The organism is Paracoccus sp. Z118, assembly GCF_019061185.1.
GTDB lineage: Bacteria > Pseudomonadota > Alphaproteobacteria > Rhodobacterales > Rhodobacteraceae > Paracoccus.
Genome location: NZ_JAHQZU010000005.1, coordinates 165357 through 219451, shown reverse-complemented (window position 1 = coordinate 219451; position 54095 = coordinate 165357). Strand labels below are relative to the sequence as shown.

Below are 54095 nucleotides of genomic sequence, written 5' to 3'. Positions count from 1 at the left end.
GGTCGAGGGGAACGGCGGCGCGCCCGGCCACGCCGGCGCTTAGCGCGTGGGAAGTCAAGGCGGGGGCGATCACGACAGCGGCGCGGGTGATGCCGAAGCCGGAACGGGTGCGCCGTCCGCGATGAAGGATTCGACCGCCTCATAGGCCTCGTCGTCGGTCATCTGCTCGGGCGGGTGCTTGCAGAACCACGCGGCGGGCGCGATCACCGGCCCGGCGAGGCCACGGTCGCGGGCGATGGCGGCGCAGCGGATCATGTCGATGGCGACCCCGGCCGAGTTCGGGCTGTCCTCGACCGACAGCCGCAGTTCGAGGTTCATGGGAACGCCGCCGAACAGCTCGCCCTCCATCCGCAGGAAGCAGACCTTGTTGTCGTTCTGCCAGGCGACGTAATCCGAGGGGCCGACATGGATGTTCTCGTCCGCGATCCGCTCGGCGGCGACGGCTTGCACCGCCTCGGTCTTGGAGATCTTCTTGCTTTCCAGCCGCTTGCGGTTGGCCATGTTCAGGAAGTCGGTGTTGCCGCCGGTGTTGAGCTGATACGTGCGGCACAGCTTGACGCCGCGCTTGTGGAACAGGTCGGTCAGCACCCGATGAACGATGGTCGCGCCAAGCTGCGCCTTGATGTCGTCGCCGATCACGGGAACACCCGCCTTGCGGAACCGCTCGGCCCAGGCGGGGTCCGAGGCGATGAAGACGGGGATGTTGTTGACGAAGGCCACGCCAGCTTCCAGCGCGCATTCGGCATAGAACTCGGTCGCCTGCTGGCTGCCGACGGGCAGGTAGTTCAGCAGCACGTCCACCTGCGCCGCGCGCAGCGCCTGCACCACGTCCTCGCGCGAGGGTTCGGGCGCGTCGGCGGGCACGAAGGTGCGCGCCTCGGGCTGCTCGGCCATATGCTCGGCCACGCCGTCGAGAATGCGGCCCATCCGCACCACCGCCCCGGTTTCCGGCACGTCGGCCGCAAAGACCGCCGTGCAGTTGGGCGGGGCGAAGATCGCCTGCGCCACGTCCCGGCCCACCTTCCGCGCGTCGATGTCCCACGCCGCCACCACGCGGATGTCGCCCGCGCGATAGCCCCCCAGCGTCTGGTGCATCAGCCCCGAGGCATCGTTGCGCGCCGCATAGTAGGTCAGCCCCTGCACCAGAGAGCTGGCGCAATTGCCGACCCCGACGATGGCGATGTTGATGGGCTTGTGGTCCTGGATCATGCGGAAAGCCTCAGGTCAGGGCGGGCTGGATCGGCGCCGGTCCAGCCTCAACCCCGGCCGGGGCATATCGTTCGATCATGGCGGCGCAGAAATCGGCGAATTGCTGCGGCTCGTGCGGCGGGCTGGTGTGATGCGCGCCGGGGCCGAGATGTTCGGGCGTGAAGCAGAAGGTGACGGTGGTGTCGAAATCGGCCAGCGCCTCCATCTGCCGGTCGAACCAGCCGAGCGCGTCGGGGCGGAAGCTGTCGGCCCATGACAGGCCCGTGCGCAGGTGTTTCACGCCCAGCCGCTTCATCCAGGCGACCGCGTCATCAAGGCGGGGGTCCTGGTAATGGAACCACTGCATCAGCCCCATGTCGGCGGCGTGGGGGGCGTAGGCGTCCAGCCCCGGCTTGGGCGTGCCGTCGGCGCGGATCAGGCCCATGTAGAAATGGCGGTAGTAGGACGACCCCTCGGCCTCGCGGTGGCGGGTGGTCGCGCCCCATTCCTGCGGCAGGTCGAACAGCGAATACCAGAAGATGCGCGGCACGCGGCCGACCAGCAACTCGGCCGTCTTCTCCACGCCGAAGACCTGCACCTCCTCGGCTCCAAAGGAACCGACGCCGACCTCCGTCACCCAGACGGGCTTGTCGGTCACGGCCTCGATCTCGGCCACCTTGGCGGGCCAGTCGTGGATCGACCAAAGATTCCAGTCCAGCGGAAAGCCATGCACGGCCAGCACGTCCACATGATCCAGCGCGCCGTGCCCCTGCATCCGCTGCACCCATAGCGGGTCGATGGGCGACATGCCCCCCAGCACCCGCGTCACGTTCGGGTTCACGGACCGGATCGCCTGCCCGGCAAGGGTCACGCATTCGCCGAAGCGCGACCAGTCCGGGTCCAGTTCCGGGTCCCAGTGGGACTTGTTGTTGGGCTCGTTCCAGATCATCGCGGCTTCGATCATCGGGCGGCTTCTCCTTGGCTGGGACGGGCGGGATAGACGGTGTGCGGGCCGTATTGGCTAAAAGGCACGTCGGCGGTGCGGCACAGATAGACCTCGTCGGCGGGGCCTGCCTCGACGGCGAAGCCCGAGGCGCGCAGCATCGCCTCGACCCCGGCGCGGTTGGGCACCCACCAGTTGGTCCAGTCATGCGCCCATTCATGTTCGACGAAGGCCATGCGCGGCCATGCGGGGTTCTGAAACTGCTGATCGTCCGAGAAATCGTAGTCGGCGGCGGCCTCGGCCACCTCGTCCGGGCCGCGCGTCAGCGTCTGGAACAGCATCAGATCGCCCGCGACATGCTCGCGGATCAGGTCCAGCGCCAGCAGCGGGTGACGCAAGTGGTAAAGCACCCCCATGAAGATCACGAGGTCGAACCGCTCGCCCAGCGCGCCCACGTCGTAGATCGAGAGGTTGCGGAATTCGACGCCACCCACGCCCAGCGTGTCGGCCGCCAGCCGCGCCTGCGCCAGATAGCGGTCGTCGCTGTCGATGCCGACCACGCGGGCCGCGCCCCGGCGCTTCATTTCCAGGCTGTAGAACCCGGCGTTGCAGCCGATGTCCAGCACGCTGCGCCCGGTCAGGTCGCCCGGCACCAGATGCGCGAAGCGGGAAAACTTGCCCGCGGGATAGTCGCCCAGAAAATGATCCGGCGCGGTCTGCACCCCGTTCAGGTCGAGGTTGTGGAACCACGGCCCAAGCCGCGTGATGTCCTGCCGGAGTTCCTGTTCCCCCATCCGCACCCCTCCTCGGGCCTCTTTCCGTCAGCCTCGGGCGTTAAGGCTTAGAAGCTGCGCGCCGCCCTGTCCATCCACGCTCAGCCAGCAGATCCGCGCCGGATCGACGGTGAACCGCAGGATGTGGTCCAGCGACAGCCCCAAATAGTGACAGACCACGCCTCGGATGATGTCGCTGTGGCTGACGCACAGCACGGGCTTGCCGCCGTCCGCCGCAAGGGCGTCCAGCCGCGCGGCGGCGCGGGCGGTCGCCTCGGCCATCGTCTCGCCCCCCGCCGACGGCGCGGTCGCCCGCTGCGCGTTCCAGCGCCGCCAGGCGGGGTCGCCATCAAGCTGCGCGAAGCCCTGCCCGGCCCATGTGCCGAAGTCGATCTCGTCCAGCGCCGGATCGTCCTGCGGGTCCAGCCGCAGCGCCTTGCCGAGGATCTCGGCCGTCTCGCGCGTGCGCCGCCGCGGGCTGGTGTGGATCGCCGCAGCCCCGGCCACGGCGAGGCGGGCCGCAAGCGCCCAGACCTCGTCCTGTCCTTCGGTGTTCAGGGCAACGTCGCTTTTCCGCCCGCTCAGCACGCGCCCGAGCTCGTCATGCGAGCCGTGGCGGATCAGGCCGACCAGCCGGCTCATGCCCGCGCCCGGCGGGAACGAAACCCGCATGAGCTTTGTTCAGGAAGATGAAGCTGTGGCGGGAACCGCTTGTTCATGAATGGGTTGAAAGCACAACCGGCCACTCGACACAACCGGACAACGACACGGAAGGGGGACGCTTGGAACAGGTTCTGATCACCGGCGGCGCAGGATTCATCGGCCGCTTCGTCACCGACGAATTGCTCAAACGCGGCCACAAGGTCCGGGTGCTGGACGCCCTGATCCCGCAGGTCCACGGCGACGCGCAAGGCCGCCCGCAGGCGCTGAATGCCGAGGCCGAGTTCATCCGCGGCGACGTGCGCGACGTCGATGCCGTGACGCGCGCGCTGAAGGGCGTGGACAGCGTCGTGCATCTGGCCGCCGAGGTCGGCGTGGGCCAGTCGATGTATGAGGTGGAACGCTACACCTCGACCAACGACGTCGGCACCGCCGTCCTGTTCGAAAAGCTGATCGACAACCCCGTCCGCCGGGTCGTCACCGCCTCGTCGATGTCGATCTACGGCGAGGGGCTTTACCGGGATGCGGATGGCAAGCTGATCGAGGACGCCGAGCGGATCGGCATCCGCGACGGGCTGAAGCAGTGGGACCCCGTGGATGACGAGGACCGCCCGCTGACCCCGGTCGCCACGCCCGAATGGAAGCGGCCGAATCTCGCCTCGATCTATGCGCTGAACAAGTTCGTGCAGGAGCGCACGACCCATATCATGTCCGCCCCCTACGGGATCGAGGGTGTGTGCCTGCGCCTCTTCAACGTCTTCGGCCCCGGACAGGCGCTGTCGAACCCTTATACCGGGGTGCTGGCGATCTTCGCCTCGCGCTATCTGAACGGCCAAGCGCCGATGATCTTCGAGGATGGCGAGCAGCGGCGCGACTTCGTGCATGTCTCGGACGTCGCCCGCGCCTTCGCCGAGGCTTTGTCCCTGCCGCAGGCTGCGGGCGGGACGTTCAACATCGGCTCGGGGCATGACCGTTCCGTGACCGAGGTCGCGCAGGAACTGGGCCGCGCGATGGGCCGCAACGACCTCGATCCGCAGATCGTCGGCAAGGCCCGGATCGGGGATATCCGCCATTGCTTCTGCGACACGACGCTCGCGGCCGAGAAGCTGGGCTTCACGGCGCGGACCGACTTCCGCGAGGGGCTGGCGGAATTGGCCGAATGGGTCGCCAGCCAGACCGCCGAGGACCGGGTGGAACAGGCGCGGGCCGAACTCGACAAGCGCGGGCTGGTGGCATGAGGCGGACCGATCCATCGTCCGACCCGCGCCCCGTGCTGGTCACGGGCGGCGCGGGGTTCATCGGCTCGAACCTTTCCGACCGGCTGGCCTCCGATGGGCACCGGGTCATCGTCTACGATGCGTTGACCCGGCCGGGGGTGGGGCGGAACCTGTCATGGCTGCAATCGCGCCACGGCGAGCGGATCGAGCATGTGCAGGCCGACATCCGCGACGTTCCCCGCCTGAACGCCGCCGTGAACGACGCGAAGGCCGTCTTCCACATGGCCGCGCAGGTCGCGGTGACGACGAGCATGGTCGAGCCGGTCGAGGACATGACGGTGAACCTGATCGCCACGGTGAACCTGCTGGAGGCGCTGCGCGCCAAAGGCGACGGCACGCCGCTGATCTTTGCCTCCACCAACAAGGTCTATGGCGATCTTACCGATCTCGACTTCGCGCTGGAGGGCGATGCCTACCGCCCGACCGACCCCGAGGTGCGCGCGCACGGGATCGGAGAGGCCCGCCCGCTGGATTTCCACACGCCCTACGGCTGCTCCAAGGGGGCCGCGGACCAGTATGTCCTGGACTATGCCCGCAGCTATGGCGTGCCGACCTGCGTGCTGCGGATGTCCTGCATCTACGGCCAGCGCCAGATGGGGACCGAGGATCAGGGCTGGGTGGCCCATTTCCTGATCCGCGCGCTGAAGGGCCAGCAGATCACCCTGTTCGGCGACGGCTGCCAGGTCCGCGACATCCTCGACGTGTCGAACGCGGTCGAGGCGTATCTGGCGGCGTGGGCGCGGATCGAGGAAGTTCAGGGCCGCGTCTTCAACCTCGGCGGGGGTCCCCAGAACGCGGTCAGCCTGCGGCAGCTTCTGGACTTCGTGGGCCGGATCATCGACCGCCCCGTGGACGTGGCCTTTTCCGACTGGCGCGCGGGCGACCAGCGGTATTTCGTGGCCGACACCCGCGCGGCCGAGGCGGCGCTGGGCCTTTCGCCCAGGGTGGACTGGCAGGAGGGCGTGACGCGTCTTGCCGGGTGGCTCGCCGCCGAGAACGGCATCAACCTGCCCGTCGGCATGCCGGCGCTGGCGCGGACCGCATGATGCGGGTGCTGATGACGACCGACGCGGTGGGAGGCGTCTGGCAGTATTCGCTGGAACTCGCCGCCGCGCTGGAGGCCGAGGTCGTGCTGGCGGTCCTCGGGCCCGTCCCCGACGCAGGCCAGCGCGCGGCGGCAGAGGCGCTCGGCCTGCGGCTGATCCAGACCGGCCTGCCGCTCGACTGGCTCTGCGACGGCCCCGAGCCGGTGCTGGCAGCGGGCGCGCGCATCGCCAGCCTCGCGCGCGAGATCGGCGCGGACGTGGCGCATCTGAACGCGCCCGCGCTGGGAGCGGTGCCGTTTCCGGTGCCGATGGTGGCGGTCAACCACGGCTGTCTGGGCACCTGGTGGGACGCGGCGCGCGGCGATGCGGTGGACAAGGCGCTCGCCTGGCTGCCGGAGCTGATCGGCGAGGGGCTGCACACCGCCACGCGGACGGTCACGCCGACGAAAGCCTATGCGCTCGCGACGGCGCGGCTCTATGGGCTGCCGGTCACGCCGGCCGCCGTCCATAACGGCCGCACGGCGATGCAACTGCCGGCGGCCGAGCCGTTCCACGGCGCGCTGACGGTGGGACGGCTGTGGGACGAGGTGAAGAACACCGCCACGCTGGACGCCGCCGCCGCGCGCCTTAATGCGCCTTTCGTGGCGATTGGGGCCACCCGCGCCCCGCAAGGGGCCGAGGTCGCGCCGCGCCACTTGCAAGCCACCGGGCCGCTGCCCGAGGGCGGGCTTGCGGAATGGCTCGCCCGCCGCCCGGTCTTCGTCAGCGCCGCACGGTTCGAGCCCTTCGGCCTTGCCGTTCTTGAGGCCGCGCAGGCGGGTTGTCCGCTGGTGCTGTCGGACATCCCGACCTTCCGCGAGCTGTGGGACGGCGTGGCAGACTTCGTTGCCCCCGATGATGCGGAAGGCTTCGCCGACACGATCGACGCGTTGCTGGCCGACCCCGCCCGCCACGCCGCGCAAGGGCAGGCGGCACGCCAACGCGCCGCCCGCTACACCCCCGCCGCGATGGCTGCGGCCATGTCCGCCATCTACCGCGACGCGCTTTCCAGACGGACCGAGGCCGCATGAAGATCGTCTATTTCACCCATTCGCTGCAAAGCTGCTGGAACCACGGCAACGCCCATTTCCTGCGCGGCGTGCTGCGGGAACTGGCGGGCTCGGGCCACCACGTCCGCGCGCTGGAGCCGCAGGGGGCATGGAGCCTCGACAACCTCCTGCGCGACCACGGGCAGGCGGGGCTTGAACCCTTCCGCCGGAACTACCCCGAGCTGTCGGTCGAAACCTACGACCCCGCCGCCGATCCGGTGGAATTGGCGGGCAGCGCCGATCTGGTGATCGTCCATGAATGGAACGACCCCGCGCTTGCCGCGACTCTCGGCAAGGCGCGCAAGGGTGGCGCGAGGTTCCGCCTGCTGTTCCACGACACCCACCACCGCGCGGTCAGCGACCCCGAGGCGATCCGCGCCTTCGATCTGTCAGGCTTTGACGGCGTGCTGGCCTTCGGCGAGACGCTGTCGCAGGTTTACCGCCGTTGGGGCTGGGGCGACCGGGTCTGGACCTGGCACGAGGCCGCCGACACAAGGCTGTTCCATCCTCCGGCGGGGGAAACCGAGCGTCAGGGCCTCGTCTGGATCGGCAACTGGGGCGATGGCGAGCGGACAGAGGAGCTGGAAAACTTCCTGTTCCGCCCGGCGCAGGACGCGGGGCTGCCGCTCGACATCTACGGCGTCCGCTATCCGGCCGAGGCGCTGGAAACGCTGGACCGCTACGGCGTCCGCTATCACGGCTGGGCGCCCAACGCCGCCGCGCCGGGCATCTTCTCCCGCCACATGGCGACGGTCCACGTCCCACGCCGCTTCTACACCACGATGCTGCCCGGAATCCCGACCATCCGCGTCTTCGAGGCGCTGGCCTGCGGTATCCCCCTTGTCTCGGCCCCGTGGGAGGACAGCGAAAGCCTGTTCCGGCCCGGCGACTTCCTGTTTGCCAAAGATGGCGCGGAAATGACCGGCCACCTGCGGGCCTTGGCTGCGGACCCCGACCTGCGCGCCTCGCTGGTAGCGCGTGGCCTCGAAACCATCCGCGCCCGCCACACCTGCGCCCATCGCGCAGCCGAACTTCTGTCCATCGCCGCGACGCTCGGCCTCAAGCAAGGAGCCTCCGCGGCATGAAGATCGCCTTCTACGGATCGAGCCTGCTGTCCTCCTACTGGAACGGCGCGGCGACCTATTACCGGGGCATCCTCGGGGAACTCGCCAAGCGCGGCTACGACATCACCTTCTTTGAGCCCGACGCCTTCGACCGCCAGAAGCACCGCGACATCGACCCGCCGGACTGGTGCCGGTCGGTGGTCTATCCCGCGACGGAAGACGCCATGCGTGGCGTTCTGGCCGAGGCCGGGGATGCCGACATCGTGGTGAAGGCCAACGGCGTCGGCGTCTTCGACCGCGAGTTGCTGGACGGCGTGATCGCGGGCGCGAAACCCGGCGCGCTGCGGATCTTCTGGGACGTGGACGCCGCCGCCACGCTGGACGAGATGCGCGGGGATGAAGGACATCCGGTGCGGCGGGCGCTGCCGCATCTCGACATGGTGCTGACCTATGGCGGCGGCCCGCCGGTGGTGGACGCCTATCGCGGCTTCGGCGCGAAGCATTGCGAGCCGGTCTATAACGCGCTGGACCCCGCCACGCATCATCCCGCCCCGGCCGATCCGAAATTCGCCTCGGACCTCGCCTTCCTCGGCAACCGCCTGCCGGACCGCGAGGCGCGGGTCGAGGAGTTTTTCCTGAAGCCCGCCGCGATGCTCAAGGACCGCAGCTTCCTGATCGGCGGCAACGGCTGGGAAACCAAGGAGATGCCGGGCAACGTCCGCCACCTCGGCCACGTCTACACGACCGAGCACAACGCCTTCAACTGCACCCCGCTCGCGGTGCTGAACGTCGCCCGCGACAGCATGGCGAACGTGGGCTTTTCCCCCGCCACCCGCGTCTTCGAGGCGGCGGGCGCGGCCGCCTGCCTCATCACCGACGCGTGGGAAGGGATCGAGCAGTTCCTGACCCCCGACCGCGAGGTGCTGGTCGCCCGCGACGGGCAGGACGTGGCAGATCACCTTTCGACCCTGACCCCTGAACGCGCGCGAGAGATCGGGCAAGCGGCGCTGGCCCGGATCAAGGCGGAACACACCTATGCCCTGCGGGGCGCGCAGGTGGACGCGCTGCTGCGCGCACAGGCGAAAGGGGTGGCCGCATGAAGCGGATCGTCCTCGGCCATTCGCTGTCGTCCCGGTGCATCGGCCGCGCGCCGACCTTCCGCGCGTTGCCGAAAACCCTGCGGGGGTCCGGCGAACAGGCGGATGCGCTGCTGCACGAGTCCATCCGGGGGAGGCAGCCATGAAGCTGGTCGTCCTCGGGCTTTCGCTGTCCTCGTCGTGGGGCAACGGCCACGCCACCACCTTCCGGGCACTGCTGAAAGCCTTCGCCCGGCGCGGGCATGACATCCTTTTCCTCGAACGCGACGTGCCGTGGTATGCCAGCCAGCGTGACCTGACCGACCCGGACTGGTGCCGGCTGGAGTTCTACGCCGACCTTCCCGCGCTGGACCGCTGGCGCGAGGACATCGCGCAGGCGGATGCGGTGATCGTCGGCTCCTACGTCCCCGAGGGCGTCGAAGTCTCGCGCCGCATTCAGGAATGGGCGCGCGGCACCACCGCCTTCTACGACATCGACACGCCGGTCACGCTGGCCAAGCTGGAGCGCGGCGACTTTGAGTATCTCTCGCCCGAGGTCATCCCCGGCTTCGACCTCTATCTCTCCTTCACCGGCGGTCCGACGCTGCGGCATATCGAACGCCGCTACCGCTCGCCGATGGCGCGGGCGCTCTATTGCTCGGTCGATCTGGACCTCTACGGCCCGCGCGATGTGCCGACCCGCTGGGATCTCTCCTATCTCGGCACCTGGAGCGACGACCGCCAGCCCACGCTGGAGCGGCTGCTCATCGAACCCGCCCGGCAGCGCCCGGACCTGCGCTTCGTCGTCGCCGGGCCGCAATATCCCGCCAACATCGACTGGCCCCAGAACGTCGAGCGCATCGAGCATTGCCCGCCCGCCAATCACGCCCAGTTCTACTCGGCCAGCCGCTTCACCCTCAACGTGACGCGGGCCGACATGATCCGCGCGGGCTGGTCGCCCTCGGTCCGGCTGTTCGAGGCCGGGGCCTGCGCTACCCCGATCATCTCGGACAAATGGGACGGGATCGGGACGCTGTTCCGGCCGGGGCAGGAAATCGTGCTGGCCGATGGTGCGCAGGACGTGCTGGCGGCGTTGGGGACCGATGCCGCGCGGATGGGCCGCGCCGCCCGCGCCCGGATCGAAGCCGGCCATTCCTCGGACCACCGCGCGGCCGAACTGGAAGCGCATCTGGCCGAGGCGGCCGCGAGGCAGGTTTTTGACGAGAGCAGCCGGGCGGTTCCGGCAGGGGGAGGTGTGGGATGAAGGACACGGGCAGGATCACGACGCTGCCGCCGCGCCGCGGCGGACGGCGCAGGCTGTCGCTGGTGGCGGGCGGGGCGGGCTTCATCGGCTCCCATCTCTGCCGGGCGCTGCTGGACCGGGGGGACTCGGTCCTCTGCCTCGACAACATGCAGACCTCGCGCGCATCGAACCTGCTCGGCCTGCAATCCGATCCGAATTTCAGCTTCCTGCGCTGGGACATCGTGGACCCCCTGCCCCCCGAGGTGCTGGCCAAGACGCCGCGCATCGGCCGCATCTACAACCTCGCCTGCGCCGCCTCGCCCCCGCTCTACCAGCGCGACCCCGAGCATACGATGCTGACCAACGTCGTCGGCACCAACCACCTGCTGCATCTGGCCGAGGAAGCGGGCGCGCGGTTCCTGCTGACCTCCACCAGCGAGGTCTATGGCGATCCCGACATCCACCCCCAGCCCGAGGATTACCGCGGCAACGTCAACTGCACCGGCCCACGCGCCTGCTATGACGAGGGCAAGCGCGCGGCCGAGGCGCTGGCCTTCGACTATGCCCGCGCCGGCCGGGCCGAGGTGCGGGTGGCGCGCATCTTCAACACCTACGGCCCGAACATGGACCCCGCGGACGGGCGGGTGGTGTCCAACCTCATCTGCCAGGCGCTGCGCGGGGACGAGTTGACGATCTACGGCGACGGCAGCCAGACCCGCAGCTTCTGCTATGTCTCGGACCTCGTCGCCGGGCTGATGGCCCTGATGGAGGCCGAGTTCGACGGGATGGAGCCGGTCAATCTGGGCAACCCCGTCGAGATGACGGTGAACGAACTGCTGGAGCAGATCCTCGGGCTGGCCGGCGGGCGGATGCGGGTGGTCAACCATCCGCTGCCGGTGGACGATCCCCGCCGCCGCAAGCCCGACATCTCGCGCGCGCAGGAACTGCTCGGCTGGCAACCGCGCGTGCCCTTGTCCGAGGGGCTGGCCGCGACCTATGCGTGGTTCGAGGCCGAGGTCGGCACCTGCGCATCCGAGGTCGGGCAGGTGCGCTGACCCGGCGCAGCTGATCGGAGCGCAACATGCAGGAAATGCTGAACCCGGCGGATGGCTGGAACGGCGCCCGCTTCAACGGGGCCAAGATGATCCTGCTCTGCGGCGGCTCCCTGCTGGTGATGCGCCGCGACGACATCCCGACGATCAACTGGCCCGGCCACTGGGACCTGCCCGGCGGCAAGCGCGAAGGGGCCGAAAGCCCCGCCGATTGCGCCCTGCGCGAGACATGGGAGGAAACCGGCCTGCGCCTGACGCCGGACCGCATCCTGCACGCCGAGCCGCGCGAACTTCCCCACCGCCCCGGCCGCATGGGCTGGTATCTCGTGGCCGCCATCACCGAAGCCGAAGCCGCCGCCGCCCGGCTCGGCGGCGAAGGCTCGGAACTGCGGCTGATGCCGGTGGCGGAGTTCACCGCGCACTCGCTGGCCGTGCCGCATTTCCGCGAGATCGTGCGCGAACTGGTGGCGCGGTTTAGCGAGACGCCATCGCCCGCACCACCGGCCGCAGCGCATCGCCCTTGACCAGCCACGAGGTCGCGAAAGCCACGGTGGCGACGGATTCCAGCCAGAACACCGGCCGCAGCGGCGTCAGCCGCAGCTTGACCGCGTCGGGCGACAGCAGCACCAGCGCGATCCCCGCCATCGCGGCGACGATGATCCAGCCGCAGACGCGATAGATCCGGTTGCTCGCCTCCTTCTCGGTCGAATGCGACGTCCCGCGCACGAACAGCACCAGACAGAACACCGCCAGCGCCCCGAAGAACGCGGCGGCGCCCAGCCAGTGAACCGTGCTCGCCACCGAAAACCCCAGCACGCACTGGCTGAGTGTGCAGTCCACCGGCAGCTCGGGCCGGGTCGGCACCAGCGCCACCACCAGCGCGCCCAGCGAGGCCGTGCGCGCCGCGTTCAGGTCGCTGATCCATTCGCCGGGACGGGGGCGATAGCCCTCGTAGCTCCACAGGAACACGGCGATGGCGCACAGCGCGCCGACGAATATCTCGCGCATGGGCGAGTAGTAGGAGGCCGAGATGCTGGCCGGGATGCCCTCTCCGAAGGCGATGCCATGGGCGATCAGCGCGGCGGGCAGGAAATAGCCCAGCATCCCGATCGCCTGCCGCACCCGCAGGAAGGACAGCACGAGGTCGTTCTCGATCCGCTGATGTGTGCCCCGCGGCTCGCCATCGGTCATCGCCATTGCACCGCTCCCTCCCCGCCGACTCGGGGAAAGGCTAGCACGGTTCGCCCGTGACGCGAGCGGGTTGTCGCGGGAACCCGCCCGCAAGCCTCCCTGCCCGTCGGGCAGCACGCCACCCGAGCGCCAATCCCCCTCATCTTCTGTCCGAAAATATCCCGCGGGGGTCCGGGGGCGCGAAGCCCCCGGCGCGGCGCCTCTCAGTCGTCCCGCCCCGACAGGTCGCGCGTATAGACCTTGTCCTTCACATCCGCGAGCTCCGGCCCCAGCCGGTTCGACACGATCAGGTCGGCCTCGCGCTTGAACGCCTCAAGGTCGTTCACCACGCGCGAGCGGAAGAAGTCGGGCGCGTCCAGCGCCGGCTCATAGACGATGCACTCGATCCCCTTGGCCTTGATGCGCTTCATCACGCCCTGGATGGAGCTGTGGCGGAAGTTGTCCGACCCGGCCTTCATCGCCAGCCGGTAGATGCCGACGACCCGCGGGTGCCGGGCGACGATCTGCTCGGCGATGAAATCCTTGCGGGTGCGGTTGCTGTCCACGATCGCCGCCATCAGATTCTGCGGCACCCGGTCATAGTTCGCCAGCATCTGCTTGGTGTCCTTTGGCAGGCAGTAGCCGCCATAGCCGAAGCTGGGATTGTTGTAGTGGTGCCCGATGCGGGGATCGCCCGACACGCCCTCGATGATCTCGCGCGTGCTCAGGTCCCGCGCCTCGGCATAGCTGTCCAGCTCGTTGAAGAAGGCGACCCGCATGGCAAGGAAGGTGTTGGCGAACAGCTTGATCGCCTCGGCCTCGGTCGGGCCGGTCAGCTGGACGGGGGTGGTCTGGCCGGTGGTGCCCTTCAGCAGCAGATCGGCGATCCGCCGCCCCCGCTCGCCCCGGTCCCCCACGACGATGCGCGACGGCGCGAGGCTGTCGGCCAGCGCCTGGCCCTCGCGCAGGAACTCGGGGGCGAAGATGATCCGGTCCGATCCGGTCTCCTGCCGCATCCGCTCCACGAAGCCCACCGGAATGGTCGAGCGGATCAGGATCACCGCCTCGCCGTTCACGGCCTGCACCTGCGCGATGACGGATTCCACGGACGAGGTGTCGAACCGGTTGGTCACGCTGTCATAGTCGGTCGGCGTCGCGATCAGCACCAGATCGGCGCCCGCATAGGCGCCGGTCCCATCGGCTGTGGCGGTGATGTCCAGATCGCGGCTGGCGAGCCATTTCGAGGCCAGCGCATCCTCGATCGGGCTGCGGCGCCCGGCCAGCGCGGCGACGCGGTCGGGGTTGAGGTCCACGGCGGTCACCGCATGGTGCTGCGCCAGCATGACGACGTTGGCGGTGCCGACATAGCCCAGTCCCGCAACTGCGATCTTCATTCACGACTCCCGCTTCAACCCGCTGATCTCAAACGATCACGAAACGGCGGCGGCCGTCAAACATCTTGGCGGGCCGCGCCCGCATGGTGCTTTTCCTCGACCAGATCCGATCGCAGGAGCGCGTTGATCCGCCGCTTGAGCGCGGCGCGCTCGTCATTCCTGAGATAGACCGAGCGGGCGAGCGCAATGAACTCCGCGCCGAAGCTGGCCTCGGCTTCCTTCAGGCGGATGTCGTCCTCGATCTGCCACAGCGCCGCATTGACCTGCCGCAGCCCGTCCACCAGCGGGGCGAGCCCTTCCGTGGGCAGCACCGGCCGGGCGACCTCCATCAGCGCCTCGAGCTCGCGCCCCACATTGGCACGGGCGGCGGCGGCCGGAATGCGGGCGGCCTTGATCTCCAGAATCGTGATCTTGTCCAGAAGCTCGCCCCAGGAGACGGGGACCAGCGGGGACGAAGGGGCGGGACGGGCGCTCATGCCCTTGTCTCGCCGCCGCTTGCGGCGCCGTCAAGCGGGGGTCTGCGGCTTCTCAACGCGGCGACCTCCGGCCGCCCGAGGGATCGTCGCAGAGGGGCACCTGCTCCCAGACGCCCCATCGTGATGAACCGCCGCCAATCGCCGCCTGCCCCGCAGCGCCCCATCCTCACGCCTCCCCCAAGGCGTTCGCCGCCTGCGCCACGACGCTCTCCCAATCGCCGGGGCGCCGCTGCCGGAAGATGCGGAGCGAGGGATACCACGGCGTCCGCTCCCCCTCTCCCGGCCAGCGCCAGTCGGCGTCGTGCTTGAGCAGCAGCAAGGTCGGCCGCCCCAGCGCGCCTGCCAGATGCGCCATCAGCGTGTCCACCGTGACCACCCGCGCGGCCCCCGCGATCAGCGCGGCGGTCGCCTGCATGTCCATCGGGCACCCCTCCGGGTTCAGCACCGGCAGCGCGGTCGGCGCGGCCACCAGCGTCACGGCGGGCGGGCGGCAGAGCGGCGTCATCAGCGGCTCGGGGATCGAGCGGGTCTCGTCCCAGTCCCCGCCCCGCCAGCAGAGCGCGGCCGTTCCCTCAGGCATCTGCGCGGCGCTCACCGCCAGCGGCAGGGGCGGCGCATCCTTGGGACGGACACGGAGGGCGAAGGACAGTTCCATGATCTCGATGTCGCAGTCGGAAGGCGGCGCGGGGCAGGCGACGTCGAAGGGGATCAGCCGATCGATGCCGGGATGGCCCCGGAACAGCGGCAGCAGGCGCGGTTGCATCTCGACCGTGACACGCGCCGCGCGGGTCCGCAGCAGCGGCAGGAAACGGGCGAACTGCACCGTATCGCCGAGGCCGTGATAGCAGCGCACCAGCACGCGGCGCCCGTCGAAGGGCCGCCCGTCCCAGACCCAGCGCAGGTGATAGGGCAGGCTCGGATCGTCGCGGCTCGCCGGATCGCGGGCGGCAAGCTCCGCCGCCATGATCTCCCACGCGGCAGGATGATCGCCGCGCCGCATGGCGGCGGTCCAGGGATCGGCTTGCGGAAGATCGGCTCTCATGTCCATCGCGGGTTCAGATAGCCATGCAGAAGGAACGAGGGGAAGCCTTGGCGGACCTTGGCAGCGCGACGGCGGTCTTCCCGATGCGGGTGAGCGCAGACAGTGCCGCCGGACCGCCGCGCTTCCGTCGCCGCGCCCATCTGCCTCGGAGGGATTCCATCCTCGAAAGGCCCCCGATACAGATCGACGCGCCCGACATCACCCGCCTGTCGTGGAGGCGAACCGGACCGATCAGGCCTTGGACGATCCGCGCCACCCCTATACCCAGCCTCTCGTGTCCTCGGCCCTTTCAGGTATGACGATGATCGACGTTGAAACCGTGCCCCCTTCCCCCGCCTTCGCCATCGTCGGCCCCTCCGGCGCGGGCAAGGACAGCGTCATGGCGGCCGTCGCCGCCGCCCGGCCCGACGTGCTGCTGGCCCGCCGCGTCGTGACGCGCCCCGCCGACCCGACCGAGCCGTTCGAGCCCCGCTCGCGCGCGGGCTTCGCCGCCGACCGCGCCGCCGGGCGCTTCGTGCTCGACTGGGATTCGCACGGGCTGTCCTACGGCGTCCCGATTGCAGCGCGTGACGCGCAGCTTTCCGGGCGCGTCCTGCTGGTCAACCTGTCGCGGGCGGTGCTGCCGCAGGCGGCGCTGGCGTTGGCGCCGCTGGAGGTGATCCACCTTGACGCCTCGGCCGAGGTGCTGGCGCAGCGGCTGACGGCGCGGGGACGCGAGGATGCGGGCGACATCGGCAAGCGGCTGCGCGGCGCGGCCGCCCCGCTGCCCGAGGTGGCCGGTCTGGCGGTCCATCGCATCGACAATTCCGGTCCGCTGGACCATGCAGTTCGGGCCGTGCTGGCCCTTCTGCCGCCACCTTCAACAGATCGAGCCTGAAATGTCCGAGACCGTCCTCGCCAATGCCTCACTGATCCTGCCGGACCGCGTGATGACCGGAAGCCTGCTGATCAGGGGCGGGCTGATCACGGGCATCGACGAGGGCGCGGGCGTTCCGCCGGGCGCCATCGACTGCGGCGGCGACCATGTCGCGCCGGGGATGGTCGAACTGCACACCGACAATCTCGAACGCCACATCCAGCCGCGCCCCGGCGTCCACTGGCCCCACGCCTCGGCCATCGTCGCCCATGACGCGGAACTCGCCAGCGTCGGCATCACGACCGTCTTCGACGCCCTGCGCGTCGGCTCCATCGAGGAGGAAGCGGCGGACTACCCCCGCTACGCCCGCCCGCTCGCCTCCGAGATCCTGGCGATGCGCCGGACGGACGCGCTGCGGATCAGCCACTACATCCACCTGCGCGCCGAGGTCTGTTCCGAAACGCTGGTGGCCGAGCTGGACGAGTTCTCGCCAGAGGATCGCGTCGGCCTCGTCAGCCTGATGGACCACACGCCCGGCCAGCGGCAGTTCCGCGACATCACCAAGCTCGCGCAATACGTCCAAGGCAAGCACCGCATGTCCGACGAGGATTTCGCCGCCCATATCGCCCGGCTGACCGATCTTCAGGCCCGCTACGGCGCGCTGCACGAAGCCGCCGCGGTCGAGGTCGGCAAGCGCTTGGGCGCGGTGCTGGCGAGCCATGACGACACCACCCCCGAGCAGGTCGCCACCTCGGCGGGTTACGGCATCCGTCTGGCGGAGTTCCCCACCACGATGGAAGCGGCCCACGCGTGCCGCGCCCACGGCATCCGCACGATCATGGGCGCGCCCAACCTCGTGCGCGGCGGCTCGCACAGCGGCAACGTCGCCGCGGCCGATCTGGCGCGGGCGGACCGGCTGGACATCCTGTCATCGGACTACGTGCCCTCGTCGCTGCTGTCGGGCGCGGCGATCCTCGCCGGGATCTGGAACGACCTGCCCCGCGCCATCGCCACGGTCACGGCGAACCCCGCCGCCGCAGCGCACCTCACCGATCGCGGCCGGCTGGAGGTCGGGCTGCGCGCCGATCTGATCCGCTTCTCGATGCTGGGCGAGACGCCGGTGCTGCGGGAAAGCTGGTCGCGCGGCAGGCGGGTGGCCTGAGGGGAGGGCTTGAGGCCGCAAGGCGGCTTTCGGGCGAAGGCAAGCCGGGGCGCTGCCCCGGAGCCCCGGGATATTTTCAGACAGAAGATGGACGCAGCGTGCCGGTCGGTCTTACAAGAGCGGGCGGGCTGGTTCGGAGCTGCTTGCGTGACGGCGGCGCGCAGCGGGGCGGTGTGATGGGTGGAGTGCGCCGTGATCGGACCGTGCGGTGAAGGGATGGGCGGCCCGCCGCCCCGAGCTCCGCCGGCCTGCTCGGCCTGTCACTCCCCCGAGAACGGCTACGCGCGTTCCTCCGGCTCCTCACCCGCGTTCAGCACCTCGGCGAGCGGGGCGGTCAGATGGCACTGGACGCCTGCGGGGGCGTAGTCGAACTTCACGCTGCCGGTGCCGGTTTCCGACAGACCCATGCGGATCAGCTGCGTGCCGAAGCCCTCCTGCTCGGGTGCGGTCACGGGCGGGCCGCCCTGTTCGGTCCAGCTGAAGGCCAGCATCGGCGGTTGCCGGCTGCTGCCGCGCTGGATCGACCACGCGACCTTCACCCGCCCCCCGGCGGTGGACAGGGCGCCGTATTTCGCCGCGTTGGTCGCGAGCTCGTGGAGGATCAGCGACAGCGTCAGCGAGGTCTTCGACCCGAGCGTCAGGTCAGGGCCCTCGCACGCGATCCGGCCGCCTTCGTCGTGGATGCGGATCGCGCCCATGACGATGGTTCGGATCGAGGCGGCGTTCTTGTGCCCCGACATCACCACGTCATGCGCGCTCGCCAGCGCCCGGATGCGGGCCATCGTCGAGTGGCGGGCGCTTTCCAGATCGTCCGCCCCGCGCAGCGTCTGCGAGACGATGGCGCCAACTACGGCCAGCGTGTTCTTGAGCCGGTGCGCGAGTTCCTGGTTCAGCGTCATCCGGCGGCGCTCGCTCAGCACCTGTTCGGTGATGTCGCGGGCCGCGCCGAGCAGGCGCACGGGCCGGTCGCCGTCGCGGATGATGATGCCCTTCATCGAAGCCCAGCGCTCCACGCCGTCATCCATGCCGATCGCGCGGAACTGCATCTCGAACACGCAGTCCGTGCCGGTGGCCTCGGCCAGCCGGCGCTCGAACTCCTCGCGGTCCTCGGGGTGGATCGCGGCGCGCATGTCCGCCTGCTGCGGCTCGCGGTCCTCGCCGACGCCGAAGACCTGCCGCGTGGTGCGGTCCCAGGCCAGCTCGCCCGTGCGCAGGTCCATTTCCCACAGGCCCACCTGCCCGATCTCGGCGGCCATGCGGCGGCGCTCGTCCTGCTCGGCCATCTTCTGCTCGGACTGGACCCGCTCGGTCACGTCGGTGAACAGGATGACGAACTGCCCATCTCCCATCGGCTGGACCACGCCGTCATACCAGCCGCCCGTGCTGCCGAACTGGCGGGTGAAGCTGACCGAGCGGCCGCTTTCCACGACCCTCGCCGCCCGCCCGATCCAGTCGGCGCTGACCATGGGAAACGTCTTCCGCAGGCGCTTGCCGCGCAGGTCGAGCCCGGGATCGCTCATCAGCCGGGCCCAGGCGGGGTTGTAATCCACGATCCGCCAGTCCTCGATGCGGCCGTTTTCCTCGTGGACCATCTCGCCCACGATCAGCGGCTCCTGTATCGAGGCGAACAGCTTCTGCCAGTAGGCTTCCGAGCGTTTCAGCCGCGCGGCGGTGGCGACCGCCTCGGTCGTCTCGTTGGTGATGCATTGCAGGCCGAGAACGCGCCCCGCGGCATCCCGGATCGGGGTGTAGGAGAATGTCCACCATGTCCGCTCGGGCTGGCCGAAGCGGGCCATCTCGATGGCGTAGTCGCGCACGCTGCTGCCCTCGCCCCGGAAGCCGCGCGTGACCATCCCCTCGACCGCCGGCCAGGCATCGGCCCAGAGCGCGGGCAGCGTCGTGCCCGTCGCCTGCGAGACGCGCGGGCCGAGGGCCGGCAGGTAGGCGTCGTTATGGAAGAACCATCGCGCCTCGCCCCAGACGAGATACATCGACTCGGGCGAGCCCAGCATCGTGTTGACGGCCGCCATCAGCGCAGGGTCCCAGAATTCCGGCGGGCCGAGCGGGTGGTCCGTCCAGTCGAAGGCCCGCAGGTGCGCGCCCGAACTGCCGCCATGCGAAAAGAGCGGGGGGACGGGCATGGCGGCAATAGCGCCGGTGGGAGTGGTCAATTAGGCTTTTCCTGAACGATGCCGGCAAACGCCCGCTTTGTAACCAATGCTGCAAAATCAACCATGGCGCCCCGGCGAGCGCGGCACCCCGTCTTGCGGCGGTATGCCCTGCGGATCGCCATTCGGTGCCGTGCTGAACCAGTTTCGCACGGTTGCGGTCGCGAATCCACCTGCCCGTCGGCGGACGCCGGGGAATCGACGGATTCTTGCCGAGGCGCCGCCCATGCGGGCGGGCGAAGCCGTTCCGCTATGCCGCGCCGCCGTCCGGCCGCGCGGACTTCAGGCCGAATGCGGCGATCACCTGCGCCTCGAACTCCTTGTCGGACAGGCTCCGTCGCAGGGGAACGAACTGCTCGGCTTCCTGCCCGACCATCACCGCGATGTCGCTGTCCGGGTTCTCGATGATGTCCTTGACCGCGCGGGCGATCGGCTCGGGCGACGGCCCCTCGTTGATCGCCTGGGCGACGATCGGCGCGAAATGCGCGACGAGGTCGCGATAGGGCGATGTCTCGGACGTGGTCGCCGGGTTCGCCGCGAGGCCCTTCCTGACGAAGTTCGTCCCGAACAGCCCCGCGAGGATGGAGTGGACCCGGATTCCGAGCGGGCCGACCTCGAGGCGCAGCGAATCGGTGATCCCCTCGACCGCGTATTTGCTGGCGTTGTAATGGGCGAGCAGCGGCAGGCCCATGCGTCCGAGGAACGAGGAAATGTTGATGATGACGCCGCTGCCCGCCTCGCGCATGTGCGGCAGAACCTCGCGCGTCATGCGGATCAGGCCGAGCACGTTGACGTCGAACTGGCGGAATATCTCGTCATCGGTGCCGTCCTCGACGGTGGCGAGCAGGCCATAACCGGCGTTGTTGACCAGCACGTCGATCCGGCCTGCCTCGGCCATGACCTGCGCGACCGCCGCGCGGATCGAGGCGGTGTCCTGCACGTCCAGCCTGACGGTGCTGACCTCCACCCCGCGCGCTTTCGCGGCGGCGGTCAGGTCGGCGTCGCTGCCCCGCACCCCGGCAAAGACCCGATAGCCGGATTCGGCCAGCAGCAAGGCGGTGGCCAGCCCCATCCCGGAACCCGCGCCGGTAATCAGAACGCTCTGGGTCATCATGTCATCCCGTTTTCAGCCGCCATGTTCCGGGACAGCCTAGCATCACGGCGATGCCGCAGCGAGGACGCAAACCGCCGCAGGCGGGTCCGGGCCTGCGCCAGCCCGCCTGCGATCATGCGGCGATGCACCCCGCCCGCATCCGCCGGGGCTGGGGGTTATCCTGCCCATTCCCGCTTGCCTGTCCTGACGAGCCACGGTCCGAGGCCATGCTTCGGGCCACGCGCCCGCCCGCGATCCAACGGCGATGCGCCACCCTCGCATCGGGCGGGGCCAGTGATTATCCTCCCCTCCCCCGCCGGCTTGTCTTGACGAGGCACGATCCGAGGCCATGCTTCAGGCGACGCGCGGGCGGGCGGCGATGCGGAGACAAGGACATGACGGCAGGCGCGCTTGCGGCACGGGGCTTCGATCTGGCGCGGCTTGGCTTTGCCTTCCGCACCGCGCTCGCCTGCTGCCTCGCGCTGGTGATCGCCTGGGCGATGGGGCTGGAGCATCCGCAATGGGCGGGCATGTCCGTCTGGGCCGCCGCGCAGCCCACGCGCGGCCTGCTGCTGGAGAAAAGCTTCTTCCGCTTCGCCGGGACGGTCAGCGGCACGATCATAGGGGTGCTGCTGGTCCTGGGAATGCAGGTCCACCCGGCGATCCTCGTCACCGGGCTTGCCCTCTGGGTCGGGACCTGCACCTGGATCGGGAACCTTCAGCGCGGGCTGGTGGCCTATGGCACGGTGCTGGCCGGCTATTCGGCCTCGATGGTGGCGCTGCTGGATACCGCGCATCCGGATCAGGTGCTCCATCTGGGCGCCGACCGGCTGGCGACGGTGCTGACCGGGGTCGTGGTCGCGACGCTGGCGGGCTGGGCCTTTGCGCCGCGCACCGATGCCGCCGAATTGCGCGGCCGCGTGCGGGCGCTGCTCGCCGATCTTCTGCGCCACATCGCAGGTCCCGGCGCGGCGGAGGGAGGAGAGCGGGCGCTGCTGTCCCGTCTTGCCGCCGTCGATGACGCGCTGGACCCGCAGGCGGCGGGCTCGCTGCGTTCGCGCAGTCAGGTGCGGACCACGCGGGCGGTGCTGCTGGCCGCCGTGCCGCTGCTGCTGTGGCGGGTCGGCGAAGGCGGCGCCACCCGGCCCGCCCGCGCCGTCCTGCTGTCCCGCGCCGCCGACGCGCTGGAGCGCGGCGACATGGACGAGGCCGCCCTGCTGATGGAAACGCCCGAGGACGGCGACGCGGAGTCGCGTCTGCCGGAGAACCTGCGCCGCCTCGCCGGGGCTCTGCGGGACTGGGACCGGGGCAACGCGCCCACGCTGCGCGAGCTTGTCCGGCGCACCTCGCGCCCCGCCGTGCTGCACCGCGACCCCATCGGCGCCGGCCATGCCGGGCTTCGGGCCGGCGGGCTGATGCTGCTGTTCGGCGTGCTGTGGCTGGTGACGGGGTGGGAGGCCTGGCCCTTCGCGCTGCTGGGGCTGTCGGTGATGATCTCGGTCTTCTCGACCTTCGAGAACCCGGCCCACACCATGCGCCACATTTTCGCCGGGCAGGTGCTGGGCGTCATCGGGGCGCTGGTCTGCTGGTCGCTGCTGTGGCCTTTCGCGCAAAGCGGGTTGCAGCAGATCCTGCTGACCTTCCCCTTCATCCTGCTGGGGCCGCTGCTGGTCTCGCACCGGGCGACGGTGATCGCGGCGATGGATTACAACCTGATCCTGCTGCTGATGCTGCAACCCGGATTCCCGCTGACCGGAGAGCTTGCGGACATGGCCGCCAAGGGTCTGGCGGTGCTGTTCGGGCCGCTGGCCGCGTGGGCCGGATACCGGCTGATCTTTCCCATCGACCTGCAACGGCGGCAGGCGCATCTGCTGGCGATGATGCTGCGCGATCTGACCGACATCGCCCGCAGCCCGCGGGCGCTGGATCACCGCCGGGTCTGGCAGGCGCGGCTCTATCACCGGGCGCTGCGGCTGGTGCGCTCCTCGGACCGGCTCGCGCGGGCCGAGGACCGGGCGCTGACGGCGAGCCTTGCGTTCCTCACCCTCGGCCGCGCGGTGATGCGCTGCCATGAACTGCTGCAATCGCCGGGCCTCTCGCCGTCCGCCCGACGCGCCGCGCGGCTGACGCTGGAGCGGCTGGCCCGCATCCAGATCAACCCGCCCCGCGCGGCCTCGGCCCTGTCCCGGCTGGCGCTGCGCCTTCCGGCCGAGGATGCGCGGCTGATGCGGCAGGCGGCGGAGCAGGTCTCCACCGTGACTTCCTGACCGCCACATGCCGCGCCTTTGCGGCGCGCCTTTTCCGTTCAGCGGTCCGCGCGGCGCACCACGGCGTGCAGCAGCATGTTCAGCCCGGCGCGGAAATCCTCGGGTTCGCAGCTTTCCTCGTTGTTGTGGGTGATCCCGCCCCGGCAGGGGGTGAAGATCATCGCCGCCGCGCAGTGCCGGGCAAGGAAATAGGCGTCGTGCCCCGCCTGCGACTGGATGTCGCGCCAGTTCCAGCCCTGCCGCACCGCCTCGTCCCGGACCAGATCGACCAGTTCGGCGTCGAAGATGTCGCCGCCCCAGGTCCATTCGTCCTCGATCTCGATCCCACAGCCGGCCATCGCGGCGGCGGCATGGGCGGCGCGGCGCATCCTTTCGGCCATCACGCGGGCGGTAGCGGGATCGGGGTGGCGCACATCTGCGACACATTCCGCCGTCTCGGACAGGATGCCCGCCTTGTTCGGCCACGCGGCGAGGCGCGAGCCGGTGGCCTTGCCGTCATGCACGGCAAATTCCCAGCCGATATCGTCCACCGCCGTCAGCCAGCGCGCCCCGGCGATCAGCGCGTTGTGGCGCAGGTCCATCGGCGTCGGCCCGGTATGGGCGGTGCGGCCGCGGAACGTCACCCGCATCCCGTGGCTGGGATAACCGCCGGTGACGACGCCGACCTGCCGCTTTTCAAGATCGAGGATCGGCCCCTGCTCGATATGCAGTTCGAAATAGGCGTCGATCTCGCCTGCGCGGCAGGGACGCGGGCCATCATAGCCGATCCGCGCCAGCTCGTCGCCGAAGCGCGCGCCGTCCTCGGCCATCAGGTCATGCGCCCAGCCGAGGTCATAGGCCCCGACGAACACGCCCGAGGCGACCATCGGCGGCGAGAAGCGCGCGCCTTCCTCGTTGGTCCAGTTCACCACCTCGATGGGGCGGCGGGTGACGTGGCCCGCGTCGTTCAGGCTGCGCACGACCTCCAGCCCGGCCAGCACCCCCGCGATCCCGTCGAAGCGTCCGCCATTCACCTGCGTGTCCAGATGGCTGCCGATCAGGATCGGCGGCAGGCCGCTGTCCGTTCCGTCCCGCCGCCCGAAGATCGAGCCCATCGCGTCGATTTCCACCGTCAGCCCGGCCTCCTCGCACCAGCCCCGGAAGACGTCCCGCATCTCGCGGTCGGCATCGGTCAGCGTCAGCCGCGACAGCCCGCCGGGCCGCCCCTGCCCGATCTCGGCCGAGCGTTCGATGGTGGACCAGAAGCGCGTCAGATCGACGCGGGCGTCGGGGGAAAGGCTCATCTCGCGTCCTCGCATGCGGTGCGGCCCGAGGTTGGCGCACGCGGGGGCTTCGCACAAATAACCGCAACTTATGAACGGCAGAGGGGCGGTTATGCCGGGCCCGCGCGCCCTGCCCCGCGGGCACGCCGCTGACCTGCGCCGAAACCGGCCCCGAGGTCTTGCCACTCCCGACCAAAACGCTAGACATGCTCCGACGCCGAAAGCGAGGCTCTCGCCCCCGCCGCAGCCTCCTGCTGCATCGTCGGGGCGCGGGTCATTGCCCCCCGCCGACGGGCGGCGCTTCGCGGGACGGATACGGTTCACTGCTGACCGCCCGCTTCGGCGCAGGTCAGCCACGCACAGGAAAGGAAGCCTCGATGGCCACCCAAGACGGCAAGAGCAAATACCCCTCCACCATGTCCACGGGCGCGCCCGCGGTCAGCGACCGCAACAGCCTGACCATCGGCCAGGACGGCCCCATCGTCCTGCACGACGTGCATTTCCTCGAGCAGATGGCCCATTTCAACCGCGAGAAGGTCATCGAGCGTCTGCCCCACGCCAAGGGCGCCGGCGCCTTCGGCACCTTCGAGACGACCGAGGACGTGTCGAAATACACCAAGGCCGCGCTGTTCCAGAAGGGCGAGCAGACCGAGCTGCTGATCCGCTTCTCGACCGTCGCCGGCGAGCAGGGCAGCCCGGACACCTGGCGCGACGTGCGCGGCTTCAGCCTGAAGTTCTACACCTCCGAGGGCAACTACGACCTCGTGGGCAACAACACCCCGGTCTTCTTCGTCCGCGACCCGATGAAGTTCCCGCATTTCATCCGCAGCCAGCGGCGTCTGCCGGCCAGCGGGCTGCGCGACAACCACATGCAGTGGGACTTCTGGACCCACAACCCCGAAAGCGCGCATCAGGTGACGTATCTGATGGGCCAGCGCGGCCTGCCGCGCACCTGGCGCAACATGAACGGCTACGGCTCGCACACCTATATGTGGGTGAACGAGGCCGGCGACCGCTTCTGGGTGAAGTATCACTTCCACACCCAGCAGGGCATGAAGTTCTTCTCGAACGAGGAAGCCTCGGCCATGTCCGGCTCGGATTCGGACTTCCACCGCCGCGACCTCTTCGCCGCGATCGAAAAGGGCGACTTCCCGAAATGGAAGCTGTCGGTTCAGGTCATGCCCTACGAAGAAGGCCGGACCTACCGCATCAACCCGTTCGACCTGACCAAGACCTGGCCCCACGCGGATTACCCGCTGATCCCGGTCGGCACGATGACGCTGAACCGCAACCCGGAAAACTTCCACGCGCAGATCGAGCAGGCGGCGTTCTCGCCGGGGAACACCGTGCCGGGGATCGGCCTGTCGCCCGACAAGATGCTGCTGGGCCGCGCCTTCGCCTATAACGACGCGCAGCGGAACCGGATCGGCGCGAACTTCCACCAACTGCCGGTGAACCAGCCGAAGGTGCCGGTGAATACCTATCAGTTCGACGGCCCGATGCCCTATCTGCATTCCGGCGCGGCGGCGACCTATGCGCCCAACAGCGAGGGCCGCAGCTGGTCGGACGAGACCGGCCCGGTCCATGACGGCTGGGAAGCCGACGGCGCGATGGTCCGCAGCGCCTACACGCTGCGCCCCGACGATGACGACTTCAGCCAGCCCGGCACCCTCGTGCGCGAGGTGATGGACGACGCGCAGCGCGACGCGCTGGTGGACACCGTCGCAGGCAGCCTGTCGGGCGGCGTGCGCGAGCCGGTGCTGAGCCGCGCCTTCGACTACTGGAAGTCGGTCGATCCCGAGGTCGGCCGCCGGATCGAGGAAAAGGTCCGCTCTGGCTCGGCCCCGCAGCCGGCCGAGGGCATGGGCGAGGCCTGAGGCCTTCCCTCTTCGCACACCCATCGGAAAACGCGGGCTTCGGCCCGCGTTTTTCATTTCCCGGCAGGCGGCGGACGCCCGGCGCTCACATCCCCTGCCGCCGCCGTGAGCGTATTTGCGGGAACGGCGCGGCCCACCCGTTCGTTGACCCCCGAACGCCGCGCGATCGCGGGACCAAGCAGGGGAGCCATCATGGCAAACGCAAGCAGCAAGAAATTCGGTGCGGGCCAGCAGGATCAGGGCAAGGGCGACGGCTCGGGCGGGATGAGCCCGCTGGAGCCCGACGCCACGCTGCCCAGCGAGGCCCTGTCCAACCGCGACACCTCGCGCCATTCGGAACAGCGGGGCCTCGATTCCCGGCACGTCAAGAACGAGCAGGGCCACGAGCATGTCGCCAGCCACGCCCCCGGCGCGGGCGCGGCGGGCGACGTGGACCGCGAGAAGCTGGCGGACGAGCGGCCTGCCTCCAGCCCGCCTGCCTCCGGCACAAGGGAGAACGAGCAATGACCAGCAGCAAGCATCCGAAGACGAAGACCCCGTCCGACGCCGACCTGCGGAACGATCCGGGGATCGGCAGCTCGAAAGGCGCGACCGGGACCGACCGCGAACTCGACGGCGAGAACACCTTCGAAGGCGACGTGATGAACGACACCACGCCCGAAGGCGGCGTCGATCCGAACCAGCGGGGCCGCGAGAACAAGTAGCCCCGCCCCGCAATCGAAAGGAGATCCCGCGATGAGCGATGACAAGACCCGTCAGGGCGACAAGACCCACCAGCAGCAGCGCCAGATCATCGAAGGGCGCGTGGACACCAGCAACGCGGACAAGGATTTCGATCCGCGTCCCTATCTGAACGCCTCAAAGGACGTCCGCGACCGGATCACCGAAACGGACCTGCCGCGCGATCCCACGCCGCTGGCCAGCGACGACGGCGATCCGGCGGTGCGCGGCGAGCATCAGGAGAGCCGCCACCACAAGAACTCCGGCCACCCCGAGGATCAGGACAACGGCTGACCCGCGTATTCCAGCAGAACAGCCTGCGATGCGGCCCCCCAAGCGGGGCCGCGTTCATTTCGGGCCGCAAGCGCCTGAAGATTCGGGTGGATACGGGGCGCAGGCAGCCCCACCCCGGATGAGAAACGTCCCGCCCAGGCGGGGTTTTCCGAACCTCCGTCCGTCCCGCATGGGGTTCGTGGAAATCCGTCTCGCCTGAAGGTGCGACGGAAGGAAGCAGATGCCTTTTTGCCCGCCCCCCTGCCAATTTCGGGGAAGAATGTTCTATATATCCTCAAGCGCACCCTGCGGCGCGGCATGGAGGCCCCCGATGGATCATTTTCCCATCTTCGTTCGCACCCGTGGCAAGTCCGTGCTGCTGGCCGGCGGCGGCGAGGCGGCGATCGCCAAGCTGCGGCTGCTGCTGAAGACCGAGGCGCAGATCACCGTCGCCGCCGAGGACCCCGCGCCCGAGATCGTGGCGTGGGAGGCCGAGGGCCGCCTGCGCCTGATCCGCCGCCGGGTCGAGCCGGGCGACGCGAAAGGCTGCGTGCTGGCTTACGGCGCGCACGAGGCCGAGGAGCAGGACGAACGCGCCCTTCAGATCATGAGCGCGGATGGCGCGCTGGTGAACATCGTGGACGACCTCGCCCGCTCGCAGTTCATCACCCCGGCGATGGTGGACCGCAGCCCGGTCGTCGTCGCCATCGGCACCGAGGGCGCGGCCCCCGTTCTGGCCCGCCGCATCAAGGCGGAACTTGAAGAACGGCTGTCCCCGACGCTCGGCCTTCTGACCCGCACCGCGCGTTCGTTCCGGGGCCGGGCCGAAGCGCTGCGCATGGGTGAGCCGCGCCGCCGCTTCTGGGGCGAGTGGTTCGAGAGCGCGGGCCCCCGCGCCGCCGATACCGGCGCCGATCTGGACGACACCCTGGCTTCGCTGCTGGACCGTCACCTGAACGAAGGCCCCCGCAAGGGGCGGGTCGAGATCGTCGGCGCAGGTCCGGGCGATGCCGAGCTGCTGACGCTCAAGGCCCGCGCGGCGCTGGACCGGGCGGACGTGGTGATCCACGACGCCTCGGTTTCGCCCGAGATCCTCGAACTCGCCCGGCGCGAGGCGATCCTGATCGCCGTCGCGGAGGCAGCGGATGGCCCGACGATCAGCCGCGACGACGCTTCGGCGCTGATGATCCGCGAGGCCCGCCAGGGCGCGCTGGTGGTCCGGCTTCAGACCGGCGATCCGGCGTCCTCCGGGGGACTCGACGGGGACACGGCGGCGCTGACCGCCGCCGGCATCGCCTTCGGGGTGATCCCCGGCATCGCCTCGGCCGGTCCGCAGCGCCAGCCCGCTGCCCTGGAGGAGGCGTGACGATGACGATCCTGCATAGCCGCGACCGGGCCTGCAGTTTCCGCCAGCGCTGTTGTCGCTGACCCAGACGATTCCGGCCGCATCCCGGCCCCCCGTATAGTCCCATACCTGTTTCCCGGAGTTCACCCGATGAGCCGCCGTCCATCCTTCACGCCCAAAATCGTCACCGCCAATCACCTCGGCGTCGGGGACGTCGTTTACCTGTCCGCGAGCGGCGAATGGGTCCGCGACCTGTCCCAGGCCGAGCTGATCGAGGACGAGGCCCATGCCCAGCTTCGCCTGCTGGAGGCCGAAGCGCGGCTGCACGAGGTCGTCGGCCCCTATCTGGCCGACGCCGCCAAGGGCCCGACCGGCCCGATCCCGACCCATTTCCGCGAGGCGTTCCGCGCCTCCGGCCCGTCAAACCGCCCCGACCACCGCCGCGCGCCGCCCGCGCCCGCGACGCCCAAGCCGATCATGACGCACCGCGAAGCCGAAGTCGAAGGAGCCCTCTGATGTATCAGTATAACGATTTCGACCGCGCCTTCCTGGCCGAACGCACCGCCCAGTTCCGCGCCCAGGTCGCGCGGCGGCTGGACGGCTCGCTGACCGAGGAGGAGTTCCGCCCGCTGCGGCTGATGAACGGCGTCTATCTGCAACTCCACGCCTATATGTTCCGCGTGGCGATCCCCTACGGCACGCTCAGGTCCGAGCAGATGCGGGGGCTGGCCTACGTGGCCGAGAAATGGGACCGGGGTTACGGCCATTTCACGACGCGGCAGAACATCCAGTTCAACTGGCCGAAGTTGGTCGATATCCCCGACATGATGGACCACCTGGAAACGGTGGGCATCCACGCGATCCAGACCTCGGGCAACACGATCCGCAACGTGACCGCAGACCATTTCGCCGGCGCCGCCGCCGACGAGATCGCGGACCCGCGCCCCATCGCCGAACTGCTGCGGCAGTGGTCCACCGACCACGGCGAGTTCCAGTTCCTGCCGCGCAAGTTCAAGATCGGCATTACCGGCTCGCCCAACGACCGGGCCGTGACCCGCTCGCACGATATCGGCTTGCGGATGGTCGAACGGGACGGAGAGCCGGGGTTCGAGGTGATGGTCGGCGGCGGCCTCGGCCGCACCCCGCTGATCGGCAAGACCATCCGCGACTTCCTGCCCAAAGCGGACCTGCTGCCCTATATCGAGGCGATCCTCGCCGCCTACAACGCCGCCGGGCGGCGCGACAACAAGTTCAAGGCGCGGCTCAAGATCACCGTGCTGGAAAACGGGCTGGAAGCCTTCCGCGACGCCGTGGAAGCCGAGTTCCCCGCCCGCCGTGCCGCCTTCTCGGGCGCCGACCAGCAGGTGCTGGCCGCCATCGAGGCGCAATTCGCCCCGCCCGAGTTCCGGGGCGGCGATGCGGCCGCCTATGAGGCCGCGCGGGCCGCCGATCCGGTGTTCCGCGCCTGGGCCGACACCAACCTGACCGCCCATCGCCGCGCCGACCACGCCATCGTCACCGTCTCGCTGAAGGCGCATGGCGCGACGCCCGGCGATTGCAGCGCGACGCAGATGCGGGCGCTCGCCGATCTGGCCGACGCGCATGGCTATGGCGAGCTGCGGATCAGTCACGAACAGAACGTCGTCATCCCCCATGTTCCGCGCGACGCCCTGCCCGCGCTGCATGCCGTGCTGAAGGAACACGGGCTGGCCACGGCGAATATCGGGCTGGCCTCGGACATCATCGCCTGCCCCGGCATGGACTACTGCACGCTGGCCACCGCCCGCTCGATCCCGGTCGCGCAAGCCATCGCCCTGACGCTGGAGGAGCGCGAGGCCGAGGTCGGCCCGCTCAAGATCAAGATCTCGGGCTGCATCAACGCCTGCGGGCACCACCATGTCGGCCATATCGGCATCCTCGGGCTGGACCGCGCCGGGGTCGAGAACTATCAGATCACGCTGGGCGGCGATCACACCGAACGCGCCGCGATTGGCGAGCGCACCGGCCCCGGCTTCCCCGCTGACCGCATCGTGCCCGCCGTCGAGCGGCTGATCGACGCCTATCTGGAACTGCGCGAGGGCGCGGACGAGCCGTTCATCGACACCTACCGCCGGCTCGGGATGGCGCCCTTCAAGGCCGCGCTCTACGATCAGGGGAACGTGTCGGATGCCGCGTGATCTCGCCCCGCTCGACGCAGCGGCGGCATCCACGCCGGAACTGGTCGGCCGTGCGGCGGCGCTGAACGCCGCCTATCGCCACCACTCCGCCTTCGCGGTGATGAGCCGGGCGCTGGACGATCCCGGAGTCGGCGCCATCGCGCTGGTGTCGTCCTTCGGGGCGGAATCGGTCGTGCTGCTGCACATGCTGTCGGTCATGGACCGGCGGCGGCCGGTGCTGTTCCTGGAAACCGGAATGCTGTTCCCCGAGACGCTGGCCTATCAGCAGGAACTGGCGGATCGGCTCGGCCTTACCGACATCCGCCTGATCCGTCCCGAAGCGGCGGCCCTGTCCGCCGCTGACCCGTCCGGCGCCCTCTACCTGCGCGACAGCGACGCCTGCTGCGCCGTCCGCAAGGTGCAGCCGCTGGAACAGGCGCTCGCGCCGTTTGCCGCGTGGATCACCGGCCGCAAGCGCTTTCAGGCCGGCACCCGCGCCGCGCTGGAGTTCTTCGAACCCGACGGGCCGCGCCTCAAGGTCAATCCGCTGGCCCATTGGCGGCCCGAGGACGTGCGCGACTACATGGAGAATAACGCTCTGCCCCGGCACCCGCTGGTGGCGAAGGGCTACCTCTCCATCGGCTGCGCCCCCTGCACCACGCCGGTCGCCGCGGGCGAAGACCCCCGCGCCGGGCGCTGGCGCGGGCAGAGCAAGCAGGAATGCGGCATCCACTTCGTGAACGGGCGCGCGGTGCGCGGGCCGGTTCCGCAGGCCGCCGAAACGACCATTCAGACGAAAGCCGACACGATGACCGAGACCATGCCCGAAGCGAAAACCGAAAGCGCCCCGCCCGCCGGCCACCGGATCGCCCGCGACGACGGCTTCCGCGCCGACGACTGGAACGCCCCGTTCGAGCCGCTCGCCAACCTGAACGAGGCGCCCGCGGCTGCGCTGGACCTGCCCTCGACCGCCGATCCGGCCGAGCTTTCGGGCCGTCTGGACGACACCCGGATCATCCGCGTGGACTTCCCCAGCTTCGCGGACGGGCGCGGCTTCACCATCGCCAAGCGCCTGCGCGAGATGGGTTATCAGGGCCGCCTTCGCGCCCGCGGCCTGATCGCCGACCAGTATGCGATGGCCCGCCGCGCCGGCTTCGACGAGGTCGAGGTCAGCGACACGCTCGCCGCCCGCCAGCCCGAGGACCAGTGGCTCGCCCGCGCCAACTGGATGGCGCACGACTATCAGGCGCGGCTGCGGGGCTGACAGCCCCGCTTTTCCTTTCCCCATTCAGAGATGCGGCAGCCGCCGCAAGGATTTTCCCATGAACCAGATGACCGCCGCGAAGCCGCAAGCCGCCGAACCCGTCACCCCCGCCCTGCCCGACGGGGTCGAGGTGACGGCGGTGAAGCACTGGACGGACTGGCTGTTTTCGTTCCGCTGCAAGCGGCCTGCCAGCCTGCGGTTCCGCTCGGGCGAGTTCGTGATGATCGGCCTGCCCGGCGAGCCGGACGAGAAGGGCCGCATCAAGCCGGTCCTGCGCGCCTATTCCATCGCCTCGCCCGCCTGGGACGACGAACTGGAATTCTATTCGATCAAGGTGCAGGACGGCCCGCTGACCTCGCGCCTTCAGCACATCAAGCCGGGCGACCAGATCATCCTGCGCCCCAAGCCCGTGGGCACGCTGGTCCATGACGCGCTGCTGCCCGGCAAGCGGCTGTGGCTGTTCGCCACCGGCACGGGCTTTGCCCCCTTCGCCTCGCTCCTGCGCGAGCCCGAGACGTGGGAGAAGTTCGAGCAGGTCATCGTCACCCATACCTGCCGCACTGTGGCCGAGCTGGCCTATGGCCGCGAGATCGTCGAGGCGCTGCCGGACGATCCGCTGATCGGCGAGTTGATCGGCGACAAGCTGCGCTACTATCCCACCACCACGCGCGAAGAGAGCGGCAAGATGGGCCGGATCACCGACCTGCTGCGCTCGGGCGAGGCGCAGCGCGATCTGGGCGTGGAGCGGATCGCGCCGGAAACCGACCGGGCGATGGTCTGCGGCTCGCTGGATTTCAACATCGACATCAAGGGCGTGCTGGAAGGTTTCGGGCTTGAGGAAGGCGCGAACTCCGATCCGCAGCACTATGTGGTGGAAAAGGCGTTCGTGGGCTGAGGGCCTGACAGCCTCACGAGGAAGGGCTCGACCGATCTCTTTTGGGGCCCGTTTTCATATCACGACAACTGCTGGCGCAGCCCCCCGGCACGGATAAGGCCGTGCGGTTCGCAGCCGGCGTGCCATTCCCCTCCCCTTCCGAAGCAAGTAAGCTGCGGAACCGATTTTCGCCGTTGCCGCAGGACAGCCCATGCCAGAGTCGTATCTGCGGATCGCCCGCGAAGCCGCGCTGCTGTCCGGGCTTCCGCCGGAAATGCAGCAGCGCATCCTTTCGGGCGCGCAGATCGCTCGGTTCACGAGCGGCGCCACCGTGTTCGTTCAGGGGGACGAGGCGGCTGCGGTCTATATCGTCGCCGACGGCTGGGTGAAGCTTTACCGCGTCGCGCCCAGCGGGGCCGAGGCGGTGGTCAGCGTGATGACCCGCGGCCGCAGCTTCGGCGAGGCGGTGGCCCTGCGCGGCGCGCCCTACCCCGTGTCGGCCGAGGCGATCACCGACGCGGTGCTGGTCCGCATCGACGGCGCCCGGCTGCGCCAGCAGATGCACGAGAACCCGGCGCTCGCCACCGCGATTCTGGCCGGGACCTTCGTCCATCTGCAATCGCTGGTGGCTCAGGTCGAACAGCTCAAGGCCCGCTCGGGCGTGCAGCGGGTGGCGGAATTCCTGGCCGATCTCGCCCTCTGCCGCGAGGGGGCTTGCGAGGTGCTGATGCCCTACAACAAGGCGCTGATCGCCGGGCGGCTGGGGATGAAGCCCGAAAGCCTCTCGCGCGCGTTCAACCGCCTGCGCAGCTACGGCGTGCGGATGGAGGCGAACGTCGCCCATATCGAGGATGTCGGCAAGCTGCGCGCGCTTGCCGCCGAGGACCCCGGCAAGGCGTGGATGAAGTGACCGCTCAGGCGAGCAGATAAAGCGCGAGCGCCGCCGCCATGAAAAACCCCAGCACCACCCCGAAGCCGCGCCGGATCGGCGGCACCGCGTCCAGCCCCAGATAGGTGGACAGGATCACCCGCGCCTTCGCCCAGCCGATCAGCAGGATCGCGACCGAGGCGAGCTTCAGCGCCAGCGCGTCGAAGCCCGGCAGCAACTGCGCGATCACTGCGGAAATCGCGCTCAGCCCGATCAGGCTCGCCCAGGCTCTGGTCAGGGGATCGTTCATCGCAGCAGGTATATGATGGGGAACAGGATGACCCAGACGAGATCGACCATGTGCCAGAACTGCGCTCCGGCCTCCACATGGTCGGCGCGGGCGCGGATCGCCACCAGCGCGAGGATACCGACGCCGAAGATCACATGGGCGGCGTGAAATCCGGTCAACAGCCAGTAGAAGGTGAAGAACGTGTGCGCCTCGAAGCCCAGCCCGTTGGCGGCGGCGTCGGCGTATTCCCAGCCTTTCAGCACCAGGAACACGATCCCCAGCAGCCCGGCGAGTCCGAGGTTCACCCGTGTGGGCCCCGTCCGCCCGTGTTCGGCGTCACGCGCGGCGCGGGCGGCGAACCAGCCGGAGGTCACCAGAACCGCCGTGTTGATCGCCGCCGAAACGCGGTGCAGCTGGTCCTGCGAGGCGGCGAACCCTTCGGGATCGCCCAGCCGGATGATGAGGAAGATCAGCAGCCCCGCGCCGAAGACCGCGAGTTCGCTGACGATCAGCACCCACATGATCAGCTCGCCGGGCAGGCTCGCCCATGCGGGCGCGGGGGATGTCCGTTCCTCCGTCATGCGCCGACCAACTGGCGGTAGATCGAGGGCAGCGTCTCGGGCAGCTTGTCGGGATGGGGCACCAGCGCAAAGCCGCCCTGCCCGAAGATGCGCGGGAACCATGACTTGCCGTCGCGGTCCACGGTGATCCCGAAGACGGCGTGACCGGCCCGCCGCGCCTCGCGCACGGCCATGGCGCTGTCCTCGATCCCGTGGCGACCCTCGTAGTGATCCAGATCGTTCGGCTTGCCGTCGGTGATGACCAGCAGCAGCCGCCGACGGCGGGCCTGCGTGGACAGCCCCTTGGACACATGCCGGATGCCCGCGCCCAGCCGGGTGTAGAAGATCGGCCGCAGCGCCGCGATGCGGGCCTCGACCGCCGCGCTCATCGGCTCGTCGAAGGTCTTGCAGGTCCGCACGAACACCCGGTCGCGCTTGAGCGAGGAGAACGCCTGCACCGACACCGCGTCGCCCAGCCCGTCCAGCCCCCAGGCGAGCGCGGCCAGCGCCTCGCGCTCGATATCGATGACGGCGCGGCCGGTGACCGCGCTTTCGGTGGAACGGGACACGTCCAGCAGGATCGACACCGCCAGGTCGCGCGCCTCGGGACGGGTCTGCCGCCAGATGCGGTCGGAGCCCTGCCCGCTGGTGACAAGCCCCACCTGCGAGCGGACGGTCAGTTCAAGGTCAAGCTCATCCCCGTCGCGGTGGCCGGTGGTGGTGACCCGGCCGGGGCGCAGCGCCTCGAACCGCTGGCGGACGGCGCGGATGCGGCGGCGGGCGGCCTCGTCGAAGGGCGCGGCCTCCTCGCCGGGGGTCGGTTCGGGCGTGCTGTCCAGCACCCGCACATGGTCACGCAGATAGGTGCCGCTGCGGGCTTCCCATTCGGGATAGACATGGACGCCGGAAATCGCCTCGCGGTCCACGTCCTCGGGGGAAAGGTCCAGATGCAGCTTCAGCCGCGTCGCCGGGGCCTTGCTGATCTGGCCGAGGCCGAGTTCGTCCTGATCGTCCAGTGCTTTGCGGGCACTGTCGTCGTCGTCATCCTCGACCCGGCGGTTGAGGTTGAGGAACTCGGCCCAGCTGAGGATCGCCTCGAACTTGTGCAGGATCAGGCTGTCGCGGCGGTCGGCGGCGTCGGCCTTGCGGCGGCGGGCGCGGACGGTCTTTTCACCGGCGGTGGATTCCTCGGGCGTGCCCTCGGTGTCGCGCGTCTCGACGCGGGTCGCCTCCGACGCGGCATCGCCTTCCAGATCGGGCCACAGCACGACCGGGCGCATGGGGCGATAGCCGGATGGCGCGGCGATCCCGGACAGGTCGCCGGATTCGATGGCCGCCAGCATCTCCTCGGCGCGGGGGGGCAGCGGCGCGGGATCGCCCAGCAGGGCGCGGGCCAGCGCCTCGACCGCCGCCTCGTTCGCGGGCAGCCGCGAGACGGGCCGGGTGGCCAGCATCAGCGATGAAAGCTCGTGATAGAGACCGGTCATGCCGGGCGCGGACTCCAGCGTCGCCTCGACCGTCGCGCGGGCGGCGATCAGGCGGGCGAGATCGCGGCGCAGCGGGTCATCCTCGACCCGCCCGCCGGCCGCGTGGGCGGCTGCGGCGGCCAGCCACAGATACAGCGCCCCGTTCGCTTCGGGCGTAGGCAGCAGCGCCAGCGAGGCGGGCATCCGCAGGATCGCGCCGTCGAAGCTGGCCTGCGGGATCGCCTCGACGACGGTGCCCAGCTTGCGCCGCCACGACAGCCGGTGGCGGCTGACCCGGTCGGCGTTCGAGCGGAACTCGACCGAGTGATCGCCGCCAAGGCCCCGGAACAGCACCGCCAGACGGCCCGCGACCTCGGTCAGTTCGACGCGGGCATCCTCGTGCATCGGCAGGGCGTCGAAGCCCGAGGCCCAGCCGTGCCACAGCTTGCCGACGGTTTCCTCGGGCTCCCACGGTTCGATTTCGCGCCAAGCGGACATCGGATCAGCCCAGAACCGCCACGACCAGATCGGCGAGGCCGCGCTTGACGTCGGCGTCATCGGTCAGCGGCTCGATCATGGCCGCGGTGATGGCGCGGTTGATCGGCATCCCGCCGGCGATCAGGATCGCGGCGTAGACGACAAGGCGGGTGGAAACCCCCTCCTCCAGATCCTGCCCCTTCAGCGCCCGCAGCTTGCCCGCCAGACGCACCAGCAGCGAGGCGCGGGATTCGTCCAGCCCGCTTTCCTGCACCACGATGGCGGTTTCCTGTTCGCGGCCGGGGAAGTCGAACTCCAACGCCACGAAACGCTGGCGGGTGGACGGCTTCAGCGTCTTCAGGATGTTCTGGTAACCGGGGTTGTAGCTGGCGACCAGCATGAAGCCCGGCGCCGCCTCCAGTTCCTCGCCGGTGCGGTCGATGGGCAGGATGCGGCGGTCGTCGGTCAGCGGATGCAGGACGACGGTCACGTCCTTGCGCGCCTCGACCACCTCGTCGAGATAGCAGATCGCGCCTTCGCGCACCGCGCGGGTCAGCGGCCCGTCCACCCAGACGGTCTCCCCGCCCTTGAGCAGATAGCGCCCGATCAGGTCGGCCGCAGACAGGTCGTCATGACAGGCGACGGTGTAAAGCGGGCGACCCAGCCGCGCCGCCATATGGCCGACGAAGCGGGTCTTGCCGCAGCCCGTCGGGCCTTTCAGCAGCACCGGCAGGTCGTTCTTCGCCGCCGCCTCGAACACGGCGACTTCATCGCTCTGGGGAAGGTAGAAGGGGGCTTCGGCCCCCTTCAGTTTTGCATATGCGTTCATTCCGCTTACTCCGCAGGCTCGATATGGCCGTCCTTGTGGGCTTGCACCGGGCCGGGCGTCACGACCTCGCGCCGCACGACGGCGACCGAGTAGATGAACAGCAGCGCGCCCACCACGACCGCCACGCCCGAGCCGAAGCGCATCCAGTAGAAGATGCCCAGCTGGTCCTGCACGTCCATATAGGCTTCGCCGTTCACCCGCTGAAGATGCGTCTGGACCGTTCCGGCGAAGGTGAGCGTGAAGGTCATGAACAGCATCCCACCGGACATCAGCCAGAACGAGGCCATGTTCAGCACCTGGTTATAGGGATCGCGGCCCCGCATGATCGGCAGCGCATAGGTGACGATCGCCAGCACGAGGCAGACATAGGCGCCGTAGAAGGCCAGGTGGCCGTGCGCCGCCGTGATCTGCGTGCCATGGGTGTAGTAGTTCACCCCGTGCAGCGTGTGCAGGAAGCCCCAGATCCCGGCGCCGAAGAACGCCAGCACGGTGCAGCCGAGGCTCCACAGCAGGGCGGCCTTGTTCGGGTGATCGCGCCGGCCCTTCCAGACCATCACGAAGGCGAAGGCCATCATCGCGAAGAAGGGCACGATCTCGAAGCTGGAGAAGATCGAGCCGATCCACTGCCAGTAGGCCGGCAGGCCGATCCAGTAGTAGTGGTGCCCGGTCCCGAGGATACCCGAGAACAGCGCCGTGGCGACGATGACATACAGCCATTTTTCCACGACCTCGCGGTCCACCCCCGTCAGCTTCAGCATCAGGAAGGCCAGGATCGCGGCCATGATGAGTTCCCAGACGCCCTCGACCCACAGATGGACGACATACCACCAGTAGAGCTTGTCCAGCACCAGGTTGACCGGGTTGTAGAAGGCGAACAGCCACAGCACCGCCAGCCCCCAGAGGCCCAGCAGCAGCACGTTGGAAATCGCGGTCTTGCGCCCGCGCAGCACGGTCAGCGTGACGTTATAGAGGAAGATCACCGCGGCGACCGCGATGCCGACCTTGACCCAGGTGGGCTGCTCGAGGAACTCGCGCCCCTGGGTGCCCAGCAGATAGCTGCCCTGGAAGAAGTTGAAGATATACGTCACCACCGCGCCCAGCGTGCCGACGACGAGGATCAGCAGCTGAAGATAGGCCAGCATGGGCGAGTGGATCTCGCGCTCGGCCTCTTCGGGGACCAGGTAGTAGGCCGAGCCGAAGAAGCCCAGCAGCAGCCACACGATCAGCGAGTTGGTGTGCAGCATGCGGATGATGTTGAAGGGCAGGATCTCGGACAGCCAGTTCGGCTGGACATAGATATAGCCCATCATCAGGCCGAACGTGACCTGCAGCGCGAAAAGCGCCAGCGCGCAGCCGAAATAGGTGTAGGCGATGCGTTGTGATTGATATTTCATGATCTGTCCCCCTCAGCCGGCATCGTTCGGCGGCCAGTTCTGGGTGTTGATGCGGCCGGTCCACAGGAAGAAGTCGGCAAGCGCGCGGTATTCCTCGTCGGTCAGGTTGAACGCCGGCATCTGGCGGCGGCCCTCGATCCCCGACGGCATCGCGTCCATCCAGCCCTTCAGCACGTCCATCGCCGCTTCCGGGTCATCCTGCACCCCCCAGCGCCGCATCACGTTGCCCAGTTCGGGCGCGAAATACGAACCCTCGCCCAGCATCGTGTGGCAGTTGATGCAGCTGCGCTGTTCCCAGATGTGCTTTCCCGCGGCGACGCTGTCGGTCAGCCCTGCGTCGTCCGTTGACACGTTCTTCGCATAGATATGGCTGTGGGCGGTCAACGCGAGGAAGATTAAGATGAAGAACAATGACCCGCCGTAAAAGACGTTGCGGGCCATGCTCTTGGTCATGACGTCGCGCATGGCGGCGATCCCTTCGAGCGGTTTCAAGTGCGCCCAGACCTAGTTCACCCGCAAACCCGGAGCCTTAACGAAAGTCAAAAGTTGATCACTTGGCTCGGAATTGCATTTGTCCCTGTCCGGCAGGGAAACGCTATCACAGGGAAGTGAGGCATACTACCCGTGCGTGCGGGAATGCCGACAATGCGCCGTCGATGGCCGCGCGGTCCATCACGCAGAACGCCGTGGACAGCGCATCGGCCAGGGCGGCCTGCGGGGCGCTGACCGAAACGACAGACCAGCGCGGCGGGCCGCCGCCCGGCGACAGGATATGCGGGCGGTCGCCGTCCGGCCCGATCCGTGTGCCGAAAGGGGCCGAGGTCGCCAGCGCCGCGTCCCGCAGGGTCAGCTCGCGCAGCCTTTCGCCGCCGGGCGCGTCGATCGCCGCATGCCAGCCGCGCGGGCCGAGGGCGCGGGTCTCGCCCGCGTCGATCAGCACGTCGCCGAGGTCGTGGGCGCGGGCGATGTCCGCCAGCCGGTCGGCGGCATGTCCCTGGGCGATGCCGTTCAGCGTCAGCGCCATGCCGGGTCGCAGCAGGCGGATCCCGTCCCGCGCGATCCGCACGTCGGCCCAGCCCGTCAGGGCGCGGGCGGCGGCCTCATCCTCGCCCCTGCGCCGGGCCTGCCACAGCGGCTGCACGGTCGGATCGAACGCGCCGCCGGTCGCGTCATGCACCTGCCCGGCAAGGTCCAGCACCGCCAGCATTTCGGCCGAGGGGTGCGGCAAATGGCCCATCGCGTTCAGCCGCATCAGGTCCGAGCCGCGGAACAGCGAGAACCGCGCCTCGACCGAGCGCAGGGCGCGGGCCGCTTCGGCGAAGAAGGCGCGGGCGGCGCGGGTGCTGCCGCCCTCGACGCGCAGGGTGACATCCGCGCCGAGCGCGGTCCCGCGCCACAGATGCGCCGGCTGCGCGGCAGCGGCGGGGGCGGCCAGCGCGCAGGCGGCGAGGGCGAGGAAGCGGCGGCGAGCGATCATGCCAATGCCTCGCGCGGGTTGGGGCGCCGTCCGGCGCGATGGATGGTCGGGGAACTCATTGCGTCACCTGCCGGGCCTGGAATGCGGGGGGCTGGGCCGAGGGGGTCGGCTCGCCTGCGCCTGCGGCATGGGCGCCCGCCGGAACCTGATTGCGCGACACCGGCGGCGGCGCGGGCGGCGGCGGGGCCGATCCCCGCACCCGGCGCTTGAGCACCGGGCAGGTGTCGGGATCGTTCATGATGACCTGGCAGCGCAGGCACATCACGCATTCATTGGCGTTGATCCGCCCCAGCGGGTCGATCGCGCCCATCGGGCAGCGCGTCTCGCACAACCGGCACTCGCGCCCGCATTGGGGCCGGCGCTTGAGCCAGTCGAACACCTTGAGCTTGGCGGGCAGCGCCAGCCCCGCGCCGAGCGGGCAGATATAGCGGCAGAAGAACCGCTCGATGAACAGCCCCGCGCCCAGCAGCAGCAGGGCATACAGCACGAACGGCCAGGCCCGCATGAAGCGCATCGAGATCGCGGTCTTGAACGGCTCCACCTCGGCCAGAATCAGCGCCTGCTTCATCGAATAGAAGGACAGCGCGATGATGGCGACGAACAGCGTGTATTTGATGACCCACAACCGCTCGTGCAGCGCCTGCGGCACGGCGATCTGGCGCACGCCCAGCCGCTGCGCGGCGACGTTGGTCAGTTCCTGCAACGCGCCGAACGGGCACAGCCAGCCGCAGAAGACGCCCCTGCCCCAGAACAGCATTCCCAGCGCGACCGCCGACCACAGCACGAAGATCAGCGGCGCGATCAGGAACGTCTCCCACCGGAACCCGGCGAGCAGGGCATGGACGAACGCGACCACCTGCACGATGGACAGCTGCGCCCCGAGGCCCCAGCCCAGCACGACCAGCGTCGTCGCCAGATAGACCAGCCGCACCCGCCGCCACACGAGGGGGCGGCGCACCAGCCATTCCTGCCCGAACAGGATCAGCCCGAGGATGCCCAGCATCACGCCCACGACGGCGATCTGCTGCTGTTTCTGCACCCAGAACTCCTGCCACAGCGGCACCGGCTCGGGCGGCGGGGCAAGGCGGAACGCCTCGGGCAGGCTCACCTCGGCGGTCATCGGCAGGGTCAGGGTGCCGCCGTCCGCGGCCTCTCGGGTGGCGGTGACGGTGACGAAGAATGGCTGCGTCACGTCGATGCCGCCCTGCGCGGGATCGGCGGGGATGCGGAACAGGCTGCGCTCCTTCAGCTCGGGCGCGTCTTCGGGGGCGAGCGGACCGACCGGAATGAGCGATTCGGCGGTGGGGACGATGCTCGTCCCGCCCTGCGTGATGGCGATGCGCTCGAACACGCCCGATTGCCGCACGCCGGTGCCGCGATGCGAGTGGACGCCCTGCGACAGGATCGCGAGCAACGCCTCGTCCGGGGCAAGGGCCGCCGCGGCCTCGGTCAGCGCCTGCTGGCCCAGCAGGTTGGCGCCGACGGTCGGCGTGTCCACAAGGCCGGTCCACATCTCGAAGAACGGCGCGTCCGATGGCGTCACCGGACGCCGCGCACCCTCGAACGCCTGCGCGGCCTCGGCCATGCTGACGCGCAGATGCGTCAGCGCGCCCATGTCAAGCAGCGCGGCCCAGTCAGCCGGCTCGAACCGGACGCGGTCGATCCCCTGGCCGCCGCCGCCGACGCCCTGCGCCGCCGACAGGATGCGGGCGGTGCGCAGGATGCCGTCGCGGATCACCCCGGTCGTGACGGTCGCGCGCGAGATCACGTCCGGCACCCCCGCCTGCGCGTCCAGCGTCCCGCCGGCGCGATTGGCGAGGTCGAAGCCCCGGAACCCGTCCACATAGGCGGCGATGTCCGCGTCCGAGATGCCCAGCGTCAGCACCGGCTCGTTGTGGCGGACCAGCTGCGCCCCGGCGATCACGCCATCGGGCGTCACCGCGACCAGCACGTCCAGCGGCCGCCCCGAATAGCCGGTCGAACCGGCAAGCTCCCATGTCGAGCCGATCAGCCCCAGCGGGCGGCCATCCGCCCGCGCCTCCCACGAGGGGACCGGCCCCTGCTGCCGCTGAAGGCGCACGGAGTCGCCATCCGTCACCCCGAACAGGGCCGCCGCCGCCGCTTGGGTCAGGGCGACGGCCGCGGCATCGCCGGACTCGCCGCGGCCCTGCGCCGCAACCGGGCCGGGCATCAACGCCGCCGCGAAAATGGCAAGCGCCAACGCCGCGATCAGGTGACGCAATGCAATTACCGGCCGGGAACGAATCGGAAAGATCATGTTTTCGATGCGATGACGCCCCTTTAGCGCTTTGGAATCACGAATGGTGCGACAATTTGTTTCCTCTCATGGTTGGGTTCGCCTTAACCTAAGTCAAGGAACGGCTGGCGCCGATCCTGGAAGGTCAGGCTGCTTAACAAAGCGATTGGAGATAACCGCGATGAAAACCCCAGCCCATACGGCCAGGACGTCGCTCCTGGCGTCTGCGGCACTGGCGCTTGTGCTTGGAACCGGGGCTGCGGCGTTCGCGCAGACCGCCGCTCCGGCCGAAGCCCCGGCTGCCGAGGCACCCGCCGCCCCTGCGACCGACGCGGCCCCCGCGCCCGCCGCCGACGCCACCGCCGCCGACGCCACCACCGCCCGCGATGCCGCCGGCACCCCGGCAGCGGTCGATCTGAACGCGGTCTCGGGCCCGATCGCCGGCCCGGAAACCCCGGTCGAGGTCGGCCCGCGCTCGGAGGGCGCCTCGCTGCCCACCGAAGAGCAGAAGGCGATGGAATCCGAGGTCACGGATCACACCACCCGGCCGCAGGACCAGTATGAACCGTCGCTGACCACGCTGGCGCAGGAACAGATCCCGGTCCCCGGCGCCCCCGAGGGCATCCCGGCCATGACCCAGGCCGAGTTCGACGAGGCCAACACCATCTACTTCGAACGCTGCGCGGGCTGCCACGGCGTGCTGCGTACCGGCGCGACCGGCAAGGCGCTGACGCCCGACCTGACGCGCGAGCTGGGCTTCGACTATCTCCACAGCTTCATCACCTACGGCTCGCCCGCGGGGATGCCGAACTGGGGCACCTCGGGCCAGATGACCGATGAGCAGGTGACGCTGATGGCGAACTACCTGCTGCAGGAGCCGGCCAGCCCGCCGGAATTCGGCATGCCCGAGATGCGCGAGACCTGGCAGGTCATCGTCCCGCCGGAGGACCGGCCCACCGAGAAGATGAACGACTGGGACCTGGAAAACCTGTTCTCGGTCACGCTGCGCGACGCGGGCCAGATCGCCCTGATCGACGGCGGCACCTACGAGCTGAAGAAGGTTCTCGACACCGGCTACGCCGTCCACATCAGCCGGATGTCGGCCTCGGGCCGCTATCTGATGGTGATCGGCCGCGACGCCAAGGTGGACATGATCGACCTGTGGATGGAAGATCCCTCGATCGTCGCCACGATCAAGATCGGCGCCGAGGCGCGCTCGGTCGAGACGTCCAAGATGGAAGGCTGGGAGGATCGCTACGCGATCGCCGGGGCCTACTGGCCGCCGCAATACGTCATCATGGACGGCGCCACGCTGGAGCCGTTGAAGATCGTCTCGACCCGCGGCAACATCTATGACGAGCAGACCTACCACCCGGAACCCCGCGTAGCCGCGATCCTTGGGTCGCACTACCGGCCCGAGTTCCTCGTCAACATCAAGGAGACCGGCAAGATCCATCTGGTGGACTATACCGACCTCAAGAACCTGAAGATCACCGAGATCGAGGCCGAACGCTTCCTGCATGACGGCGGTCTGGACGCGTCCAAGCGCTACTTCATCACGGCAGCGAACGCGCGCGGCAAGCTGGTGGTCATCGACACCAAGGAAGGCAAGCTGGCGGCGATCACCGACACCGGCGGCGAGACCCCGCATCCGGGCCGCGGCGCGAACTTCGTCCACCCGACCTTCGGGCCGGTCTGGGCGACCTCGCACCTCGGCGACGAATCGGTGGCGCTGATCGGCACCGACCCGGAAGGCCACGCGGACAACGCCTGGCAGATCGTGGACAGCTTCCCGGCGCTCGGCGGCGGCTCGCTGTTCGTCAAGACGCACCCGAACTCGCATTACCTCTATGTGGATGCGACGCTGAACCCGGATGCGGCGGTGTCGGGCTCGGTCGCGGTGTTCGACATCGACAACATGCCGGGCGACGGGTCCGACCCCGAGATCATCACCCTGAACATCGCCGAGATGGCCGAGATCACCGAAGGCCAGCCGCGCGTCGTGCAGGGCGAGTTCAACAAGGACGGGACAGAGATCTGGTTCTCGGTCTGGAACGGCGCCGACCAGGAATCGGCGATCGTCGTGATCGACGACGCGACGCTGGAGCTCAAGCACGTCATCAAGGACCAGCGGCTGATCACCCCGACCGGCAAGTTCAACGTCTACAATACCCAGAACGACGTGTATTGATCGCGTCCTGTGAACCCGAGGGGGGCGGCCGCGCCCCCTTCATCCTCCCCCAGCCTTTCCAGCAAGGGTGACTATCATGTCGGGCAAAGTCTTCCTCATCGGCGCGGGTCCGGGCGACCCCGATCTTCTGACCGTCAAGGCGCTGAAGGTCCTGCAGACCGCCGATGTGGTGGTCTTCGACCGCCTCGTCAGCCCCGAGATCATGGCCTTGATCCCTGCCGCCACGCGCCGCGTTTCAGTCGGCAAGACCTCGGGCTTCCACTCGGTCCCGCAGGACCGCATCAACGCGCTGCTGGTCGATCTGGCCCGCGAGGGCCACACCGTCGCCCGGCTGAAGGGGGGCGATCCGCTGATCTTCGGGCGCGGCAGCGAGGAGGCCGAGGAATTGGCGGTCGCGGGCGTTCCCTATGTCTATGTTCCCGGCATCACCGCCGCGCAGGGGGCGGCAGGCTCGACCGGCGTGCCGCTGACCCATCGCGGGCTGGCGACCGGCGTGCGCTATGTCACCGGCCACCGGGCGCGGGATGCGGGGCTGGACCTCGACTGGAAATCGCTGGCCGATCCCGACACCACGCTGGTCGTCTATATGGGCGCCGCGAACATGGCCGAGATCGCCGCGCAGCTGATCGCGCATGGCCTTGCTATCGACACGCCGGTTCTGGCCGTCGCCCACGCCACCACCCCGCGCGAGATGCGGATGCTCTCCACCCTCGCCCATGTCGCCGCGGATCTCGCCAAGGGTCCGATGGAGGCACCGGTCCTGTTCATGATCGGCAGGGTCGTGTCGCTGTATTCGACAGCCGCGCTGCCCCTGCCCGCGCGGGCACCGACGCTGAGGGTCGTCCGCAATGGCTGACGCGCCGCTGCTGGCCGCGGCTTTCGCCGCCATCGCAGCGGGACTTGCAGCCACGGCCCTTCCCGCCGCCGTTCCTGCGGGAACCGGCGGGGCGGCGGCGCACGTGACCGACCGGCGCGCGGCGGAGCTGGAACACATGGTCGTGCAGGACTGCGGCTCGTGCCACGGCCTGACGATGAAGGGGGGCCTCGGCTCGCCCATCACGCCCGAGGTGCTGGAAGGCCGCGACCCCGAGGGGCTGGCGGCGATCGTCCTCGACGGGGTGCCGGGCACCGCCATGCCTCCGTGGCGACCGCTGATCTCTGAGGCCGAGGCGCTCTGGATCGCGGAATATCTGCTGAAGGAGAGGCCCGAATGATCCGAGCCGCGCTGATCGCCCTGTTGGCGGCCCTGCCCGCCGCCGCCCAGACGCCTGCGCCGCAGACGGGCGGGGCCGACCTTCCGGCGGGCCAGACTCCGGCGGCCCCCGCCATCGAGGTTCCTGCCCCGCTCGCCGTCGATCCTGCCGCGCTGCGCGGCACCGGCGATCTGGGCGTCGTGATCGAACGGGCGACGGGTTCGGTTCTGGTCGTGGACCAGTCCGACCGCGCGGCGCTCTGCCGGGTCGAGGGGCTGGGCGATCTGTCCCACGCCTCGCTGACCTTCTCGCCCGACGCCCGCTATGCCTTCGTCTTCGGCCGCGACGGCGGGCTGACCAAGCTGGACATCCTCGCCTGTTCCATCGTGGACCGGGTGATTCAGGGCGGCAACTCCATCGGCGGGGCGATTTCCGACGATGGCAGGCTGGTCGCCGTGTCGAACTACGAGCCCGGCGGGGTCAAGGTGTTCGACGCCGAAACGCTGGATCTGGTCGCGGACGTGCCGATGGGGTCGAAGACCGTGGGTCTGGCCGACGCGCCCGGCGCGCGCTTCGTCGTCGCCACCTGGGATACGGGCGAGGTCTGGGTGCTGGACCATTCCGCCGATCCCGCGAACCCTGTGATCACAAGGATCGAGGACATCGGCGCGAATCCCTATGACGCGCTGATGACCGGCGACGGGCGGACCTATGTGGTCGGGCTGTTCGGGGAAAAGGGGCTCACCACGCTGGACATGTGGGACGACCCGCCGCAGCCGCGCCGCATCCTGCCCGATTACGGCAAGAACGAGCCCGACTTGCCCGTTTACAAGATGCCGCATCTTCAGGGCTGGACGCTGGCCTCGGGCACATATGCGCTGCCGGCCGTCGGCATCCATCAGGTGCTGTGGGCCGACCCGGCCAGCGGCGACGAGATCGCCCGCACCGATGTCGCCGGCCAGCCCATCTTCGTCACCGCCCGCCCCGACAGGCGCGAATTATGGGTGAACTTCGCCCCGCCCGACAACGGCAAGGTGCAGGTGATCGACGCCGTGACGCGCGAGGTCAAGCAGACGCTGGAACCCGGCCCCGGCGTCCTGCACATGGAATTCACCCCGCGCGGCCGTGAGGTCTGGCTGTCCGTCCGCGACGAGAACCGCGTCGAGATCCGCGACGCTCACACCTACGAGGTCGTGGGCGAGGTGCCCGCGCAAGCACCTTCCGGCATCTTCTTCACCGCCCGCGCGCATCGGACCGGGCTATGACGGTCCACTCGCTCGACCCCATCGATGCGCGGCTGCTGGACGAATTCCAGCGCGACCTGCCGCTTGAACCGCGCCCCTTCGCCGCGATGGGCGAGGCTGTGGGCGTCTCCGAAGATCAGGTGATCGCCCGTCTGGCGCGGCTTCGGGCCAGCGGCCGCATCACCCGCGTCGGCGCGACCTGCCGCCCGAACACGGCGGGCGCCTCGACCCTGGCGGCGCTGGCGATCCCCGAGGACCGCATCGACGAGGTGGCGGCGATCGTCGGGGCCGAGCCGGGCGTCAACCATTCCTATCTGCGCGAGGACGACTGGAATCTGTGGTTCGTCGCCACCGCCTCGGACCCCGAGGCGCTGGACGCCAGCCTCGCCCGGATCGAAGCGGCGACGGGCCTGCCAGTGCTGTCGCTGCCGCTGCTGCGGCCCTTCAACATCGATCTCGGCTTCCGCCTGACCGGCCCGCGCGAGGCGCTGGGGCTGGACCGGCCCGCCGATATGTCGGTGCTGCAAGGTGACGACCGCCCGCTGATGCAGGCGCTGTCCGAGGGGCTGGCGCTGGTGCCGCGCCCCTTCGCCGCGCTGGCCGAACGGCTGGGGCGGACCGAGGACGAGGTGATCCACCGCATCGGCGCGCTGGCCCGCGCCCGCATCCTGACCCGCGTGGGGGTGATCGTCCGCCACCGGGCGCTCGGCTGGGCCGCCAACGCGATGGTGGTCTGGCAACTGCCCGAGGACGCCATCGAGACGGCGGGCCGGGCGCTGGCGCAGGTGCCGGGCGTCACGCTCTGCTACCAGCGCCGCACGGTGCCGCGCGTCTGGGACTGGCCGCTGTTCTGCATGATTCACGCCCGCTCGCGCCCCGAGGCGCTGGCGGTGCTGGACCGCGCCTGCGCCCTGCCGGAACTGGCGGGCGCGCCGCACAAGACCCTGTTCTCCACCCGCTGCTTCAAGCAGTCGGGCGCCCTGATCGAGGAGGCGAAGCCATGACCCGCCCCGCCCGCATCGTCCTGCCACCAGAGGCGCTGGACGCGACCGACCGCGCGATCCTGAACGCGCTTCAGGACGGCTTTCCCCTGACCCCCCGCCCCTATGACGACGCGGGGGCGGCGCTGGGGATTTCGGGCGATGACCTGATCGCCCGCATCGGACGGCTGCGCGAGATCGGCGCGATCACCCGTTTCGGCCCGTTCTTCGATGCGGCGGCGATGGGCGGGGCGTTCTGCCTGGGCGCGATGGCCGTTCCGGCGGCGGATTTCGACGCCGTCCTGACCCAGGTCAACGCGCATCCCGAGGTCGCCCATAATTATGAGCGCACGCACGCGCTGAACATGTGGTTCGTGCTGGCGACCGACACGCCCGAGGGGATCGAGCGGACGGCGCAGGCCATCGAGGCCGAGACGGGATTGAAGGTGATGCTGTTTCCCAAACTCGAAGAATATTTCATCGGCTTCCGGGTGCCGGCATGAGCGCGCTGGACCCCATCGACCGCCGCCTTGTCGCCGCGACGCAGGCCGGGCTGCCGCTGGTCGCCGCGCCCTACGCCGCAGTGGCCGATCAGGTCGGCCTGACGGAATCGCAGGTGATCGAACGCCTGACGGCCCTTCAGGACCGGGGCGTGATCCGCCGCATCGCCATCGCGCCGAACCACTACGCGCTCGGCATGACTGCAAACGGGATGAGCGTGTGGGACGTGGACGACGACCGCATCAGCGAACTGGGGCGGCGGATCGGCGCGCTGCCCTTCGTCACCCATTGCTACCAGCGCCCGCGCGCGCTGCCCGAGTGGCCCTTTAACCTGTTCGCCATGCTGCACGGCGGCACCCGCGACGAGGTCGAGGCCAAGCGCGGCGAAGTGTCCCGCATTCTTGGGGGCGCCTGCCGGGGGCACGATATTCTTTACTCCACGCGTATCCTGAAAAAGACCGGGCTGCGCCTGCGCGACACCGAATGAAAGGGGGCCGCGATGTTCCGTCTGACCCAATACATGCACCAGCTGGTGGAACCGACTCCGGTCAAGCGCCGCGGCGTTCCGGGCAAGGTCAAGCCGGTGGTGATCTGGAACCTGACCCGCACCTGCAACCTGAAATGCCGCCATTGCTATACCGTCAGCTCGGACCACGTCTTTCCGGGCGAGCTGACCCATGATCAGGCACTGGGAGTTCTGGACGACCTGTCCGCTTTCCGCATCCCGGCGCTGATCCTGTCGGGGGGGGAGCCGCTGAGCCGCTTCGATTTCTGGGAACTGGCCGAACGCGCGCGTGCCCTGGATTTCCGGCATCTGTCGCTGTCCACCAACGGCACGAAGCTGGGCGAGCCGGGCGTGGCCGACCGGGTGGCGGCGCTGGGGTTCGATTACGTCGGCATCAGCCTCGACGGGATCGGGGCGACGAACGACTGGTTCCGGGGCGTCGATGGGGCCTTCGACAACGCGCTGGCCGGGGTGCGGGCCTGCAAGGCGCGGGGCGTCAAGGTGGGGCTGCGCTTCACCATCACGAAGGACAACGCGCATCAGCTGCCGGCGATGCTGGACCTGTGCGATGGCGAAGGGGTGGACAAGTTCTACCTCTCGCATCTCGTCTATGCGGGGCGCGGCGACAAGCACCGGGGCGAGGATCAGCAGCACGCCCATACCCGCGCGGCGATGGACCTGCTGATCGAGCGCGGCTGGGACGCCGTATCCGGCGGCCGCCCGGTGGAGATCGTGACCGGCAACAACGACGCCGACGCGGTCTATTTCCTCCGCTGGGCCGAGCGGAACTTCGACGCGGGGCTGGTTGCCGCGATGCGCGCGCATCTTGAGGCGTGGGGCGGCAACTCCTCGGGGCTCGGGGTCGCCAATATCGACCCGCAGGGGAAGGTCCATCCCGACACCTACTGGTCGGACTACACGATCGGCTCGGTCAAGGAAAAGCCGTTCACCGACTGGTGGACCGGCGACGATCCGATGCTGGCGACGCTGCGGACCCGCCCGCGCCCGCTGAACGGGCGCTGCGGCGCCTGCGCCTTCAAGGAGGTCTGCGGCGGCAACACCCGCATCCGCGCGCTGCAACTGACCGGCGATCCCTGGGCCGAGGACCCGGCCTGCTATCTGTCCAATGCCGAGATCGGGGTCGAGGACGACCTTGAGCGGCTGACCGTGACGCCGTTCCGTGGAAAGAGCCATGACCCCGCGCATCGTTTCTTCTGAAAGACGCCTCCGGCGGGGGTATTTGGGCCAGAAAGAAGTCCTGTGGGCGGCGGCCCTCGCGCTGGCTCCGCTGGCGGTTTCGGCTGATCCGGCGGCGGATTACGCGGAGCATTGCGCGTCCTGCCATGCCGAGAACCGGCTGGGCGGGACCGGGCCGGCGCTGATCCCCGAAACGCTGGGGCGGGTGAAGGGGCTGGAGGATGTGATCGCGCGGGGGCGGCCCGCGACGCAGATGCTGGGCTTTGAGGGCGAGTTGTCGCCCGAGCGGATCGCGGCGCTGGTCGAGTTCATCAAGACGCCGGTGGCCGAGGTGCCCGCCTGGACGGTCGCCGAGATCGAGGCGAGCCGCGAGATGGCGCCGGTCTACTCCCCCGCCGCCGCGCCGGTCTTCACCGCCGATCCCATGAACATCACGCTGGTGGTCGAGACGGGCGATCAGCATATCAGCGTGCTGGATGGCGACAGCTTCGACGTGCTGGACCGGTTCGAGACGCCCTATGCCGTGCATGGCGGGCCTAAGTTTTCGCCGGACGGGCGGTATGTCTTCATCATGTCGCGCGACGGCTGGGTGCAGAAATACGACATCTGGTCGCTGCAGGAGGTCGGGCGCGTCCGCGCCGGGCTCAACAGCCGCAACATCGCCATGAGCCATGACGGCCAGTGGCTCGCCGTCGCCAACTACCTGCCGCAGACGCTGACGATCCTGTCCACCGCCGATCTGAGACCAGTCAAGGTGATCGACGTTGCCGCCCGCGACGGAACGCCCAGCCGGGTCAGCGCCGTTTATCAGGCACCGCAGCGGAAAAGCTTTGTCCTTGCGCTGAAGGACGCGCCGGAAATCTGGGAGATTGCGACCGACCCCGAAGCCGGGCCGTTCCACGAGGGGCTGGTCCACAGCCACGAGAAGGGGATGGAGGAAAGCTTCGGCGCGCAGCGGGGCCTGTTCGCCCGCCGCCGTATCGTCACCGAGGAGCCGCTGGACGACTTCTTCTTCGACCCGGATTATCGCCATCTGATCGGCACCAATCGGGAAGGGAACAAGGGCGTCGTCGTCAACCTCGACGTGGGGCGCGAGATTGCGGAGCTGCCGCTGCCGGGGATGCCGCATCTGGGGTCGGGGATCACCTGGGACCGGGGCGGGCACAAGGTCATGGCGACCCCGCATCTGAACGAAGGGGTGCTGTCGGTCATCGACATGGACGACTGGACGCTGGTCAGGCAGGTCGAGACGAACGGGCCGGGCTTCTTCCTGCGCTCGCATGCGACCAGCCCGCATGTCTGGGCGGACGTGTTCTTCGGCCCGCACAAGGACGAGGTCCATATCATCGACAAGGAGACGCTGGAGATCGTGAAGACCCTCAACCCCGCGCCCGGCAAGACCGTGGCCCATACAGAGTTCACCCGCGACGGGAAACACGCGCTGGTCTCGATCTGGGAAGACGACGGGGCGGTGGTGGTCTATGATGCGAAAACGCTGGAGGAAGTGCGGCGGCTGCCGATGAGGAAGCCGTCCGGGAAATACAATGTCTGGAACAAGATCACCTTCGAAGATGGCACCAGCCACTGATCCGCGCTGGGTCCGGCCCGATGGCCGCGCCGGCTGGGCGCTGCTGCTGGTGCTGTATCCCTTCACCGCGACCGCCGTGGCGATCAACCTGTTCATGCTGAGCCTGCTCGGCAAGTCGATCGGCCTGTCCAGCATGTCGCCCGAAATGGCGGTGCTGGTGTCGGTCGTGCTGGGCGTTCCGCTGAACTTCCTGTCCGGGCGCTGGATCGCGGGGCTGCTGGAGGAGGCGCGGAAGGACTGACGCGCGCTTATGCCAGCACGTCCGACAGCATCTTCGCCGCCGTGATCGCCAGGAAGATCCCGAACGCCTTGCGCAGATGCGCCGGAGCGATCGAATGGGCGGCGCGGGCGCCCCAGGGGGCGAAGAACATGCTCGTCACCACGATCGCCAGCAGCGCGGCAAGGTTCACGTAACCAAGCGAGAACGGCGGCAGCCCCTCGCGCCCGAACCCGTTGAAGATATAGCCGAGCGTTCCCGGCAGCGCGATGATGAGGCCGACGACCGAGGCGGTGCCGACCGCGCGGCGCACGGGATAGCTGAAGATGCTGAGGACCGGCACCGTCAGCGTGCCGCCGCCGATGCCCATCAGGGTCGAGATGGTGCCGATCCCGGTCGCCATGCCGCCCTGCGCGGCTTTCGACGGCAGGGCGCGGAACGGGTGCCAGCCCTCGCGGGTGAACAGCATGTAGGCGGCGACGATGGCGGCGACGACGCCGAACACCGCCGTCAGCAGCGTCCCCGGCGCGAAGCGGGCGATCAGCACGCCGATCAGGACGCCCAGTCCCACGAAGGGGGCCCACCAGCGCAGCAGGGTCTCATCGACGGCGCCCTTGGCGCGGTGGGTGCGGATCGACTGGATCGAGGTCGGGATGATCGTCGCGAGCGAGGTGCCCACCGCGATATGCGCCCGCAGCGCCATGTCCACGTCGAAGGCGGCGAGGACGTGATACAGCACCGGCACGATGATGATGCCGCCGCCGACCCCCAGAAGCCCGGCCAGAAAGCCCGAGACGCACCCGCTCAGCGCAAGGACGAAGGTGAAGGTGGTCACAAGGGTCAGGGAAATGGGCATCGCGCGCTCCGGCCGGGAAGAAAGCGGCCCCCGCGGGGGCCGCATCGGATCAGGGGATCAGACGATCCTGAAGGTGATCTCGTCCACACCCTCGACATGGCCGGTCATCACGTCGCCGCGCTCGACCTTGCCCACGCCCGCAGGCGTTCCGGCGAAGATCACGTCGCCGGGGCGCAGTTCGAACAGGCGCGAAAGATAGGCGATCATCTCCGGCACCTTCCAGATCATCTGGTTCAGATCGCCCTCCTGGCGCAGCTCGCCATTGACCGAGACCCGGATCGCGCCCTGTGCGGGGTGGCCCACCTCGGACACCGGATGAATGGCGGAGCAGGGGGCCGACGCCTCGAACGACTTGCCGGTTTCCCACGGGCGGCCCATCTTCTTGGCCTGCCCCTGAAGGTCGCGCCGGGTCATGTCCAGCCCGACGCCGTAGCCGTAGACGTGGTCCAGCGCGTCTTCCGGCGCGATGTCGGTGCCGCCCGATTTCAGCGCGACGACCAGTTCGATCTCGTGGTGCAGGTCGCTCGTCTCGGTCGGATAGGGAACGTCCTTGCCGGGCGGGACGATCGAGTCGGGGTTCTTCTGGAAGAAGAACGGCGGCTCCTTGTCGGGATCGTGGCCCATCTCGATCGCGTGCTCGGCGAAGTTCCGGCCCACGCAGTAGATGCGGCGCACGGGGAACAGCTTGTCGCTGCCGGCGACCGGGATGGTGGGGGTGGGTTCCGGCACGAAGACGTAGTCGGCAACCTTGGTCATGTCGTTCATCATCTCGCTCCTGCGTAGTATTCGATGCGTTTTTCTGCGTTTTCAACAATCGCCGACAGCACCATGGCCGCGGCGAAGAGAACCATTGTCAGGGCCCAGAACCGCTCCATGTCGAAGCTTCTGGAGTAAAGCTCGAACAGCTCGCCATAGCCGATGATGGCAACGAGGATCTGCCCGATGACCACCCCCTTGACCCCCCGGATCACCCCGATGCGGACACCCGCGAGGATTTCGGGAAGCGCCGAGACGAGGATGATCTTGCGCATGATCGTGGGCTGCGAGGCGCCGTAGGACCGCGCCATCTCGATCAGCGAGGTCGGCACCTGCATGACGCCCGCGCGGGCGTCCAGCACGATGATCCAGACCGCGAACAGGAAGACGGTGACGACGATGGTCGCCTCGCCCATCCCGAACAGGATCATCAGCACCGGC

The 54095-nt window shown here is 69.2% G+C and carries 55 protein-coding genes and 1 pseudogene (2 of these 56 cut by a window edge); 34 read left to right on the top strand and 22 right to left on the bottom strand.

Annotated features, from left to right (window positions below; translation table 11 throughout):
• Nucleotides 1–43, top strand: the end of a protein-coding gene (locus KTN05_RS06385; protein WP_217328544.1) for a DUF1003 domain-containing protein. It extends 512 nt beyond the left edge of the window; the window shows 43 of its 555 coding nt (coding positions 513–555); the start codon falls outside the window, past its left edge; it ends in the stop codon at nucleotides 41–43.
• A 26-nt stretch (nucleotides 44–69) separates the two neighbouring features.
• Here the strand turns inward: KTN05_RS06385 and KTN05_RS06380 are convergent, their stop codons facing one another.
• The 4 genes from KTN05_RS06380 to KTN05_RS06365 are packed head-to-tail and all read right to left on the bottom strand — an operon-like array spanning nucleotide 70 to nucleotide 3546.
• A complete protein-coding gene (locus KTN05_RS06380) occupies nucleotides 70–1209 on the bottom strand; it encodes an inositol-3-phosphate synthase (RefSeq protein ID WP_217328543.1) in 1140 nt (379 codons plus the stop codon).
• Between the two features lie 10 nt (nucleotides 1210–1219).
• Complete coding sequence (locus KTN05_RS06375; RefSeq protein ID WP_217328542.1) at nucleotides 1220–2152, bottom strand: glycosyl hydrolase; 933 nt, start codon at nucleotides 2150–2152, stop codon at nucleotides 1220–1222.
• The gene (locus tag KTN05_RS06370) at nucleotides 2149–2925 is read right to left on the bottom strand and encodes a TIGR04290 family methyltransferase (protein WP_217328541.1); all 777 of its coding nucleotides are present in this window, start codon (nucleotides 2923–2925) and stop codon (nucleotides 2149–2151) included. The genes KTN05_RS06375 and KTN05_RS06370 overlap by 4 nt, the downstream gene beginning before the upstream one ends.
• 27 nt (nucleotides 2926–2952) lie before the next feature.
• Nucleotides 2953–3546: a histidine phosphatase family protein gene (locus KTN05_RS06365; RefSeq protein WP_217328540.1), complete on the bottom strand. Its 594-nt coding sequence runs from the start codon at nucleotides 3544–3546 to the stop codon at nucleotides 2953–2955.
• Between the two features lie 140 nt (nucleotides 3547–3686).
• On the opposite strand from KTN05_RS06365, the gene KTN05_RS06360 reads away from it, so the two are divergent.
• The 9 genes from KTN05_RS06360 to KTN05_RS06320 are packed head-to-tail and all read left to right on the top strand — an operon-like array spanning nucleotide 3687 to nucleotide 11934.
• A complete protein-coding gene (locus KTN05_RS06360; protein ID WP_217328539.1) occupies nucleotides 3687–4802 on the top strand; it encodes an NAD(P)-dependent oxidoreductase in 1116 nt (371 codons plus the stop codon).
• Nucleotides 4799–5887 carry an SDR family NAD(P)-dependent oxidoreductase gene (locus tag KTN05_RS06355; protein ID WP_254368019.1) on the top strand — a complete coding sequence of 363 codons (1089 nt, stop codon included), beginning with the start codon at nucleotides 4799–4801 and terminating at the stop codon, nucleotides 5885–5887. The genes KTN05_RS06360 and KTN05_RS06355 overlap by 4 nt, the downstream gene beginning before the upstream one ends.
• Complete coding sequence (locus tag KTN05_RS06350; protein ID WP_217328537.1) at nucleotides 5887–6957, top strand: glycosyltransferase family 4 protein; 1071 nt, start codon at nucleotides 5887–5889, stop codon at nucleotides 6955–6957. The genes KTN05_RS06355 and KTN05_RS06350 overlap by 1 nt, the downstream gene beginning before the upstream one ends.
• A complete protein-coding gene (locus tag KTN05_RS06345) occupies nucleotides 6954–8060 on the top strand; it encodes a glycosyltransferase (protein WP_217328536.1) in 1107 nt (368 codons plus the stop codon). The genes KTN05_RS06350 and KTN05_RS06345 overlap by 4 nt, the downstream gene beginning before the upstream one ends.
• Nucleotides 8057–9139: a glycosyltransferase gene (locus KTN05_RS06340; protein WP_217328535.1), complete on the top strand. Its 1083-nt coding sequence runs from the start codon at nucleotides 8057–8059 to the stop codon at nucleotides 9137–9139. The genes KTN05_RS06345 and KTN05_RS06340 overlap by 4 nt, the downstream gene beginning before the upstream one ends.
• Nucleotides 9136–9282, top strand: a complete 147-nt coding sequence (locus tag KTN05_RS06335) for a hypothetical protein (RefSeq protein ID WP_217328534.1) — start codon at nucleotides 9136–9138, stop codon at nucleotides 9280–9282. The genes KTN05_RS06340 and KTN05_RS06335 overlap by 4 nt, the downstream gene beginning before the upstream one ends.
• Nucleotides 9279–10379, top strand: a complete 1101-nt coding sequence (locus KTN05_RS06330) for a glycosyltransferase (RefSeq protein WP_217328533.1) — start codon at nucleotides 9279–9281, stop codon at nucleotides 10377–10379. Before KTN05_RS06335 ends, KTN05_RS06330 begins: the two co-directional genes overlap by 4 nt.
• The gene (locus KTN05_RS06325) at nucleotides 10376–11413 is read left to right on the top strand and encodes a UDP-glucuronic acid decarboxylase family protein (RefSeq protein WP_217328532.1); all 1038 of its coding nucleotides are present in this window, start codon (nucleotides 10376–10378) and stop codon (nucleotides 11411–11413) included. The genes KTN05_RS06330 and KTN05_RS06325 overlap by 4 nt, the downstream gene beginning before the upstream one ends.
• A gap of 26 nt (nucleotides 11414–11439) precedes the next feature.
• Nucleotides 11440–11934 carry an NUDIX domain-containing protein gene (locus KTN05_RS06320; protein WP_254368018.1) on the top strand — a complete coding sequence of 165 codons (495 nt, stop codon included), beginning with the start codon at nucleotides 11440–11442 and terminating at the stop codon, nucleotides 11932–11934.
• On the opposite strand, the gene KTN05_RS06315 is transcribed toward KTN05_RS06320, so the two are convergent.
• The 4 genes from KTN05_RS06315 to KTN05_RS06300 all read right to left on the bottom strand — a co-directional run bounded on the left by KTN05_RS06315 (nucleotide 11885) and on the right by KTN05_RS06300 (nucleotide 15492).
• Nucleotides 11885–12607: a hypothetical protein gene (locus KTN05_RS06315; RefSeq protein ID WP_217328531.1), complete on the bottom strand. Its 723-nt coding sequence runs from the start codon at nucleotides 12605–12607 to the stop codon at nucleotides 11885–11887. The genes KTN05_RS06320 and KTN05_RS06315 overlap by 50 nt on opposite strands.
• A gap of 197 nt (nucleotides 12608–12804) precedes the next feature.
• Nucleotides 12805–13974: a nucleotide sugar dehydrogenase gene (locus tag KTN05_RS06310; protein WP_217328530.1), complete on the bottom strand. Its 1170-nt coding sequence runs from the start codon at nucleotides 13972–13974 to the stop codon at nucleotides 12805–12807.
• Nucleotides 13975–14030: 56 nt separating this feature from the next.
• A complete protein-coding gene (locus tag KTN05_RS06305; RefSeq protein WP_217328529.1) occupies nucleotides 14031–14450 on the bottom strand; it encodes a DUF6165 family protein in 420 nt (139 codons plus the stop codon).
• Between the two features lie 166 nt (nucleotides 14451–14616).
• Nucleotides 14617–15492 (bottom strand): glycosyltransferase family 9 protein, encoded by an 876-nt coding sequence (locus tag KTN05_RS06300; protein ID WP_217328528.1) that lies wholly within the window; start codon nucleotides 15490–15492, stop codon nucleotides 14617–14619.
• 301 nt (nucleotides 15493–15793) lie between these two features.
• Here KTN05_RS06300 and KTN05_RS06295 point away from each other — a divergent pair, with 301 nt between their 5' ends.
• The gene (locus KTN05_RS06295) at nucleotides 15794–16369 is read left to right on the top strand and encodes a phosphonate metabolism protein/1,5-bisphosphokinase (PRPP-forming) PhnN (RefSeq protein WP_217328527.1); all 576 of its coding nucleotides are present in this window, start codon (nucleotides 15794–15796) and stop codon (nucleotides 16367–16369) included.
• A gap of 1 nt (nucleotide 16370) precedes the next feature.
• Nucleotides 16371–17510, top strand: a complete 1140-nt coding sequence (locus tag KTN05_RS06290) for an alpha-D-ribose 1-methylphosphonate 5-triphosphate diphosphatase (protein WP_217328526.1) — start codon at nucleotides 16371–16373, stop codon at nucleotides 17508–17510.
• Between the two features lie 278 nt (nucleotides 17511–17788).
• Here KTN05_RS06290 and KTN05_RS06285 read toward each other — a convergent pair whose 3' ends face one another.
• Together KTN05_RS06285 and KTN05_RS06280 are read right to left on the bottom strand one after the other, a co-directional pair.
• A complete protein-coding gene (locus tag KTN05_RS06285) occupies nucleotides 17789–19651 on the bottom strand; it encodes a PAS domain-containing sensor histidine kinase (RefSeq protein ID WP_217328525.1) in 1863 nt (620 codons plus the stop codon).
• Between the two features lie 277 nt (nucleotides 19652–19928).
• Nucleotides 19929–20789, bottom strand: a complete 861-nt coding sequence (locus tag KTN05_RS06280; protein ID WP_217328524.1) for an SDR family oxidoreductase — start codon at nucleotides 20787–20789, stop codon at nucleotides 19929–19931.
• A gap of 377 nt (nucleotides 20790–21166) precedes the next feature.
• On the opposite strand from KTN05_RS06280, the gene KTN05_RS06275 reads away from it, so the two are divergent.
• Nucleotides 21167–23038 (top strand): FUSC family protein, encoded by a 1872-nt coding sequence (locus tag KTN05_RS06275; protein ID WP_217328523.1) that lies wholly within the window; start codon nucleotides 21167–21169, stop codon nucleotides 23036–23038.
• 38 nt (nucleotides 23039–23076) lie between these two features.
• Here the strand turns inward: KTN05_RS06275 and KTN05_RS06270 are convergent, their stop codons facing one another.
• Entirely contained in the window at nucleotides 23077–24321 is a 1245-nt protein-coding gene (locus KTN05_RS06270) for a Zn-dependent hydrolase (RefSeq protein ID WP_217328522.1), read from the bottom strand.
• A 356-nt stretch (nucleotides 24322–24677) separates the two neighbouring features.
• Here KTN05_RS06270 and KTN05_RS06265 point away from each other — a divergent pair, with 356 nt between their 5' ends.
• The 11 genes and pseudogenes from KTN05_RS06265 (at nucleotide 24678) to KTN05_RS06215 (ending at nucleotide 33719) form a co-directional block, all read left to right on the top strand.
• Nucleotides 24678–26177, top strand: coding sequence for a catalase (locus KTN05_RS06265; RefSeq protein ID WP_217328521.1), 1500 nt, complete (start codon nucleotides 24678–24680; stop codon nucleotides 26175–26177).
• A 192-nt stretch (nucleotides 26178–26369) separates the two neighbouring features.
• On the top strand, nucleotides 26370–26684 hold the full coding sequence (locus tag KTN05_RS06260) for a hypothetical protein (protein WP_217328520.1): 315 nt from the start codon (nucleotides 26370–26372) through the stop codon (nucleotides 26682–26684).
• The gene (locus tag KTN05_RS06255; RefSeq protein ID WP_217328519.1) at nucleotides 26681–26881 is read left to right on the top strand and encodes a hypothetical protein; all 201 of its coding nucleotides are present in this window, start codon (nucleotides 26681–26683) and stop codon (nucleotides 26879–26881) included. The genes KTN05_RS06260 and KTN05_RS06255 overlap by 4 nt, the downstream gene beginning before the upstream one ends.
• A gap of 31 nt (nucleotides 26882–26912) precedes the next feature.
• On the top strand, nucleotides 26913–27191 hold the full coding sequence (locus KTN05_RS06250; protein WP_217328518.1) for a hypothetical protein: 279 nt from the start codon (nucleotides 26913–26915) through the stop codon (nucleotides 27189–27191).
• Between the two features lie 310 nt (nucleotides 27192–27501).
• The gene (locus KTN05_RS06245; RefSeq protein ID WP_217328517.1) at nucleotides 27502–28536 is read left to right on the top strand and encodes an SAM-dependent methyltransferase; all 1035 of its coding nucleotides are present in this window, start codon (nucleotides 27502–27504) and stop codon (nucleotides 28534–28536) included.
• A gap of 129 nt (nucleotides 28537–28665) precedes the next feature.
• The gene (locus KTN05_RS06240; protein ID WP_217328516.1) at nucleotides 28666–29031 is read left to right on the top strand and encodes a DUF2849 domain-containing protein; all 366 of its coding nucleotides are present in this window, start codon (nucleotides 28666–28668) and stop codon (nucleotides 29029–29031) included.
• Nucleotides 29031–30692 (top strand): nitrite/sulfite reductase, encoded by a 1662-nt coding sequence (locus KTN05_RS06235; protein ID WP_217328515.1) that lies wholly within the window; start codon nucleotides 29031–29033, stop codon nucleotides 30690–30692. Before KTN05_RS06240 ends, KTN05_RS06235 begins: the two co-directional genes overlap by 1 nt.
• Nucleotides 30682–31437, top strand: a pseudogene (locus tag KTN05_RS06230) (phosphoadenylyl-sulfate reductase); the annotation flags it as partial. The gene KTN05_RS06235 and the pseudogene KTN05_RS06230, both read left to right, overlap by 11 nt.
• Nucleotides 31438–31479: 42 nt before the next feature.
• On the top strand, nucleotides 31480–31935 hold the full coding sequence (locus tag KTN05_RS06225) for a DUF934 domain-containing protein (protein ID WP_371823286.1): 456 nt from the start codon (nucleotides 31480–31482) through the stop codon (nucleotides 31933–31935).
• 58 nt (nucleotides 31936–31993) lie between these two features.
• Nucleotides 31994–32830, top strand: a complete 837-nt coding sequence (locus KTN05_RS06220) for a ferredoxin--NADP reductase (protein ID WP_217328514.1) — start codon at nucleotides 31994–31996, stop codon at nucleotides 32828–32830.
• Nucleotides 32831–33020: 190 nt separating this feature from the next.
• A complete protein-coding gene (locus tag KTN05_RS06215) occupies nucleotides 33021–33719 on the top strand; it encodes a Crp/Fnr family transcriptional regulator (RefSeq protein ID WP_217328513.1) in 699 nt (232 codons plus the stop codon).
• Between the two features lie 4 nt (nucleotides 33720–33723).
• Here the strand turns inward: KTN05_RS06215 and KTN05_RS06210 are convergent, their stop codons facing one another.
• The 8 genes from KTN05_RS06210 to KTN05_RS06175 form a co-directional block, all read right to left on the bottom strand.
• The gene (locus KTN05_RS06210; RefSeq protein ID WP_217328512.1) at nucleotides 33724–33987 is read right to left on the bottom strand and encodes a hypothetical protein; all 264 of its coding nucleotides are present in this window, start codon (nucleotides 33985–33987) and stop codon (nucleotides 33724–33726) included.
• Nucleotides 33984–34547 carry a cytochrome c oxidase subunit 3 gene (locus KTN05_RS06205; protein WP_254368017.1) on the bottom strand — a complete coding sequence of 188 codons (564 nt, stop codon included), beginning with the start codon at nucleotides 34545–34547 and terminating at the stop codon, nucleotides 33984–33986. The genes KTN05_RS06210 and KTN05_RS06205 overlap by 4 nt, the downstream gene beginning before the upstream one ends.
• Nucleotides 34544–36490, bottom strand: coding sequence for a nitric oxide reductase activation protein NorD (locus KTN05_RS06200; protein ID WP_217328578.1), 1947 nt, complete (start codon nucleotides 36488–36490; stop codon nucleotides 34544–34546). Before KTN05_RS06200 ends, KTN05_RS06205 begins: the two co-directional genes overlap by 4 nt.
• 4 nt (nucleotides 36491–36494) lie before the next feature.
• Entirely contained in the window at nucleotides 36495–37298 is an 804-nt protein-coding gene (locus KTN05_RS06195) for a CbbQ/NirQ/NorQ/GpvN family protein (RefSeq protein ID WP_217328511.1), read from the bottom strand.
• A 5-nt stretch (nucleotides 37299–37303) separates the two neighbouring features.
• Nucleotides 37304–38692 carry a cbb3-type cytochrome c oxidase subunit I gene (locus KTN05_RS06190; protein WP_217328510.1) on the bottom strand — a complete coding sequence of 463 codons (1389 nt, stop codon included), beginning with the start codon at nucleotides 38690–38692 and terminating at the stop codon, nucleotides 37304–37306.
• A 12-nt stretch (nucleotides 38693–38704) separates the two neighbouring features.
• The gene (locus KTN05_RS06185) at nucleotides 38705–39157 is read right to left on the bottom strand and encodes a cytochrome c (protein WP_217328509.1); all 453 of its coding nucleotides are present in this window, start codon (nucleotides 39155–39157) and stop codon (nucleotides 38705–38707) included.
• Between the two features lie 133 nt (nucleotides 39158–39290).
• Nucleotides 39291–40169: an FAD:protein FMN transferase gene (locus tag KTN05_RS06180; protein ID WP_254368016.1), complete on the bottom strand. Its 879-nt coding sequence runs from the start codon at nucleotides 40167–40169 to the stop codon at nucleotides 39291–39293.
• Between the two features lie 55 nt (nucleotides 40170–40224).
• Nucleotides 40225–42447 carry a NosR/NirI family protein gene (locus KTN05_RS06175; protein WP_254368015.1) on the bottom strand — a complete coding sequence of 741 codons (2223 nt, stop codon included), beginning with the start codon at nucleotides 42445–42447 and terminating at the stop codon, nucleotides 40225–40227.
• 493 nt (nucleotides 42448–42940) lie between these two features.
• Here KTN05_RS06175 and KTN05_RS06170 point away from each other — a divergent pair, with 493 nt between their 5' ends.
• From KTN05_RS06170 to KTN05_RS06125, 10 genes are all read left to right on the top strand, one after another.
• Nucleotides 42941–44617, top strand: a complete 1677-nt coding sequence (locus tag KTN05_RS06170; RefSeq protein WP_217328575.1) for a nitrite reductase — start codon at nucleotides 42941–42943, stop codon at nucleotides 44615–44617.
• A gap of 76 nt (nucleotides 44618–44693) precedes the next feature.
• Nucleotides 44694–45473: a uroporphyrinogen-III C-methyltransferase gene (cobA, locus tag KTN05_RS06165; protein WP_217328508.1), complete on the top strand. Its 780-nt coding sequence runs from the start codon at nucleotides 44694–44696 to the stop codon at nucleotides 45471–45473.
• Nucleotides 45466–45831, top strand: a complete 366-nt coding sequence (locus KTN05_RS06160) for a cytochrome c (protein WP_217328507.1) — start codon at nucleotides 45466–45468, stop codon at nucleotides 45829–45831. The genes cobA and KTN05_RS06160 overlap by 8 nt, the downstream gene beginning before the upstream one ends.
• Nucleotides 45828–47075, top strand: coding sequence for a cytochrome D1 domain-containing protein (locus KTN05_RS06155; RefSeq protein WP_217328506.1), 1248 nt, complete (start codon nucleotides 45828–45830; stop codon nucleotides 47073–47075). Before KTN05_RS06160 ends, KTN05_RS06155 begins: the two co-directional genes overlap by 4 nt.
• The gene (locus KTN05_RS06150) at nucleotides 47072–48058 is read left to right on the top strand and encodes an AsnC family transcriptional regulator (protein WP_217328505.1); all 987 of its coding nucleotides are present in this window, start codon (nucleotides 47072–47074) and stop codon (nucleotides 48056–48058) included. The genes KTN05_RS06155 and KTN05_RS06150 overlap by 4 nt, the downstream gene beginning before the upstream one ends.
• The gene (locus KTN05_RS06145) at nucleotides 48055–48537 is read left to right on the top strand and encodes an Lrp/AsnC family transcriptional regulator (RefSeq protein WP_217328504.1); all 483 of its coding nucleotides are present in this window, start codon (nucleotides 48055–48057) and stop codon (nucleotides 48535–48537) included. The genes KTN05_RS06150 and KTN05_RS06145 overlap by 4 nt, the downstream gene beginning before the upstream one ends.
• On the top strand, nucleotides 48534–49022 hold the full coding sequence (locus KTN05_RS06140) for an AsnC family transcriptional regulator (protein WP_217328503.1): 489 nt from the start codon (nucleotides 48534–48536) through the stop codon (nucleotides 49020–49022). Before KTN05_RS06145 ends, KTN05_RS06140 begins: the two co-directional genes overlap by 4 nt.
• A gap of 12 nt (nucleotides 49023–49034) precedes the next feature.
• Nucleotides 49035–50258, top strand: coding sequence for a heme d1 biosynthesis radical SAM protein NirJ (gene nirJ, locus KTN05_RS06135; protein ID WP_217328502.1), 1224 nt, complete (start codon nucleotides 49035–49037; stop codon nucleotides 50256–50258).
• A 22-nt stretch (nucleotides 50259–50280) separates the two neighbouring features.
• Entirely contained in the window at nucleotides 50281–51825 is a 1545-nt protein-coding gene (locus KTN05_RS06130) for a nitrite reductase (RefSeq protein WP_254368014.1), read from the top strand.
• On the top strand, nucleotides 51809–52066 hold the full coding sequence (locus KTN05_RS06125; protein ID WP_217328500.1) for a hypothetical protein: 258 nt from the start codon (nucleotides 51809–51811) through the stop codon (nucleotides 52064–52066). Before KTN05_RS06130 ends, KTN05_RS06125 begins: the two co-directional genes overlap by 17 nt.
• A gap of 7 nt (nucleotides 52067–52073) precedes the next feature.
• Here the strand turns inward: KTN05_RS06125 and KTN05_RS06120 are convergent, their stop codons facing one another.
• The 3 genes in view from KTN05_RS06120 to KTN05_RS06110 are tightly spaced (at most 57 nt apart) and all read right to left on the bottom strand, a layout consistent with a single transcriptional unit that may run on beyond the window.
• Nucleotides 52074–52898 carry a sulfite exporter TauE/SafE family protein gene (locus KTN05_RS06120; RefSeq protein ID WP_217328499.1) on the bottom strand — a complete coding sequence of 275 codons (825 nt, stop codon included), beginning with the start codon at nucleotides 52896–52898 and terminating at the stop codon, nucleotides 52074–52076.
• Nucleotides 52899–52955: 57 nt separating this feature from the next.
• Nucleotides 52956–53666 carry a fumarylacetoacetate hydrolase family protein gene (locus tag KTN05_RS06115; protein ID WP_217328498.1) on the bottom strand — a complete coding sequence of 237 codons (711 nt, stop codon included), beginning with the start codon at nucleotides 53664–53666 and terminating at the stop codon, nucleotides 52956–52958.
• On the bottom strand, nucleotides 53663–54095 hold the 3' portion of the coding sequence (locus KTN05_RS06110) for an ABC transporter permease (protein WP_217328497.1). Its footprint extends 320 nt past the window's final position; the window shows 433 of its 753 coding nt (coding positions 321–753); its start codon lies beyond the right edge, outside the window; the stop codon is at nucleotides 53663–53665. The genes KTN05_RS06115 and KTN05_RS06110 overlap by 4 nt, the downstream gene beginning before the upstream one ends.

What these genes read in the sequence shown, in the direction of transcription:
- KTN05_RS06380 (WP_217328543.1), bottom strand. Translation starts at nt 1,209, where the DNA reads ATGATCCAGGACCACAAGCCCATCAACATCGCCATCGTCGGGGTCGGC.
- KTN05_RS06375 (WP_217328542.1), bottom strand. Translation starts at nt 2,152, where the DNA reads ATGATCGAAGCCGCGATGATCTGGAACGAGCCCAACAACAAGTCCCAC.
- KTN05_RS06370 (WP_217328541.1), bottom strand. Translation starts at nt 2,925, where the DNA reads ATGGGGGAACAGGAACTCCGGCAGGACATCACGCGGCTTGGGCCGTGG.
- KTN05_RS06365 (WP_217328540.1), bottom strand. Translation starts at nt 3,546, where the DNA reads ATGAGCCGGCTGGTCGGCCTGATCCGCCACGGCTCGCATGACGAGCTC.
- KTN05_RS06355 (WP_254368019.1), top strand. Translation starts at nt 4,799, where the DNA reads ATGAGGCGGACCGATCCATCGTCCGACCCGCGCCCCGTGCTGGTCACG.
- KTN05_RS06350 (WP_217328537.1), top strand. Translation starts at nt 5,887, where the DNA reads ATGCGGGTGCTGATGACGACCGACGCGGTGGGAGGCGTCTGGCAGTAT.
- KTN05_RS06345 (WP_217328536.1), top strand. Translation starts at nt 6,954, where the DNA reads ATGAAGATCGTCTATTTCACCCATTCGCTGCAAAGCTGCTGGAACCAC.
- KTN05_RS06340 (WP_217328535.1), top strand. Translation starts at nt 8,057, where the DNA reads ATGAAGATCGCCTTCTACGGATCGAGCCTGCTGTCCTCCTACTGGAAC.
- KTN05_RS06335 (WP_217328534.1), top strand. Translation starts at nt 9,136, where the DNA reads ATGAAGCGGATCGTCCTCGGCCATTCGCTGTCGTCCCGGTGCATCGGC.
- KTN05_RS06330 (WP_217328533.1), top strand. Translation starts at nt 9,279, where the DNA reads ATGAAGCTGGTCGTCCTCGGGCTTTCGCTGTCCTCGTCGTGGGGCAAC.
- KTN05_RS06325 (WP_217328532.1), top strand. Translation starts at nt 10,376, where the DNA reads ATGAAGGACACGGGCAGGATCACGACGCTGCCGCCGCGCCGCGGCGGA.
- KTN05_RS06320 (WP_254368018.1), top strand. Translation starts at nt 11,440, where the DNA reads ATGCAGGAAATGCTGAACCCGGCGGATGGCTGGAACGGCGCCCGCTTC.
- KTN05_RS06315 (WP_217328531.1), bottom strand. Translation starts at nt 12,607, where the DNA reads ATGGCGATGACCGATGGCGAGCCGCGGGGCACACATCAGCGGATCGAG.
- KTN05_RS06310 (WP_217328530.1), bottom strand. Translation starts at nt 13,974, where the DNA reads ATGAAGATCGCAGTTGCGGGACTGGGCTATGTCGGCACCGCCAACGTC.
- KTN05_RS06305 (WP_217328529.1), bottom strand. Translation starts at nt 14,450, where the DNA reads ATGAGCGCCCGTCCCGCCCCTTCGTCCCCGCTGGTCCCCGTCTCCTGG.
- KTN05_RS06300 (WP_217328528.1), bottom strand. Translation starts at nt 15,492, where the DNA reads ATGAGAGCCGATCTTCCGCAAGCCGATCCCTGGACCGCCGCCATGCGG.
- KTN05_RS06295 (WP_217328527.1), top strand. Translation starts at nt 15,794, where the DNA reads ATGATCGACGTTGAAACCGTGCCCCCTTCCCCCGCCTTCGCCATCGTC.
- KTN05_RS06290 (WP_217328526.1), top strand. Translation starts at nt 16,371, where the DNA reads ATGTCCGAGACCGTCCTCGCCAATGCCTCACTGATCCTGCCGGACCGC.
- KTN05_RS06285 (WP_217328525.1), bottom strand. Translation starts at nt 19,651, where the DNA reads ATGCCCGTCCCCCCGCTCTTTTCGCATGGCGGCAGTTCGGGCGCGCAC.
- KTN05_RS06280 (WP_217328524.1), bottom strand. Translation starts at nt 20,789, where the DNA reads ATGACCCAGAGCGTTCTGATTACCGGCGCGGGTTCCGGGATGGGGCTG.
- KTN05_RS06275 (WP_217328523.1), top strand. Translation starts at nt 21,167, where the DNA reads ATGACGGCAGGCGCGCTTGCGGCACGGGGCTTCGATCTGGCGCGGCTT.
- KTN05_RS06270 (WP_217328522.1), bottom strand. Translation starts at nt 24,321, where the DNA reads ATGAGCCTTTCCCCCGACGCCCGCGTCGATCTGACGCGCTTCTGGTCC.
- KTN05_RS06265 (WP_217328521.1), top strand. Translation starts at nt 24,678, where the DNA reads ATGGCCACCCAAGACGGCAAGAGCAAATACCCCTCCACCATGTCCACG.
- KTN05_RS06260 (WP_217328520.1), top strand. Translation starts at nt 26,370, where the DNA reads ATGGCAAACGCAAGCAGCAAGAAATTCGGTGCGGGCCAGCAGGATCAG.
- KTN05_RS06255 (WP_217328519.1), top strand. Translation starts at nt 26,681, where the DNA reads ATGACCAGCAGCAAGCATCCGAAGACGAAGACCCCGTCCGACGCCGAC.
- KTN05_RS06250 (WP_217328518.1), top strand. Translation starts at nt 26,913, where the DNA reads ATGAGCGATGACAAGACCCGTCAGGGCGACAAGACCCACCAGCAGCAG.
- KTN05_RS06245 (WP_217328517.1), top strand. Translation starts at nt 27,502, where the DNA reads ATGGATCATTTTCCCATCTTCGTTCGCACCCGTGGCAAGTCCGTGCTG.
- KTN05_RS06240 (WP_217328516.1), top strand. Translation starts at nt 28,666, where the DNA reads ATGAGCCGCCGTCCATCCTTCACGCCCAAAATCGTCACCGCCAATCAC.
- KTN05_RS06235 (WP_217328515.1), top strand. Translation starts at nt 29,031, where the DNA reads ATGTATCAGTATAACGATTTCGACCGCGCCTTCCTGGCCGAACGCACC.
- KTN05_RS06225 (WP_371823286.1), top strand. Translation starts at nt 31,480, where the DNA reads ATGACCGAGACCATGCCCGAAGCGAAAACCGAAAGCGCCCCGCCCGCC.
- KTN05_RS06220 (WP_217328514.1), top strand. Translation starts at nt 31,994, where the DNA reads ATGAACCAGATGACCGCCGCGAAGCCGCAAGCCGCCGAACCCGTCACC.
- KTN05_RS06215 (WP_217328513.1), top strand. Translation starts at nt 33,021, where the DNA reads ATGCCAGAGTCGTATCTGCGGATCGCCCGCGAAGCCGCGCTGCTGTCC.
- KTN05_RS06210 (WP_217328512.1), bottom strand. Translation starts at nt 33,987, where the DNA reads ATGAACGATCCCCTGACCAGAGCCTGGGCGAGCCTGATCGGGCTGAGC.
- KTN05_RS06205 (WP_254368017.1), bottom strand. Translation starts at nt 34,547, where the DNA reads ATGACGGAGGAACGGACATCCCCCGCGCCCGCATGGGCGAGCCTGCCC.
- KTN05_RS06200 (WP_217328578.1), bottom strand. Translation starts at nt 36,490, where the DNA reads ATGTCCGCTTGGCGCGAAATCGAACCGTGGGAGCCCGAGGAAACCGTC.
- KTN05_RS06195 (WP_217328511.1), bottom strand. Translation starts at nt 37,298, where the DNA reads ATGAACGCATATGCAAAACTGAAGGGGGCCGAAGCCCCCTTCTACCTT.
- KTN05_RS06190 (WP_217328510.1), bottom strand. Translation starts at nt 38,692, where the DNA reads ATGAAATATCAATCACAACGCATCGCCTACACCTATTTCGGCTGCGCG.
- KTN05_RS06185 (WP_217328509.1), bottom strand. Translation starts at nt 39,157, where the DNA reads ATGCGCGACGTCATGACCAAGAGCATGGCCCGCAACGTCTTTTACGGC.
- KTN05_RS06180 (WP_254368016.1), bottom strand. Translation starts at nt 40,169, where the DNA reads ATGATCGCTCGCCGCCGCTTCCTCGCCCTCGCCGCCTGCGCGCTGGCC.
- KTN05_RS06175 (WP_254368015.1), bottom strand. Translation starts at nt 42,447, where the DNA reads ATGATCTTTCCGATTCGTTCCCGGCCGGTAATTGCATTGCGTCACCTG.
- KTN05_RS06170 (WP_217328575.1), top strand. Translation starts at nt 42,941, where the DNA reads ATGGAATCCGAGGTCACGGATCACACCACCCGGCCGCAGGACCAGTAT.
- cobA (WP_217328508.1), top strand. Translation starts at nt 44,694, where the DNA reads ATGTCGGGCAAAGTCTTCCTCATCGGCGCGGGTCCGGGCGACCCCGAT.
- KTN05_RS06160 (WP_217328507.1), top strand. Translation starts at nt 45,466, where the DNA reads ATGGCTGACGCGCCGCTGCTGGCCGCGGCTTTCGCCGCCATCGCAGCG.
- KTN05_RS06155 (WP_217328506.1), top strand. Translation starts at nt 45,828, where the DNA reads ATGATCCGAGCCGCGCTGATCGCCCTGTTGGCGGCCCTGCCCGCCGCC.
- KTN05_RS06150 (WP_217328505.1), top strand. Translation starts at nt 47,072, where the DNA reads ATGACGGTCCACTCGCTCGACCCCATCGATGCGCGGCTGCTGGACGAA.
- KTN05_RS06145 (WP_217328504.1), top strand. Translation starts at nt 48,055, where the DNA reads ATGACCCGCCCCGCCCGCATCGTCCTGCCACCAGAGGCGCTGGACGCG.
- KTN05_RS06140 (WP_217328503.1), top strand. Translation starts at nt 48,534, where the DNA reads ATGAGCGCGCTGGACCCCATCGACCGCCGCCTTGTCGCCGCGACGCAG.
- nirJ (WP_217328502.1), top strand. Translation starts at nt 49,035, where the DNA reads ATGTTCCGTCTGACCCAATACATGCACCAGCTGGTGGAACCGACTCCG.
- KTN05_RS06125 (WP_217328500.1), top strand. Translation starts at nt 51,809, where the DNA reads ATGGCACCAGCCACTGATCCGCGCTGGGTCCGGCCCGATGGCCGCGCC.
- KTN05_RS06120 (WP_217328499.1), bottom strand. Translation starts at nt 52,898, where the DNA reads ATGCCCATTTCCCTGACCCTTGTGACCACCTTCACCTTCGTCCTTGCG.
- KTN05_RS06115 (WP_217328498.1), bottom strand. Translation starts at nt 53,666, where the DNA reads ATGATGAACGACATGACCAAGGTTGCCGACTACGTCTTCGTGCCGGAA.